Genomic DNA, 57,671 nt, shown 5'->3' with positions numbered 1-57,671 from the left:
CCGAGAGCGGCCAGCAGGGCCTGGCGCTGGCGCACAGCGAGCGGCCCGACTGCATCCTGCTCGACTACCACCTGCCCGATTTGACCGGCCTCGAATTCCTCGCCCGCATCGGCGCCGACCCGGTGGCGACGGCCATCCCGGTGATGATGCTGACCGGCGCCGACAGCGCCGCCGTGGCCGCCGAGTCGATGCGCCGTGGCGCGCGCGACTACCTGGTCAAGGACGTCGACGGCCACTATCTGCGCTTCCTGCCGCAGGCCATCGACCGCATGCTGCGCGAGCAGCGCCTGCTCGACGACAAGCGCCAGGTCGAAGCCAAGTTCCGCACCCTGGTCGAGCAGATCCAGGCGATCACCTACATCGCCGAGCTCGACGCGGCCGAGACCATGCGCTACATCAGCCCGCAGATCCAGACCCTGGGTTACACGCCGGCCGAATGGCTGGGCACGCCCGGCCTGCACGCCAGCCGCATGCATCCGGACGAGCGGCTCGCCGCGCTGCGGGCGATCGGCGCCAGCCGCTACGCCGGCACGGCGCTGCGCCAGGAGTACCGCTTGTACGCGCGCGACGGCGCCGAGCACTGGTTCCGCGACGAGGCCGAGGTGGTGCGCGACGACGCCGGCGTGCCGCTGTTCATGCAGGGCATCCTGATCGACATCACCCCCAACAAGCTGGCCGAGCGGGCGCTGCTGCAGTCGCAGCACGAGCTGCGCCGCCTGGCGGCGCACCAGGAGAGCATCAAGGAGGGTGAGCGCAAACGCATCGCCCAGGAGATCCACGACGAGCTGGGCGGCCTGCTGACCGGCATCAAGGCCTACATCACGGTGGCCATCGAGCGGGCCGAGGCAGCCGGCCGGCCGGCCGAGCCGCTGCTGGCCGACGCCGCCGGGCTGGCGCAGGACGCCATCGGCACGGTGCGCCGGGTCATCACCGACCTGCGCCCCAGCGTGCTCGACCAACTGGGCGTGTGGGCGGCGCTGGAATGGTATGTCGAACAAGTCGGTCAGCGCGCCGGCCTGCACTGCAGCTGCCACATCGACGCCGCCGCCGCCGCGCTGGAACTGGGCGCGGAGCGCAGCACCATGCTGTTCCGCATCGTCCAGGAGGCGCTGACCAACGTCGTGCGGCACGCCGAGGCCAGCCAGGTCAGCCTGAGCGTGCGCCGCGTGGCCGGCGCGTTGGAGGTGGTGATCGACGACGACGGCAAGGGCATCGAAGCCGAGCGTCTGCTCAACCGCGAGTCCTGGGGCATACTCGGCATGCACGAACGCAGCCGTCATTTCGACGGCGAATTGAACATACACGGCAAGGCCGGGCAGGGCACCACCCTGCGCCTGCGCCTGCCCCTGGAGGAAGAAAACAATGGAAGTTAAGCCGATCCGCGTGCTGCTGGTCGACGACCACGCCATCGCCCGCAACGGCGTGCGCCTGATGCTCAGTGCCGCCGACGATATTTGCGTGATGGGCGAGGCGTCCAACGCCGTCGAGGCCATCGAGCGGGTCGGCGAACAGGTGTTCGACGTGGCCCTGATCGACATCACCATGCCCGGCAAGAACGGCCTGGAGCTGCTCAAGCAACTGCGCGCCGAACAACCCAAGCTGGCCGTGCTGATGCTGAGCACCTATTCGGAGGAGATCTACGCGGTGCGCGCGCTCAAGCTGGGCGCCGCCGGCTACCTGACCAAGGACGCGCCGACGGCGGTGCTGGTGGCGGCGGTGCGCAAGGCGGCGGCCGGCGGCAAACACGTCAGCCCGGCGCTGCTGGAGAAGCTGGCCAGCCTGATCGGCGGCGGCGGCACCTCCAGCCACGAGTCGCTGTCGAACCGCGAGTTGGAGGTGTTCAAGTTGATCGCCGCCGGCGAATCGCTGGTGCGTATCGGCGAGCTGATGCATTTGAGCCCGAACACCGTGACCACCTACCGCACCCGCATCCTGGAGAAGATGGGGCTGGGCAGCAACGCCGAGTTGACCCGGTATGCGCTGGAGAATGGCATCATTTGAATGGACGAATGCCGCCTGTAGGGTTTCCCCTACAACAAACTACCCTGTTTTCCCCTACAGAAACTGACGGCGATGCCCGATATCGGATTCGCTCCCCAGCGTTGATACTGTGTACATAGGCAAGAGGCGATTCACCGCCATCTGGCAACACAATACACAGGGGAGCAGCGATATGACAACGACCATGCAGATGGTGGCATCCACGGCCCAGCCGGCCATGAGCGGCCAGAATAAATGCGCGGTGTGCAGCTTCAAGAAGCTGTGCCTGCCCCTGGGTCTGGACGAGGCCGATGTCGGCCGTCTCGACAAGATCATCGGCCGGCGCCGCCGCGTGTCCCGCGACGAGAACCTGTACCGCATGGACCAGCCCTTCACCAGCCTGTACGCGGTGCGCTTCGGCCATTTCAAGACGGCGCAGGTGAATGCCGACGGCAAACAGCAGATCACCGGCTTCCAGATGGCCGGCGACCTGCTCGGTATGGACGCCATCGGCGCCGGCCGCCACGCCTGCTCCGCCGTGGCGCTGGAGGACAGCGAGGTGTGCGAGATCCCCTTCGCCCGTCTGCAAGAGTTGTTCGGCCAAATGCCCCAGTTGCTGCAACACTTCCACCGCATCATGAGCCAGGAGATCATGCGCGAGCAGAACGTCATGCTCTTCCTCGGCAACATGCGCGCCGAGCAGCGCTTCGCCGTGTTCCTGCTCAACCTGTCGACGCGTTACGCGGCGCGCGGCTATTCGTCGAGCAACTTCCAGCTGCGCATGTCGCGCGAGGACATCGGCGATTACCTCGGTCTGACCATCGAAAGCATCAGCCGCCTGCTGTCCAAGTTCCGCAAGGCCGGCTGGATTTCCATCGACAACCGCGAACTGGCCATCCTCGACCGCCCCAGCCTGGAAGCCTTGTCGACCGGCATCGCCGCCGCGCCGCGCGCCAGCGTTGTTGAGATCCGTCAAGCCATAGCCGCTTGATCGGCACACCGCCACTCAATTCCACCTCCGCTTGACGCACGTCAAGCGACCCTGCTGACTCACCCACAGGCCGCCCGTACAGTGGGGCTGCGCAGCCGCGACCCTGTCGCGCCGTATGGCGGCCGTTCGCGCCGACGCAAACCGATTTTTCAACTCTGCTGCCAAGGAAATATCATCATGTTCAAGACCATACTGCTGCCCACCGACGGTTCGGTGATTGCCAACGCCATGATGCGTCGTTGCATCGAAATGGCCAGGGAGAGCGGCGCCAAGATCATCGGCCTGCACGTGATTCCCGATTTCCACGTCTTCGCTTATCAGCCGGAAATGGTGGTCGACACGCGCGAACAGTACAAGCTCGACAGCGAGGCGCACGCGCGCAACTACCTGGCCGACATGGCCTTGGCCGCGCAGGACGCCGGCGTGGCTTGCGAGACGCTGTTCGTGCAGGACAACGAACCCTATGCGGCCATCGTCAAGGTGGCCAAGGAGAAGGATTGCGATCTGATCTGCATGGCCTCGCACGGCCGCAAGGGCGTCAAGGCGTTGTTGCTGGGCAGCGAAACGCAGAAGGTGCTGACCCACAGCCAGATTCCGGTGCTGGTGTTCCGTTAAGGGTGCATCGAATGAGCTGAATTCGTCGTTCCGCATCGGGGGACCGCCGCGTAGGCGGGAACCCATGCTGAGCCAATGGACATGCGGGGTATAGATTCCCGCCTGCGCGGGAATGACGGTTTTTAGAGATGCTCTTAAGGGAAAGACGGGCCTCAGGCCGCTTCGGCGGCGCTTTGCCGTGGCTGACGCGCCTCGGCGCTTTCGGCGGCGACCGGGCCGCCGGCCAGGCGTTGCAGGCCGGCCGCGTCCAGTACGGTGACGGCGCGGCCGGACACCTCCAGCAAGCCTTGGCTCTTCAGTCCGAACAGCAGGCGGCTGACGCTTTCCGGCGTCAGGCCGAGGAAGTCGGCGATGTCTTGCCGGCTCATGTGCAGGCGGAAGCTGGTCGAGGAGTAGCCGCGCGCGGCGTAACGCAGCGAGATGCCGAGCAGGAAGGCGGTCAGCCTTTGCTCGGCGCGGGTGTTGCGCAACAGCAGGGCGGCGTCCTGCTCGCGCGCGATCTCTTTGCTGAGCATGGTGTAGAAATGGCGCTGCAGCGGGATCAGCGCGTCGCGGCGGGCGTGCAGGCAATCGTAGGAGATCTCGCAGACCTCGCTGTCCTCCAGCGCGATGGCGCCGCAGCGGTGCTTGCCCAGGCCCATGGTGTCGAGCGCCATGTGGTCGCCGCTGATGTGGAAGCCGACGATGCGCTGCTGGCCGCCCGGATCGAGGTGGTAGGTCTTGAAGCTGCCGTAGCGCACGGCGTAGAAGCGTTCGCCGACCAGATCGCCGAGCTGGTACAGATGGTCGCCACGGATGATCTTGATGCGTCGTTGCACCATCTGGCAGTCGGCGGCGGTGCTGGTCAGACTGGCCGGCAGGCAGATGCGGCCGACCAGGCAGGTCGAGCAGTCGATCTTGGGTGCGGCGCTGCCGTTGTGGTGGGTCTCGGCGGGAGGCGGCGTGAGCAGGCGATTCATTTTTGATTCAACTTTCTTGCATGCTGACAGGTGCTGGATGGCCCCTGCTGGCGGCAGGGGACGGAATATAAAAAGCTTATCAATGGCCAATTGAATAAACCTTGATCTATGTCAAGTAGTGCCGCATTTCAACAACAAGCGCCCGATATCGCGGCGTGCCGACGCGCCGGTCCGGTATGCTCCGGCTGTGACAATTTAATAGAATATTGCGAATTGTCAGGACTAGAATCCTTGTGCGACCACCTCTTTTTGCCGGTTTCCCGGCATTCCCAATACCTGTGATCCCGCCGGATGAGGCGGAGGCGGCGTTGCGCCCATACCGATGACCTTGCGGGCGTACTTCGAGTTGCTGAACATCTCTTGAGGAGACACACATGGCACAAGCTCAAAGCGTCGTCGATCTGAAAATCGATCCGGTCGATATTCCCAAGGTGGCGCTATCGATATTGACGGGTCAACAGGAGGGGGTGTCGCGCGCCGCCGGGATTTTCACCAAGGACGACCTGATCAACATCAAGCTGTATGTCAAGAAAGGCTTGTCGCTGCCGGTGACGCAGATCGGCGTCGAGACCTACGTCGGCTACACGCATGCCGGTATTGCCGGTCTGGAACCGGTCGACATCAAGGACCTCTTCCAGAAAATCAACAGCAACGTGCTGGCTTGGGACAATGTCGAGAAAAGCTCGCTGCAGCAGAGCATCGACCTGGACATCGCGGCGGTGAACATCACCAGCACCGGCGACGACATCGTCAGCATCATCGACCAGATGCCGATCATGAGCAAGATCAAGACCACGTTGGGGCAGATTTCCGATGCCCAGCTCGGCGCCATCACCTTTGAAAACGACGACAAGGAAGTCAGCGTGGAGCTGGGAAAAATCCTGGCGAGCATGCGCAAGGAGATCGGCGACCATCAGGTGAACACCGCCGAGGTGAAGACGCTGGTGTCGGACTTCCGCATCGAAATCGCCGGCGGCATGCTGTCGAACGGGACCGCGGTGAGCGGGCTGGAACCGCAGGTGCACCAGAAGAACACGCTGATGGAAAAGAACAATTTGAAGGCCACCATCACCCGCCTGGACGAGGAGATCAAGGAAAAAAACGATCGCATCACCCAATGCAAGGCGGACTATGACAAGTATGTCGGCCTGGCGTTTTCCGGCGCGGCCGGCGGCCTGATCGGCCTGGCCATCACCGGCGGCATCTTCGGCGACAAGGCGGAAAAAGCCCGCAAGGAAAAGAACGAGTTGATTGACCAGGTGCGCATTTTGCAGGATCAGGTCAACGAGAAAAAAGCCTTGCAGAAAGCGATAGAAAACTTGCAGAGCGACTTCAACGACATCGGCACCAGGATGATCGACGCGGAGGTGGCCTTGAATAATCTGGAATACATGTGGCAGAACATGCTGAGCCAGATCGACGAGTCGCAGCGGCAATTCACCAGCATCAACGACGGTTTGAGCCTGACCCGCTTCGTGGTCGCCTTCAAAAAAGTGGTGGCGCCGTGGCGCGAGGTCAAGGACAGCGCCCAGGCGTTGGTGAAGACCTTCAACGAGGGACTGCTTGAGTACAAGAAACTGTATGCCAACAAGGCCTAGCTGAGCGCCGGCCGTTGTCCACTGCGGCACGGCCCCTTTTCATCACCCCATTCGTTTGAAGGAAAATTTATCATGGCAAAGATTTCCACACTGCCCGTAACAACACCCGTGTACACAGCGATGGACACCAAGATCTTCACCCAGTCGGTCAAAAACATCGCCTGCAAGGCGCTGTTCAAATCGACCAAGTACGAGATCCTCCAGGACAAGGTGAGGCGGATCGACATGTATGCCAACCAACTGGAAAACATTTTCCGCGAAAAACTGCCCAGTCTGCAAAGCGTTATCAGCAACGCCGATTCCGGCGACGCCTTCGCGCCGCTCAAAGAAATCGACGAGGCGCTGGCCGACCCCGCGCTGGACAAGGACAGCCTGCAGGCGCTGAGCGAGGAGAGGGCGCACGTGGTCGCCGACATGGCGCGCGACCTGTCGGCCGTCGCCAAGCAGGTGGCCGACGTGGCCAGCGCGCTCGACGCCAAGCTGGGCGAGCTCGGCGAGGTGGTGATCGCCGAGCGCGTCGACGGCGCGCTGGAGATGGAGAAAAACCGCCGTGTCGAAGCGCTCGCCACCATCACGGCGAAGGAGGCGGAGCGCAAAGGCGTGGTCGACGACCGGGCGAAGATTATTGCGGCCCAGGACATCATCCGCGCGCGCAACATCGTCGACACGTTCAAGGACTACATTCCCAGCGAGGCCGAGCTGAAAAACATTGATCTGAGCAAGCCCGAGGTCACCGCCGTCATGCTGTCGGTGGAATTGGTGCGCAAAATGCTCAACAATGTTTCAGAAGGAGTGAAATACAGCCAGTTGGCCGACGTCCGCAAGACTTTCGACGCGCGCTACGACGTGCTCACCGGGCTGATCGATGCGGCCCACGCGCAAGTGCTCTCCAGCGACGCCGTGCTGGGCGACTTGGCGGCGGTGGCGGGTGTCGACCAGGACAGAAAGCCGCTGATGACGGAGGCGGCCAAGTTCCGCGACGCCTGCGCGGCCTTTGTCGTCGCGCTGCGCGGGGTGGCCGCCGAGGAACTGAGTGCGCCGGCGCTGGACAAGTTGTTGGGGCTGTTCAGCGACTACCTCGGCAACACCGCCCACAGCTTCAGCAAGAACGTGCTGGCGTAAGCGGCTTGGCTTAGACGGTCGGGAAGGGCGGGGCCGGCGTCGTGGTCCCGTTCTCTAAAAGCTGGAAGGGGTGACAATCACCATGCCCAAGGCCAGCCAATACAGCCTGGACTGGCCTTCTCGCGTCAACGGCGAGGCTACGGCCTCGGCGATGGCGACGAAGAACAGCGCGGCCTGGACGAATTTGATGGCCGGGCCAATCGCGTTGACCAAACCGGCGCTGATGGCAAAGCCGAATATCACGCAGGCCGCCACTGAGGCAAAAGCGACCGCCCGGGCGGCGACGTGGTCGATGAATGGGCTGTTCCGTTGCTGGCCGCGTTTGCTGCGCCACAATTGGATGCCCCGTCCCAGCAGCACAAACATGGTCATCAACATCAATGAATGGAAGGCGATGTGCTCTTGCAGCAGTTCGCTGCCAAATTCCGACTTTTTGGCGTAGTTGTAGCCAAAAAATTGTATGAAACCGCAAAGCATGCCAATAGTGGCGAAGAAAACGACGTCTTTCTTCAGTTCGGGAGCGACCAGAAGCCAGGGCGGGGCGGCGGTGTTGGTGGTGTTGGTCGTGGTCGTGGTCGTGGTCGGCATATTGCTCCCAATGAGAGTTGTGATGAATAGTATAGTCATCGACCGCCGATGAATGACTACCTGCCACGAATAGTTGCTTCGCCGTTCACGCCGACCGGCCGCAACTCGCGCCGCCAGCGCGCAGTTCGTCGCATCCTCATCTTTTGAGCTCGGCGTCGTCCTAAAGTTCAGTCCTGCCGCAGCCATCCGCGCTGCCACCCACCAGGAGATGAACATGAACGCAATCACCACCACCACCCTGTGCGGCGCCTTGCTGCTGGCCTGCGCCTCGGCCGGCGCGGCCGACCTGAGCATCGTCGTCGATGCCGTCAAGTCGGCCGACGGCAAGCTGATGGTGGCCGTCTACGACAGCGCCGCCAACTTCCTGCGCAAGCCGCTCAGCGATCTGGTCGTCGTGCCCGTGGCCGGCAGTACCACCGTGGTGGTCAAGGATTTGCCGCCGGGCGACTACGCCATCGCCGTTTTCCACGACGAGAACAGCAACGGCAAGATGGACGCCAACGCCTTCGGCATCCCCACCGAGCGCGTCGGCTTCAGCAACAACGCGCGCGGCAACATGGGGCCGCCCAGCTTCGACAGCGCCCGCTTGAGCCTGCCGGCCGCCGGCGCCGCCATCCGGTTCAGCCTGCATTGATCCGACGCCGACCACACACCTCCCCGCTATCCCCCCATTCAAGGAATCACCATGATGAACCGCCGCCAATTCCTCTCCCGCAGCGCCAGTCTGGGCGCCCTCGGACTCAGCTCCGGCGCCGCGCTGGCCAACAGCGACACCTTGCGGCGCTTCCACGCCGCGCTGGCCGCCGACCCCAGCGTCCAGGTCTACGCCGACGTGGCCGGCGACCAGGCCGGCGCCGCGACCGTGCTGGGCCGCATCCCGCGCGAGCTGAACGGCGTGCTGTTCCGCAACGGCCCGGGCCGCTTCGAGCTGGGCGGTGAGCGTTGCCACCACTGGTTCGACGGCGACGGCTTCGCCCAGCGCTGGCAGATCCGCGACGGCCAGGTCAGCCACCTCGGCAAATTCGTCCAGACCCGCCGCTTCGTCGAGGAAAGCGCCGCCGGCCAGTTCCTGTATCCGTCCTTCGGCACCTCGGTGAGCCGAAGCGCACTCGACAACAACGACACGATGAACTCCGCCAACACCAACCTGCTGCCGCTGGACGGCCACCTGTACGCGCTGTGGGAGGGCGGCTCGGCCACCGAGGTCGACCCGGCCACCCTGGCCACCATCGGCACCAAGACTTGGCGCGAGGATCTGAAATCGATGCCGTTCTCGGCCCATCCCAAGATGGACCCGGACGGCGGGCTGTGGAATTTCGGCACCATTCCCGGCGCCGACCTGCTGGCCGTCTACCGCCTCGACGCGCGCGGCCAGTTGATGAACACCGCCACTATCCAAGTGCCCAAGCTGGCCATGGTGCACGATTTCGTGGTCAGCGCGCGCCACCTGATTTTCCTGATCCCGCCCTACGACCTGTTGCCAGACACCACGCTGAGCTTCGCCGAGCGCCATGTCTGGGCCGGCGCCGGGCCGCAGGGCAGGGCGCTGCGCGCGGTGGTGGTGGACAAGAACACACTGCAATTGCGCCAGGTGTTCGAGCTGCCGGCACGCATGGTGTTTCATTTTGGCAACGCCTTCGACGATGGCCAGACCACCCGCTTCGACGCCGTGCTGCACGACGGCGACATGCTCGGCGAGTTGGGCGGCCTGATGCGCGGCCAGCGTCCGCCGCGCGACGCCAGCCGCAGCGCGCTGACCCAGATCACGCTGGACTACGCCAGCGGCCAGGCGCGCGAGGCGCGTTTGTTCGGCGACAGCGAGTTCCCCCGCGTGGCGCCGCAGGCCGTGTCGCGGCGCCACCGCCGGCTGGTGGTGGCCGGTTTGCTGGACTCCGGCGTCGACCGCATGCTCAATTCCGTCAACCTGGTCGACGTCGACAGCGGCAAGGCCGACGGCTATGCTTTCGGCGCCGGTTGGCAGGTCGAGGAGCATGTGCTGGTGCCGCGCCGCCATGCCCGCAGCGAAACGGACGGCTATCTGGTCGGCGTGGCGCAGGACCTGCGGCGTGGCCAGACGGTGTTGACGGTGTTCGACGCGGCCCGCGTGGCGGCCGGTCCGCTGGCGCTGGCGCGTTTGCCCTATCGCGCGCCGCACTGTTTCCATGGCAACTTCTTGCCTGCATGATAATTTGGCCGCCCGAGCGGCGGCGCCGAGCAGGCCCCGAGCGGTCCGCGCGGCGCGGCGCCGTTCGACACCTGTAACAATGAGGAGCAACAACGCATGACAGTTTCATCCAGCCGGTCCGAGCCTGACGTATCGACCCATCCGCTCGATCTGCTGCCGCTGTTCCGCCGCTGGCCCAGTTCGCCGCTGCGCGATCTGCTCTACACCGCCCTGTGGAACTGCTGCATCGCCCTGGTGCTGACGCTGGTCAACAAGGCGTTCACCGCGCATAACGAGCCGTTTTCTTACTACTGGTGGCCGATGCTGTTGATCTCCAACATCGTCGGCTACCTGATCCACGGCAGCCAGGAACTGTTCAACCGCCTGCTGGGCGGCTGGCCGTCGCGCGCCAAGGGCCTGCAGCGCCGCGTCTACTACATCGCGCTGATTAGCTGCTGCGTGGTGGTCGGCGTCTCGCTGGGACTTGCGCTGCTGCGTGGCAAAAGCCCGCTGCGCTATTTGCTCGACAGCAGCATGATGAGCGCCACGCTGCCCTTCGCCATCTTCGTCGCCCTGTTCATGGCGCTGGTGGTGGTGCTGGGCGAGCGGCGCATCGTCACCGAAACGCTGGCGGCGCGCCAGGCCGAGCAGATCGCCGCCACCGGCCGCCTGCTGGCCGAGGCCAGGCTGCGCGCGCTGCAGGCGCAGATCGAGCCGCACTTCCTCTACAACACGCTGGCCAACGTGGTCAGCCTGATCGAGGTGAAACCGGCGCTGGCGCGGCGCATGCTCGAACGCTTCATCGACTATCTGCGCGCCAGCCTGGCCGCCAGCCGCGCCGAGCAGGCCACCTTGGGCGCCGAGGCCGACATGGTCGCCGCCTACCTCGACGTGCTGGCGGTGCGCATGGGCGAGCGGCTGCGCTACCGCATCGACATCGCCGACGAGCTGCGTCAGACGCCGCTGGCGCCCATGCTGTTGCAACCGCTGGTGGAAAATGCCATCGCCCACGGCCTGGAGCCGAAGGTGGAGGGCGGCGAGGTGCTGCTCAGCGCGCGGCTCGCCGACGGCAAGCTGTGCCTGCAGGTCAGCGACACCGGCGCCGGTCTGGGCGCACCGTCGAGCAAGCCCGGCGGCGGCGTCGGCCTGAGCAACATCCGCGCCCGGCTGGCCAGTTTGTATGGCGACGGCGCTCAGGTACAATTATTGGAAAATCAACCTTGCGGCCTGACTGTGCGTCTGCTGCTGCCTTTGAACACGGAGCCATCATCAACCATCCCCGCGCCATAATCGCCGACGACGAGCCGCACCTGCTGGACTATTTGGCCAGCCAGCTGGCCGGCGTCTGGCCCGAATTGAAGATCGTCGCCAAGGCCGCCAACGGTCTCGACGCGCTGCGCCTGATCGACGAGGAGGCGCCCGACGTGGTCTTCCTCGACATCAGCATGCCCGGCCTGAGTGGCCTGGACGTGGCGGCGCGCTTGGCCGCCGGCGCGCGGCCGCCGCATATCGTCTTCGTCACCGCGCACGACCAGTATGCCGTCGACGCCTTCGAGCACGCCGCCGTCGACTACCTGCTCAAGCCGGTCAACCTGGAACGCTTGGGTAAAACCGTGGCCAAGCTGAAGGCAACGCTGCGCGAGCCGGCGGTGGCGCCGGCCATCGACGCCGTGCAAGCCTTGCTGCTGCAGCTTAGCGCGCAGTTGGTGGCGGGCGGGGGGGCGGCTGGCGCGGCTGCCAACGCTGGCATTGGCGCCGCCGCAGGTGCTGGCGTGGGTATGGGGGCGAGTATGGGCGCGCCGCTGGTGTCGGCGCCGGTCGTCGCGCCGCTGCAATGGATACGCGCCGCCCACGGCGAGGAGACGCGATTGATTCCGATCGAGGAGGTGATCTACTTCCAGAGCAACGACAAGTACACCAGCGTCTTCCTGGCTGGCGGCGAGAGTTTGATCCGCACGCCGCTGCGCCAACTGCGCGAGCAGCTCGACGAAGCCAACTTCTGGCAGATCCACCGCAGCGTGATCGTGGCGGCGCGCCATGTGGCCGGCACCAAGACCGATTTTCGTGGTCGGCTGATGGTGCAGCTGAAAGGGCGGCCGGAGCAGCTGGTGGTCAGTCGCAATTACGTCGACCTGTTCCGCCAGATGTGAGGCGGGAGGTGGGCCTGGTTTAGCGCGCCGGCACGCCGGCTGCCCCCCAAACGCAAAACCGGGGTCGGACCCCGAGGGGTCCGACCCCAGCTTCACGCCTCGGGGTGTTGCGTGCGCCGCCGGCGCGCCGGCTGTCAGCCCAGCACCGGCTTGACCTTGGACGCCGCTTCCTTGGCGCGCAGGCGCGCCGTCTCTACATCATCGGCGGTGGCCAGCGCCACGCCCATGCGGCGGCGGGCGAAGGACTCCGGTTTGCCGAACAGGCGGATGTCGCTGCCCGGCACGCGCAGCGCTTCGGCCACGCCCTCGAAGGCGATACCGGCCGCCTCGTGCTGGCCATAGATCACCGCCGAGGCGCCCGGCGCGCGCAGCGCCACGTTCACCGGCAGACCGAGAATGGCCTTGGCATGCAGCTCGAACTCGCTTTGCACCTGGGTCGCCATGGTGACCATGCCGGTGTCGTGCGGACGCGGGCTCACTTCCGAGAACCAGACCATGTCGCCCTTGACGAACAGCTCGACGCCGAACAGGCCCAGGCCGCCCAGGTCACCGGTGACTTTTTCGGCGATGTCGCGCGCGCGTTGCAGCGCCAGCGGGTCCATGCGGCAGGGCTGCCACGATTCCACATAGTCGCCCTGCACCTGGACGTGGCCGATCGGCTCGCAGAACTGCGTCTCGACCGTGCCGTCGGCGCCGATGGCGCGCACCGTCAGCAGCGTGATCTCGTAGTCGAAGTCGATGAAGCCCTCGACGATGACGCGGCCGCTGTCGACCCGGCTGCCGGCGGCGGCGTGGTCCCAGGCGGCCTTGACTTCGGCGGCACCGTCGAGTTTCGACTGACCCTTGCCCGACGAGGACATCACCGGCTTGACCACGCAGGGGAAGCCGATTTCGGCGCAGGCGGCCTCCAGCTCGGCCAGGCTGCTGGCGAAGCGGTAGGGCGAGGTGGCCAGGCCCAGCGTCTCGGCGGCCAGGCAGCGGATGCCTTCGCGGTTCATGGTCAGCTGGGCGGCGCGGGCGGTCGGGATGCAGGTGATCTTGCCGGCCTGCTCCAGCGCGGCCAGGGTGTCGGTGGCGATCGCCTCGATCTCCGGCACGATCAGGTCGGGCTGTTCCAGTTCGATCAAGGCGGCCAGCGCGGCGCCGTCGGCCATGTTGATGACGTGGGAGCGGTGTGCCACCTGGTGGCCGGGCGCGTTCGGATAGCGGTCGACGGCGATCACTTCGACGCCCAGCCGTTGCAGGGCGATGATGACTTCCTTGCCGAGTTCACCGGAGCCGAGCAGCATGACCTTGGTGGCGGAAGGGGACAGGGGGGTACCGAAAATGCGTGGCGTAGTCATAGTGGCGTGGGGATAAAAGTAGGACGGGTTTTGGAATGGTGGCGGTCACCATGCGCGGGCCGACTATAGCAAAACGGGCTCGCTTTGGACAGCGCCAAATGTGTCCGGCGGGCGGCGCGATGGAGCCGGCGGCGGCAACGGCGATGGCGGGCGTTATAATCCGCGCAATGTTGGGCCAGCGGATCGGCGATACCCGGCGCGTCCACGGCGTCCGGCGTGCGTTGCGGCCCGCTGCAGTCGACCGTCGCGGTCTGTCCGCCCATCGCCCTGCGGCCGCGTTTGTCGGCCGTTGACGGCGCTTGTCGCAAGGCGGCCCCGCGCCGCGCCGGCTGCGGCACAGTAGCGTTCATGACATCCCGTCATGCTTATGGAGAGATCATGAAACCGATGTACATTATTGCCGCCGCCTTGGCCGCCACGTCGCTGTGGGCCTTGGCCGAGAACGCCACCGGCACGCTGCCCTCGACCTGGATGCTGGCCGGCGAATCGCCCGCCGCCTACCAGGCCGGCATCGACTACACCGAGACCAGCAGCGGCAAGGGCGCCAAGTTTCTGCGCCATGTGGCGGGCGACGGCAAGAGCTGGGGCTCGCTGACGCAGCAAATCGGCGCCGACAATTACCGTGGCCGGCGCGTGCGCTTCCAGGCCAAGGTCAAGAGTCGCGATGTGGACGGCTGGGCCGGCCTATGGATGCGCGCCGATAGCCAGAGCACCCAAGGGGCTGCTTTCTACAACAGCCAAGACAAGCCGATCAAGGGCAGCGTCGCCTGGCAGACGCGCAGCGTGGTGCTCGACGTTCCGGCGGACGCCGAGAGCATGCTGTTCGGCGTCATCAATTCCGGCAGCGGCGAGGTGTGGATGGACGAGCTGTCGCTGGAGGTCGTCGGCGACGACGTGGCGGTCGACCGGATGCCGCCGCGCGCGCCACTTGCGCAGCGGCCTTCGTTGTGATTGGAATATTGACGCCACATGCGCGCAGCGTCGGTGCCGCGCCGAGCGGCCCTGCGGCGCTACTGCGCGAGGTGGCCGGTTTCTCGCGCGGGCAGGCGGCCGTTAGCCTGCTGCTGGTGGTGGCGCTGACGGCGCTGTCCCTGCACCGCCATGCCTACACCTGGGCCGCCTTGTTCGGCGCCTTGCTGCTGCCGCTGGGTATCACGGCCGGCGTGCTGCGGGCGCTGGAATACCTGTTGCGCGGTCCGCGCGCCTGGTTTTGGCTGTGGCCAATGCTGCTCCTGATCCTGTCACTGAGCAGCCTGCTCTGCGCCGCCGGCTACCGTGCCGGGCTGGCCGGCTTGGGGTTGCGGGGCATGGCCTTGCCGCAGGTGTTCAGCAGCGCGCTGGGTTTCGGCCTGCTGACGCTGGCGCTGCCGCTATGGATCGCGCAGAGCCAGGCGCGCGCGCTGCATCTGGCGCAACTGACCCAGTCGGCGCTGACGGCCGACCTGAAGGCGCTGCAAGCGCAGATCGAGCCGCACTTCCTCTACAACACGCTGGCCAACACGCGCTATCTGGCGCGCCACGAGCCGGCCCGCGCCGTGCAAATGCTCGACCATCTGATCGCTTATCTACACAGTGCGCTGCCGGACTTGCGCCGGCCCATGTCCAGCCTGGGGCGTGAGTTCGAATTGGCGCAGCACTACCTGGCGTTGATGGCGATCCGCTTCGGCGAGCGGCTGCGCTTCGAACTCGATTGTCCGGCCGCGCTGGGCGCCGCCCAACTGCCGCCGTTGCTGCTGATGCCACTGGTGGAGAACGCCGTCCAGCACGGTGTCGAGCCGCGCAGCGGCGACGTCGAGGTACGCTTGCTCGCACTGCTGGACGGCGCGCGGCTGCGGCTGACTGTGCGCGACAATGGCGCCGGTCTGGTGAGCGTGGTGCTGGGCAGCGGGGTTGGACTGCACAACCTACGCCAGCGCCTGGCCGCCCTGTACGGCGCGGACGCCGCCTTCGCCTTGCGCATCGGCGCCGACGGCTGGACCGAGGCCGAGCTGACCATCCCCTACATCACAACCACGACCGATCCAGCATGAACCAGACCACTTACCGCCCGCGCATCCTGATCGCCGACGACGAACCGCTACTGCGGGCCGAACTGCGCGAGTCGCTGGCCGCGCTGTGGCCCGAGGCGGAGATGGTGGGCGAGGCGGCCGACGGTTATCAGGCCTTGCAGATCGCGCGCGAGGTGCAACCCGACGTCGCCTTCCTCGACATCCGCATGCCCGGCCTGAGCGGCCTTGAGGTGGCACGCACCTTCGGCGCGCGTACCCACGTGGTATTCGTCACCGCCCACCAGGAGCACGCCTTGGCCGCCTTCGACGAGGGCGCGCTCGACTACGTGATGAAGCCGACCGATCCGGTGCGTCTGGCGCGCGCCATCGAGCGCGTGCGCGCCCGGCTGGGCACGCCGCCACCGGATCTGGCGCGCCTGTTGCAACAGTTGGTGCCGGCGCGCGTCGCGCCGGCCTGGTTGCAGGCCTCTGTGGGCAACGCGATCCACTTCATCGACCTGAACGACGTGGTGTATTTTTGCTCGGAACACAAGTACACCCGCGTGGTGACGGACGCGCTGGAGGCGCACATTCGCACTCCGATCAAGGAGTTGGCCGAGGCGCTAGAACCAAACACGTTCTGGCAAATCCACCGTGGCTATGTGGTGTCGGTCAAACGTATCGCCGCCGTGCAGCGCGACGCCGACGAAGCCTGTTGGTTGCAGCTGCGCGGCCATGCGGCGCGCTTGCCGGTCAGTCAACGCTTCCAGCACCGCTTTAAAGGCATGTAATCAACGATTTGTCTATCGACGGCGGCGCCGCACTGGGGCATCATAGCGGCACGGCGCGCCGTTGCGCCGCCCGCCAGCCAAGTACGCCTGGCAGTGCCGCAAGACGGCATGCCGCAGGCGCATCGCCAGCCATTTTTCAGCTTCGCCACCGTGCCTCGTCGGCCGGCGCAGAGGCCCGCGCCAGATCTTGGCGCGCGGCGCAAGGCCATACGGCATAAGGCCGCGTGGCGACTTTCAATATGCATCATGCGTCACATTGCAAGCCCTGCAATGACTTTTTCAACCAAGGAGAAGCAAATGATCAAGCATGGAAAACCTGAGGGATCGCACACCATCACGCCGAACAGCATCGTAAAAAACGTGGCCGACGCGGTGACTTTTTACAAGAAAGTCTTCGGTGCCGAGGAGGTGCTGCGTTTGACCTCGCCGGACGGCAAGGTGGCCCACTGCGAGCTGCAGATCGGCGACTCGCGCATCAATCTGGGCGAGACGATGGAAGGATGGCCGGAACAGGCACTGTTGGCGCAGATTTACGTGGGCGATTCGGACGCCACCTTCGCGCTGGCCTTGAAGGAGGGCGCCAAGGAGCTGAGTCCGGTGAGCGACATGTTCTTCGGCGCGCGCGAGGGCCGCGTGCTGGACCCGTTCGGTAACACCTGGACCATTTCGACGCACAAGAAGGACGTGCCGGTGGCCGAGATGCAGCGCCTGCTGACGGCGATGTATTCCTGATGCGCTAGCGCGTTAAGCAACGCTGGACGCCCGCCGCGCCAGCGTTTTTTGCGTTTACGGTAACGCGCTTGCGGCGACGTTTAGAACGAGTAGACCAAGGTCACCGAGGTTTGCGAGTCGGTGTTCTTTTTGTCCTCGGGCACGCTGGTGTCGTTGCGCACGCTGAAGGCAGCCTTCATCTGCATGGTGCCGTTGATTTTGGTGCGCAGCGAGGTCTCGGCCATCGAGTGGGTGTTCGAGGTGCCGCGTTCGACGCTGATCGCCTGCGCGAAGGCGGCCGAATCGCTCAACTGCCATTTCAGCGTGGCCGCGCCACGCACCGTCATGCCGCTTTCCAGCTCGCCGGTGGCGCGCATGCCCTTGAAGTAGCCGGGACCGATTTCCGCGTCGATGCTCTTGTCGCGTGTCTTCAGCCAGCGCGCGCCGTAACCGATGCCCAGTGTCGAATAGCGCGTGTAGGCGCCGAACTTGTCGTCGACGTGGGAGGCCAGCGCGAACAGCTTGGCGCCGTCCTCGACCAATTTGTAGGCCGCCTTGGCCGACAGCGAGAAGCGCTCGGCCGAGCGCTCGCGCACCTTGCTGCCGTCGTCCTGGGTGTTCTCGTCTTCCTTGAAATAGCCGCTGAGGACGTATTCGTTGCTCCAGTCCTCCAGCTCTTGGCGGGCGTCGATTTTGCCGGTGACGGAGGTGCCGACGGTGTTGCCGGAGGTGGTGATGGCGCCCAGTTCGGCGGAGGTGTTCCAGGTGCGGCCGGGTTCGGGGGTTTCTTTGGCGGCAACGCCGCCGTGTGCGATGGCCAGTGCCAAGGCGAGCAGGGAAATTGATTTCATAATTTTTGATGGCGTCGGCGGGCCGGTGGCGGGCCGACTGTAGCGGCGCGCGTAGTGGCGTGCCATGCGTCTAACAGAAGAGGCTGCATTGTACCCGAGACGGGCTGAGCCTGCCGGCGGCCGGCGCGTCCGCTGCGCGCGCCGGTGCCGCGGCGCTGTTCAGCGGGTGGCGATGATGATGATGTCGGCGTCGCAGTTGCTGTAGTGGATGATGATGACGATGATGCGGCGCAACTGGGCGGCCCTGGTCGCCGTCATCGTGGCGGCGTCCATCACGCTGCCGGCGTCGCGGTTGGCCCGGTTCTTCATGGTGATGTTGACCTGCGAGGCGTCGCTGACCGGAATGCCCATGCTTTTCAGCGCCATTTTCGGGTTGGCCATCAGCGCCAGCGCGTGCTCGGCGTCGAGCTCCGCCTTGTGGATAGACTCGACCTCGCCCATGCCGGGGTTGACCTGGTCGAACAACTTGCGCAGTGTTTCGGTGTCGTCTTGGATTTCCATGCTTGTCTCCGTTGGTTTTATCCGGCGCGAAATCGCGGCCGGCAAGACCAGTCTAGGAGCGGGCGCAAGCGTGGTGCTGTGCCATATCAAACGGCCGGGCCGGCTTGACGGGGCGCCGCGTGCGCAGACCAAAAGCGTGCTTAAAGGCACGCTTTTGGCTGTGGAACGGGCCGCCTGCGGCCCCGGATCAGGCCGCTTTTGGCGCGGCGGCGGGGAAGTCAAGTTCCGTCTGCGCGACGTTGTTGATGTAGTTGGTCAACACGTTGAGGGCCACGTTGATGACGATCTCGACGGTGGCGGCGGCGTCGTAGCCGGCGGCACGCAGCGCCGCCAGGTCTTGCTCGCCGATGCGGCCGCGCTCGGCGGCGACACGCTGGGCGAAGCGCAGCGCGGCCTCGGCTTTCGGATCGGCGGAACGGGCGTCGCGCGCCGCGTTGATTTCCTCGTCGCTCAGCTTGGCCAGGTTTTTGCCCAGGTAGCTGTGGGCGGCCAGGCAGTAGTCGCAGCCGTTGTACTCGGCGATGGTCAGGGCGATGCGTTCGCGCAGCGCGGCGCTCAGCACGCCCTTGCCCAGCGCGCCGCTGAGCGACAGGTAGCCCTCCAGCGCGGCCGGGCTGTTGCCGACCAGCTTCATCAGGTTGGGGATCACGCCGAGTTGCTTGTTGACGGCCTCCAACAGCGGCAGCGAGGCGGCGGGGGATTGCTCTACGGTAGGGATGGCGATGCGGTTCATGGTGGCTCCATTCTTGGGCGGTGATTTGGTGGTTTCGTCTGCTGGTGCAGCGAATGGAGCCACTGTAGACGATTCCTATTTTCTTAAGAATAGCGATTAATTGGAATAGATTATTCCTTTTTATGGAATTGTGAGGCTTGAACGGCACATCATCGTGACAGTGCCAAACGGTACTTTTCCGCGTCCCAATCGAGCAGTTCGGCCAGCTGCGCCTGGTCCAGCACGGTGAGCGGGGTGTGCTGGTCCTGCCGCGCCAGCACGTCGTAGTAGCAGCGCAACTGCGCCAGCTTGGCGGCGCTGAAGTCTACCGCCGTGTAGACGCCGGCGGCGCCGATGAACAGCAGCTCCGGCCAAGGCGCGTGGCGGCAGGCCGCTTGCGTGGCGAGGAAGTCGGCGACGCTGTCGTGGCAGCGCGGCGTGGCGCCCAGGAACACCACGTGGTCGGGGCAGATCGCCCAGTCGCGCGCCAGCCGCCGGTACAACTGCGGATCGAGCGCCAATTGCTGCACGCCGGCGTCCGCCACCGCTTGCATGGGCGCGCCGTCGGCGGCGCTGGGCGGCGTTATCGGCGGCCCGGCCTGGACCTGGACCTGGGCCTGGACCTGAGCCTGGACCTGGGGCTCGACGCGGCGCGGCGGCGTGGCGCACAGCCGCAGCAGCCGACGCAGGATGGCGTCCACCGCCTCGGCGTCGGCCGCGCCGATCACCACGCCGTGGTTTTGCAGGAAGACGATCTGTGTGTCGGGTTGGCGCCGCAGACCGTCGGCCACCGCGCGCGCCAGCGGCAGGCCGGGCTTGTGGTAGCCCAGCGCGAGCCAGGCCGGCAGCGTTTCCGTCTGGCTCGCCAGCAAGCCGCGCAGGCGCTCGGCGAAGCCGGGCCGTACCAACTGGGCCAGCAGTTCGACGGCGTGCAGATGCAGCACCACCGGCTGCGGCAGCAGCGCGTGCAGCAGCGTTTCGATCGACGGGCGCAGGCCGCTGTCGCCGAGCGGGCGCGGCGTCACGTCCAGTTGGCCGCTGGTGATGGCGCCGCGCAGATGCGCCAGGTCGACCGGCACGAAGATGTCGCGCTGTCGCGCCTCGGCCAGCCAGGTGCCGGAGGCCTTGACCCACAAGGTGTCGCCGTCCTTCCACGAGGCGTTGCCGCCGGCGCCCTGCACCAGCAGCGGCTCGGCGCCGATGCTGGCGCAGTAGTCGCTCAGCGTGGCGCGCTGGCCCACGACGGCGGCCTCGCCGGTGCCGCGTGCGGCGGGCGCGTTCAATGCGTCGCTCCCGGTTGGCCCAATTGCCCAAGCCGGCCGAGCAGGCGGCGCACCTGGCCGAATTCGTCGAACACGGCGTCGGCGGCGTTCTCGCCCTGGCCCGGCTGCACGCCCTGGTGCAGCTTTTGCAGCGTGACGGCGTCGATGCGCCGGCGCGCGCCGCCGATGTCGTTGACCGGATTGTCGCCGATCATCCAGATGCAATCGCCGCTCGGCCGCACCTTCTCCAGCGCCAGCTCGAACTGGGCGCCGTGCGGCTTGTCGTAGCCGGCTTCCTCGCTGGTGACGATGTAGTCGAAGTAGCGGTCCAGGCCGAAGTAGACCATCTTGCGGAACTGGATCTGCGCCGTCAGGTCGGTGACGATGGCGGTCGGGATGCCGAGCAGGCGTATGTCGTCGAGCAGCTCCTTGACGCCGTCGAACAGCACGGCCTTGCCGAGGAAGGTGCGCCAGTAGGTTTGTTCCAGGTCGAGCGCCAGCAGCACCTGCGAGCCGAGGCCGATGATCTCCAGCATGCGCTGCAGGTACAGCAGGCGGCTGTGCGAGGCGGCGGTGTCCTTCAGCCGCGCCTTGACCTCGCTGCGGGCGGTGGCGAAGGCGCGGTCGAAGTCGGCCGGGTCGATCGAGAAGGTGGCGGCGACCTTGTCGCGCACCGCGCTCATCGCCAGCGCGTGGGCCGGGTCGTAGTGGTACAGGGTGTTGTCGGTGTCGAACAGGATGGCGTTGGGGACGCGGTCGAAGCGATCGCCGTTGGATATTTTAATCATGATGATGTCTGCCAAAGCAGGCGCCGACTGAGCGCCTGGTTAATATGTGCCAATGCGATCAACTGCATCAGCCCGAGTGCGCCTTCGCGCCATTGCGGCCGCATGTCGAGGAATTCCATGATGCGCGGGAATAGCATGGCGGCCGCCATCGCGATGTCCTCCGCGCTGGCCTCACCCTCGATGGTGAGGGTGATTTCGCTGGCCTCGCCGTCCATGCTCAGGTCGACGTGCAGGCCGCATACGCCCACCAGCACGCGGCGCAGCGACAGTTCGTTGAGGCCCTGGCGCGAGCGCACCAGCAGCCTGACGCGCGGCGCCTCGCTGCCCAGCGGCCCCTCCAGCAGGTTGGGCTGGACCGGCTGCAGCGCCAGCACCAGGCCGGCGTGGCGGGCCTGCGGCCGGACGAAACGCGCCGAGTCAGGCTCGCGCTGGGCCAGCGAGCTGCGCACCTTTTCGGCGCTGTGGCCGCGCACCAGCACGTCGCGCTGCAGCTTGTAGTAGCGCCGCAGGCTCTCGTCGATGTCGAGGTAGATGGCCAGGTCGTAGCATTCGCGCAGCACCGGCAGGTACAGCGCGTGCAGGCCGCTGGCGATGATGAAGTCGTTGCTGGCGACGTGCTGCGGGCGGCTCATCTTGCCGCTGCCGTGGTCATAATGGCGCGACAGGATGGCCTTGCCGTCGCTCAGGGCCAGCAGGTCGGTGGCGAAGGATTCGAGGTCGTTGGCCAGCGGGCTCAAATGCGTCATCACCTGCCACATCGGTTTCTGCCGGTCCCACAGGTGGTAGTCGTCGCCGGACAGGTGGGCCACCGAGTGGCCGCCGAACAGGCCGCGCAGCGACTCGGCCAGGGTGTCCTTGCCGGCGCCGGAGTCGCCGGCGATGCCGATCACGAAGGGCTTGCGGCTGAGGCGGAAGTAGTCGTTCGAGCCTACCGTCTCGCGCCAGATGCGCAGCGCCAGCACGATGCCCAGGCCGGTCAGCACGGTGTGGCGCAGCGGCAGCAGCGGCAGTTGCAGGGCCGACGCCGGCATTGCCGCCGTCGCCAATGTCGACAGGGCCGGCAGCGGCAGGTTCTCCAGCACGAACAAGGCGGCGAAGGCCGTGCTGAGGGCGATGGCCATGCGGCCGCTGCCCATCTGGTAGGCCACCAAGGTCGGCACGAGCCACAGGAACCAGCCGGGCGAGGCGGGTGTCAACAGCACCACCAGCAGGAAGCCCAGGCCGAGCAGGGCGCTGAACAGGTCGAAGTTCATGCGCCGCACGCGCCAGGCCAGGTAGAGCGTCAGCAGATACACCAGCGGCATCACGTATAGCACCGTGTCGCCGCCCACTTGCAGGGCGAACTGGTAGACCTTGCCCATCTCCGGATTTTGCAGCAGCATGCGCAGCGCGGCCGGCGAGGCCAGGAAGGGCAGGCCGAGCAAGGCGCCGGCCAGCGCGCCGCCCTTGAGGTAGTCCGGCAGCGCGGCGCGCAGGCTGCGGTTGCGCAGCAGGTAGACCAGGAAGAAGGGCAGCGCCAGCACCATGCTCAGTTTGGCGGAGACCGCCGCCGCGCACAGCGCGCCAGCCTGGAACAGCCGGCGCTGGCGGGTGCGCCACAGCGCCGCCGTCAGCAGCAGCGTCGGCACCAGGTCGTTCAGGCCCAGGCCGTAGGTGGCCAGCAGCACGATGGGCGACAACCAGTACAACGCCAGCAGCAGACCGTCGCGCTCGGGCAGCAGGCGGCGCAACAGCAGCAGCAGCATGCAGTCGGCCGCCATCAGGCTGAAGGCGTAGGCGTGCAGGGCGCCGAAGCCGGCCAGCTTGGCCAGCGCGGTCAAGGGCAACAGCAGCAGCCACATCGCCACGCCGTAGGGGAAGGCCTGCGGCGCGCCGCCCTGGGCCAGGAAGGCGCCCCAGGGATCGAGCGAGAAGTGGGCCACGCTGGCGTCCATGAAGGGCGCGTACCACTCGGCGGCCGCCTTCGGCACCAGCAGGGCCATCATGAGCAGACGCAGCGCCAGGCCGATGCCGAACAGCGGATGGGTGAACAAACGTCTCATGGTTGCGCCGCCGTTTGGTATGGCTCGCGCCACAGGTCCGGCCGCTTGGTGCAGACCGCGTCGGCGACGATGCCCTGTTCGGCTAGCTGGGCCGCCAAGGAGGCGATGCCTTCGCTGGCCTCGCGGCCCTGCAGTTCGGGCGACACCAGGCACAGTTTGAAGCCGGCCTGGCGCAGGCGCAGCGCGGCTGCGCCGTCCAGCGGGAAGCGGGTGAAGCAGTCGACCCAGACCCAGTCGATCTGTCCGGCCAGGGCCAGCGCGGTGTCGATGGATTCGTATTCGGAGACGCGCACCGCGCAGCGCCGTTCGCCGGCGCGCGCCCACTTGACCAGGAAGGGGAAGGACTGGTCGAGGAAGAAGTAGTCCTTGATGCCGTAGCTGCGCATCAAGTCGATCAGCGGCGCCTCCAGGCCTTCCTCCTTGACGTTGAGGATCAGCGTGCCGTGGCGGTATTCGGCCAGCCAGGGTTCGAGCGGCTCGCCCGGCGTCAGTGCGTCGTGCTGCAGGATCAGTTGTTCGCCGTGGCTGCGGATGTCGATTTCGACGCCGTAATGCGGCGGCGTGTCGCGCAGCTGGGCCAGGGTGTTGCGGCGGTGTGAGATCAGGTTCATGGTTTCAATGCGGCTTTCAGTTGCAGGCTGTAGCTGACGGTGCGCTGGATGAATTTGCGCTTGGCGGCCCAGTTGACGTTCCAGTGCGACACGCCGTGGGCGCGCTGGCCGAAGCGCACCGGAAAGCGGTGCACGGCCAGGCCGGCCCGGCGCGCCTGATAGTAGGCGTACAGGTCGAGCGAGAAATCGTCCGGCGCGGCGCGCCAGCTGTTGGAGAAGCGGCGTGGGAACAGCGTCGGCTGGGCGTTGATGTCCCACAGCGGCGCGCGCAGCAGCAGGGTTTCGAAGCAGCTCATGCCGGCCGTGAACAGCACGTCGGCCAGCGGACGGCCGTGGCGGCGGCCTTTGACGAAGATGGCGTCGCCGTGGCGCTCGAACAGGGCCAGGCCGCGCAGCGCGTCCTGCGGATCGGTTTGCAGGTCGGCGTGGGTCCAGCCGAGGATCTCGCCGCTGGCGGCAGCCAGGCCGGCCAGGATGCCGTGGCCGTAGCCCTGGTTGCGCTCGACCCGCACGCTGCGGCAGCCGGGGCAGGCCGGCAGCAGCGCGGCCAGCACCTGTGCGCTGGCGTCGGTCGAGCCGTTGTCGACCAGGATCACCTCGACGCCGTCGAGGCGGCCCAGCGGCGCGCAGCGTTCCAGCAGCAGCGGCAGGTTGGCGGCCTCGTTATAGCAAGGGATGACGAGGGAGAATCTCATGTCGGCTCCGTCAGCCGCGCCGGCGTCAGGCTTGGCGCCGGCTGGTGGCGGCCCGGCGCGGCCGGCACGCTGGCGCGGAAGCGCCGCGCCAGTTGTTCCACCTTGGCGGGCGGGACGCGGCCGTCGCCCTCCAGCGTGTACGGGTGGCCGTCCCATTTGTGGAAGCAGGACTGCCAGTACTCGAAGGTGCGCAGGTCGTCCGGCGTGCCCCAGGACAGGTAGTGGTCGACCTCGAACAGGCGGCAGTCCAGCCCCAGCGCGATGGCGTCGTTGATGCAGGAGTCGAGGTAGAACTCACCATTGATTCGGCCGTCGCGGGCGACCAGCAGCTTGACCAGGCGGCGCAGGTCGTCGGCGCGGCGGAAGGTGAAGGCGCCCAGTACGATGGGATCGCTGGCCGGCGCGGCCAGTGGCGTCTTGACCGAGATGCGGCGGATGCGGCCCTGCTGGTCGGCGTCTATCCAGCCGAACATCTGCGGCCGGCGGATGGCGTTGGCGTTGCCGCGCGCGCCCCAGACGATCAGGTCGACCGCCGGATCGGCCAGCAGCGCCTGTAGCGCCGCCGCGTCGTACAGCATGCCGAAGTCGCAGGCGCCGACCGTCAGCGGGCCGCCGCTGCTGGTGCTGTTGGTGCTGTCGCTGCTGTCGCCGTTGCCGCCTTCGGCCGGCGCCCGCAGCAGCGCCTCGGCGCCGAGCAGGGCGGTGCAGGCCTGGCCCTCGGTCAGCGCCGCCACGCTGACGATCTGCGCGGCGGGATGGCTGTGGCGCAGCTCGGCGGCGATCTCGTCGTGGCCCGGCATGTCGGCGCGCAGCACGAAGCAGTGCTGCGCGGCCGGCGGCAGGTCGCGCAGCGCCTGCTCGACCATGGCCCGGCCGGACACCTCGATCAGCGGCTTGGTCAGCGCATAGCCCTGGTCGACGAAGCGCTGGCCCATGCCGGCCATCGGCAGCAGCACAGCGCCGGCGGGCGACGGCGCCGCCTCGGGGCCTTGCACCAGACGGGCGAAGGCGGCCGACCAGCCCTGGTACTCGGCCAGGTCCTGCGGCGTCCCCCACTGCATGAAGTGCTGCAGCGGATACACGGCGATGCGGCGGCCCGCCTGCAACAGCGGGCGGTAGGCCAGGCTGACGTAGTATTCACCGCCGACGGTCAACTGCTGCTCGACGGCGCCGCGCAGCGCCTCCTCCATCAGCCGGCCGCTGGCGAAGTAGTAGCTGCCGCTGGAGGCGTATTCCTCCATCCTGTTGTCGGTGTAGGGCTGCTTCTCCTGGATCGCCTCGACCCAGCCCTCGGTTTCACGCAGATAGGCGTAGTTGGTGCTGCCCAGCGTGTGCGGATGAAAGCCCTTGTAGGCGGGGATGGCGCCATCGCAGGCGTTGGCTGCGACGAACTGCTTGAAATGCTGCCAGTTCCAATAGCAGCAGAAGTCGCAGTAGTTGAGCAGCACCGGCCGCGCCGGATCGATCAACTGGGTTGCCTGACGCAGCGCCTGCAGCACGGCGTGCACCGGCCCCAGGCTGTGCGGCGCGATGGCGACGATGCGGCCCTGAGGGCACCAGCGGCGCAGCGTTTCGGCCATGCGGTAGGCCGGCTCGGCCAGGTGCTCCTGGTTGCAGACGAAGATGAATTCGCAGTCGGCGTCGAACATGCCGATCACGTGGGCGATGATCGGTTTGCCGTCGACCTCGATCAGCGGCTTGGGCAGCCGGTGGCCGGCGCGGCGGAAGCGTTCGCCGAAGCCGGACATGGGGACGATGATTTGCATGGCGCTCATGGTCACAGTTGGAACAGGTAATTCAGCTTGACGAAGAACTTGCGGCCGGTGTGCAGGTCGAGCGCGCGGGTGCGTTCGAGGATCTGCGGATTGCCGCTCAGGCGCAGGTTTTCCTGGCGGTCGGTGTAGCCGAAGAACAGCGCGGTGCCGGGGCTGAGCAGATAGCTGAACAGCAGGTCGGCGGTCAGCTGCTTCCCGCCGGGCAGCGCGGTCAGGGCGCTGTTGGTGTCGAGCCGCGTGTAGTCGAGGATCAGGTGGGCGGTCAGGAAGCGGCTGTGCTGGTAGTTGAACTTGGTGCGCGACAGCAGTTCGCGGTAGACGTTGCTGCCGGCCGCGTAACCGGCCGCGCCGTCCTTGGTGCGCAGGTCGTTCCAGAACAGCGTCTGCTCGATGCGGAACTGCGGATGCGGCGTGAACTTCAGGTTGGCCGAGACGCTGCGCGCGTCGCCCAGGAAGGGCGCCAGGCCGGCCGCCGGGACGTAGTTGATGACGTCGTTCTGGCCGACCTTGACCCAGCCCTGCAGCCAGTGGAACCACTCGGTGTTGGCGGCCAGCTGGAAGCCGCTCTTGCGGAAGTCCAGGCCGGCGTAGAGCTCGTAGGCGTCCAGTTTGTGCGCCTCGAAGGTGGTGCTGCGCAGGCCGTTGACGCTGTACCAGGCGTCGGTCGACCAGTCCTGCAGCACGCTGGCGTGGTCCTTGGTGCCGATCGCCTTGATGCTCGGGCCGTGGCTGACCAGCCAACCGCCGTCGCCGCGATTCCACAGGTAGCTGGCGCTCTGGGTGGTTTGGCGGATGTCGGCGCGCGGCACGAAAGCCAGGTCGCTGGCGAATTTGCTGGAGACGTCGAGGTACTGGCCGCTGTAGTTGAAGTCGCGGTCCGAGCGCAGCGCCTCGACGAAGGCCAGGTTGCCGGTGGCGTCGGGCGCGCCGGTTTCGCTGCTGCGGCTGCCGGCCAGCTGACCGGTCAGCACCCAGTTGTCGTTGAGTTTCCAGCGCACGTCGGCGCCGGCCACCGTGTTGGCGTGGCCGGCGATGCGGCGGTCGGTCAACAGCGCGCCGACGTTGGAGTCGGCCGAGAAGTCGCGCTGGGCGCGCGCCACGCTGATGCGGGCGTCCTTGCCATAGGCCGGATCGCCGAACGGCACCAGCTTGCCGGCCGCCTGGTCGTTCATCAGCAGGCCGCCCAGCGACCAGTCGCCGGTGCGGCCGGTGACGCGGGCGCCCAGCTGCGGGTCGATGATGCGGCGCGAGAAGAACAGCGGCTGCGGCGTGGCGAAGAAGCCGGAGTTCTCCAGGAAGAAGGGGCGCTTCTCGGGGAACTGCACTTCGTAGCGCTGGTCGATGATGACCTGCGGCTCGTCCGATTCGACCTCGCTGAAGTCGGGGTTGAAGGTCAGGTCGACGGCGAAGGCGTCGGCCAGCACGAACTTGGTGTCCAGGCCGGCCTGGTTCTTGTTGTCGTGGCGCCAGCCGGGACGGCTCGGATCGGCCGCGTCCAGCGCGCGGCTGCGGCCCATGTAGACGTAGGGGTTGAGCTGGATGTTGCGGCCGGCCGAGACCGGCGCGGCGATTTCGGCGCTGGCCATCTGCGGCACGAAGGCCTCCTGGCGCTGGGTGATGTAGGGCCAGTAGGAGAACTCGTTCAGGCGCGGCACGATGCGGCCCAGCGCGATGCCCCAGTCCTGCACGTCGGCGCTGCGGAAGCGCAGGCTCTTGAACGGAATCGCCATCAGCACGACGTAGCCGTCGGCGGTCAACTGGCCGTCGGAGCGCCATTGGGTGTCGAAGTTGAAATCGTCGCCGACGCCCTCGGTGTGCTTGGCGTCCATCTGCACGCCGTAGGGGTTGGCGTAAAAACGGAAGGAGCGCTGCTTGTCGTGGAAGGTGTCGAGGTCGAGCTGCACCGCGTCGTCGCCGGGCAGGTCCTCGCGCCGGGCGATGCGGGCGCGCACCTGCTTGGGATCGTCCTTGCAGACGAAGACGGCGTAGAAGTTCTGGTCGTCATAGGACAGGTAGGCGCGCGTCTCGAGCGAGGCGGGCTGGCCGTCGCCCGGCTTGAACTGGCGGAAGCCGGTGACCAGCGCGCCGGCGTCGGCCGGCACGCCGTTGACATAGTCGGCCAGCGCCGGGGCGCGGCTGGCGCGCGGGATGCGCAGCTTGTCGTCGGCGGCATGGCTCAGCGAGGCGGTCAGGGCGGAGGCCAGCAACAGCAGCGCGGGCAGCAAGGTGCGGCGCAAGTGGGCGGGTTGGAAGGTTTGCATTGGATGGTCGCTTTCTATATCAGGAATCAGTCCGCGCTCGCGACATGGCGGCGGCGGATGGGAAGGAGGAGGTGGCGGTATTACTCGCGTCTTGTGTTCGGCGCGTGGCGCTCGCCAGGTCGGCCGGACGGCGCAAGGCAAACCACAGGCACAGCGCCAGCGCGGCCAATTGGCTGGCCGTCGACAGCGCCAGCAGGGCCGGCAGCTGGGCCGGCGCGACCTGGCTGAATGGCATGACCGGCGCCAGTACAAGCCACAACAGGGCCAGCGCGGCGCCGGCGGCGGCACCGGCGGGCGCCGCGGCGGCCAGCAGGCACCACAGCCATAGGGCCGGGAACAGCGCGTAGTCGTCCGGCGTGAACGGGCTGCGCAGCGCGGCCAAACCGATCAGGGCGATCCACAGCGCCGCCTGCCGCAGCCGCGCCGCAGGGGTGGCGGCGTTGGCGACATCGGTGGCGTTGGCATTGGTGGCCGGCTTGGCTCCGACAGTAGTTCTGGCCGTGGCTGTGGCCGTGGCGTCGCTTGCGCTGCGGCGCGCCGCCAGCCAGGCGATCGCCAGCAGCGCCAGCGACCAGGCCCAGGCCACGTTGGCCATCATGTGATGGTCCATGCCGGGCAGGCCGAGCAGGCGCAGCTTGAAGACCAGGCCGGGCACGGAGTGGTTGATCGCCACCACACCCTCCAAGCCCTCCAGTTCCAGCCAGGCCCACAGCTCGCCGCTGGCAATGCGTGGCAGCTCGTAGCCGAGGAAATCGAGGAAGGGCCGGGCGCCCAGCAAGGCCCAAGCGGCCGCCAGGAACAGCAGCGAGAAGGCCACGCTCCAGGCCAGCGCGCGCCAGCGCCGCGTGAACAGCAGGTAGGCGCAGAGGATGGCGGGGAAGATCTTCACCATCGCCACCGCCAGCAGGGCGCCGCCGGCCAGTGCGCGGCCGCGCTGGAACAGCAGCATGGCCAGCACCGACAAGGCGATGGCGGGCAGCTGGAAATTGCCGGTCTGTAGAGTGATCAGCGTCGGCAGCGCCAGCCAGACGGCCGGCAGCAGCAGCGCCGCGCGGCGTCCGGCGCCGCCGCCTATCCAGCCGCACAGGGCCAGCATGGCGCCGGCCAGCAGCGTGGCGTCGAGCGCGAACCACAACGCGCGCAGCGGCAGGAAGTTGCTCGATGGCGTGCCGAGCAAGGCGCCGGCGGCGCGCGGCAGCAGCAGGAACTGCGGCGGATACAGGTACTCGTCCAGCTTGAACCTGTCCTCCTTGCCCTCGTACGGCTTCTCCTGGTAGACGTTGACACCCGGCGTGTGGCTCAATTCGGCCGCCTTCCAGTAGCCCGACAGGCAGCTGTGGTTGACGTAGAACGGGTCGAACCAGATGGCCGAGGCCTGCGGCCGCTGCGGGTCGGCCATGTAGAGGCCGACGCCGGCGCTGCGGCCCAAGGCGGCCATGGCCAGCAGCAGCCAGAGCGCGCACAGCAGGGGGCGGCCGCGCCATAAGCCGTCCCATGCGGTGGGCAGGCGGCGCGCCAGGGAACCGTTGCACAGCAGCGCGGCCAGCAGCGGCAGCAGGGCCAGCGCCGCCCAGGACGAGTCGGGACGGACGAAGGCGCTGCAGCCGACCGCCGCGAACAGGCCGAAGAAGGCGGCCAGCAGCAGGGCGACGACGCGCCTTTCGATGGTGATGCTTGGATGGGTTGTCATGCCGGGACTCCTAACGCGGCGACTGCCAGTCCGACGCCGCCGGCGGCCAGCGCGCAGACCAGAACGGTGCGCAGCAGGCGCTCCTGGCGATGCGAGCGGGCCAGGGCCTCGCCGTAGGGCATGGTGGAATGGGCGATCATGGTGTACAGCGGCAGCCAGCGACGGGGCCACAGCCGGTTCAGCGCCAGGTCGAGCCGTTTGCGGGCGATGAACCAGGGCGACTGCACCTTCTGTCGCAGTTCGACAAAATTCGCCTTCGACAGTTCTGCCAGCACGTCGGTGTGCGGCCGGCGCGTCAGCTCGTACTGGCTGAAGGCGGCGGCGCGGTCGGCCGGCTGGGCCGCCAGCGCGGCCATCAGCACGCAGCAGTCCTCGAAGGCCGAGTTCATGCCCTGGCCGTAGAAGGGATAGACGGCATGGCAGGCGTCGCCCAGCAGCACGGCCCAGTCGCCGAAGCGCCACGGCGCGGTGCGGGTGGTGATCAGCGAACCCGTTGGGTGGTTGGCCCATTGCTCCAGCAGGCCGGGCAGCATGGCTTGCAGGTCGGGGAAGTAGCGCTGGAACAGCGCCGTCACCTGCTCGGGCGTGCGCACGGTGGCGAAGCTCTCCTCGCCCTCGTGCGGCAAAAACAAGGTCAGGGTGTGCGAGCCGTCCAGGTTGGGGTGGGAGACGAACAGGCAGTGACTGCGCGGCCACACGTGCAGCGCGGTCAGCTCGATGGCCGAGCCGCCGTCCGCCAGCGGCGCCAGGGTCAGCTCCTTGTAGCCCCACTCAAGATACTCCTGCTGGTAGTCGGCCCGTTCGCCGTGCTGCAGTTCGCGCCGCATGCTGGAGAAGGCGCCGTCGGCGCCGGCCACCCACAGCGGCCGCACTGTCACCTTGCCGTGCGGAGTGTCGAGTTCCAGCTCGCGACTGGCCTTGTCGGCGCGCAGCAGGCGGTGCTCGAAGTGCAGGCGCACGCCGGGATGGGCTTCGGCCTGGTCGAGCAGCAGGCGATTGAGCTCGTTGCGGTCGACCGAGTGCAGCACCTCGCCGGCGTCGCGGCCATAGGGTTGGTAGCGGGTCGAACCGTCCGGCGCGTGAATGACGCGGCCGCGCATCACCACGGCGCGCGCCAGCACCTGTTCGAGCAGGCCGACCATGGCCAAGGCCTGCATGCCGCGCTTGGACAGGCCAAGGTTGATCGAGCGGCCGGCGGCGCCGTCCTGGCGGCGCGGGTCGGGCCGCCGTTCATACACGTCGACACCGTGGCCTTGCCGCGCCAGCGCCAGCGCCAGCAGCGAGCCGGCCAGGCCGCCGCCAACAATGGCGATGCGTTGTTCGGCACCGGCGTGGTCGTGCAGTTGGTGGTCCGCTTGGCCGTCCTGCGGCGTGGTTGGCAGGCGGGCGCTCATGGCTGTGCTCCGCTGAACAGACCGGCGGTCGTGGACGCGGCGCCGATTGGCAGCTCGCCGTTCAGGTCCGGTGGTTGCGGCAGCGTGGCCAGCGCGGCGCCGTCGCTGCGCAACGCGTGGTTGCTGCGTCGTTCGATCTCGGCTTCGATCACGCCGTCGATGGCCTGCTCCAACTTGGCCGGTGCCAGGCTGCCGGCCAGGCGGTACAGATACGAGCGCAGGAAGGCGGCGCGCGACTCGGCCGGGTAGCCGTCGCGCAGCAAAAACGGCAGGTCGGAATCGACCATGTGGCGAATCGCCAGGATGGGGATGGGACTGCGCAGGGGGCGGAAGTCGGGATTGCGCAGGCCCGCGCTCTCGTTGAGGGCGTGGAATTCGCCCAGCATCAGGCCCATCTCGACGAAGTCGCGCTTGAGCTGGTACTGCACCTGGTCGACCACGGCGGCGCCTTCCGCACCCAGGTTGGGGAACAGCACCATGAAGGCCTTGTTGATCGAGTCCGGGCCGTCGGTTGGCGGCGTGGCGAGGAACAGGTCGCGGTAGGCGCTGATGATCGCCGCGATGCTTTCCAGGGTGGGTGCGGGGTCGTTGATTTCGGCCAGCCAGATGCTGTCCTGCGCCAGGGCGATCGGCACGAAGGGGCAAACCGGCCCCTTGCGGCCAAGGTCCGGATGGGCGCGCGCCAGGAAGGCGCGGGTCCAGGCCAGTACCTCGGCGAGCGGCGCGTCGGCCGGATAGTCGCGGTCGACCTCGGAGGCCCGCATCAGGCGCGGGCCGGGAGGCGTGGGTGTTGCCGCCGCGACGCCATGGTCTGCCATCGGGCAGGTGGCCCGTGGCAGTGCTGTATGAAGTTCTGTTTGAGTCATCATATTCACCATCGAAGATTGTTGTGATCCACTTGCGTGGCGCGCGCCTCAGGCGGCGCCGGCTTGGCCGCCATGGCCAGCCGGCGCCATCTGGCCGCGCTCCGTTGTTTGCGCCGGGCCTTCACAGGCGTCCGGCAATTGTTCGACACGGCGTACCGCAGGCACGCACCATGCCGCCAAAGCCATGGCCGCCATCAGCAGCCCCAGCGTGATGAACATCAGCCCGATGCCGCGTCCGGCGCCGGTGCCAATCCATGTTCCTATCGAGCCGGCCAAGGCGCCATCGCGCGCCAGCAGCGGTTCGAACAGTCGTTCGGCCAGCGGCCCCGCCAGGACGTAGCCGACCGGCATGGCCGACTCCGACAGCACGCGCTGGATGGCGAAGCAGCGGCCCTGTAGCGCGGCCGGCACCTTGCTCTGCCACAGGCTGTCGTTGCAGGCGCTGATCACCGGCAGCATGGCGAACAGCACGAAGCCGGCCGCCGTCAGCAGCAGCATCGACGGCGCCAGGCCGTGCAGCGCCAGGGCCAGGCCGGCCAGCAGCGAGCAACCGAGCACGCCGTGGATGCGCCGCGTCGGCCCGCCGCTGGCGGTCATCGCCAAACCGCCCAACAACAGGCCGGCGCCGCCCAAGCCCATTTGCAGACCCAGCATGGCCGGGTCGGCGAAGGACAGCACCAGCGGAGTGATGGCGATGCTGGCTATGCCGAACAGGAAGTTGTTGATGCCGAAGACGGACAGCAGGCCAAGCAGGCCGCCGCGCGAGCGCACGTAGCGCCAGCCTTCGCCGGCCTCGCGCCAGAGGCTGTCGCCTTCGGCCGGGGCGGCGCGCGGCGGCCGCGGCACCCGTGCAAAGGCCAGGGCGACGGCGCCGGTCAGGAAGCTGGCGGCATCGACCAGCAGCACGCCGTATAGGCTGATGCTGCTGACCAGTACCCCGGCCAGCAGCGGCCCGGCCACCTGGGCCACGGCGGCGCCGGTTTGCACCAGGCCGTTGACGCGGCTGAGCTGTTCACGCGTGGCCAGCAGAGGAATGCTGGCCGAGTAGGCCGGCGCCAGGAAGGCGTTGGCCAACGAGGACAGCCCGACGCCGGCGTAGATGTGCCACAGCGCCAGTTGGTCGAAGGCCAGCAGCGCGGCCAGCGTCAGCATGGTGGCGGCCGACAGCAATTCGCAGCCGAGCATGACGCGGCGCCGGTCCCAGCGGTCGACCAGGGCGCCGGCCAGCGGCGACACCAGCAGCGCCGGCACCGCCATGGCGACGAAGATCAGCGCGAAGCGGGTGGTCGAACCGGTGCTCTGCAAGACCCAGATGCCCAGCGCGAAGGCCGACAGGCGCGAGCCGACGCCGGACACCAGCTGGCCGAACCAGATCAGCAGGAAGTTGCGCAGGCCGGCCAGCTTGGCCACCTTGGCCTGGTGTGCGGCGCCGCTCATGCGCGCTGCTCCGACGCTGCCGTAGCCGAAGCCGAAGCCGTAACCGGTGCCGGCAGGAAGCCGCGCGCCTGCATGTAGCGCAGATAGGTCGCCATCAAATTGCGGTCGGCCGGCGGGCAAACGGTGCCCAGCGGCGCCACCGCCGCCATCGTCGCGCCGCAATCGAAGCGCGGTTCGCGCGCGTCGATCCGCTCGGCCGGCGGGAACATCGCGGCGAAACTGGCCAGGGCGTTGTCGCGCGAGTTGGTGGTGGCGGCCAGCAGGGCCAGGCGCCAACTGGCGTAGTCGGTCGGCGCGACGGCATGGCCGGCGTCGCGCAGGCAGGCGAGTAGATCGTCCACGGCCATGCGTTGCGGGTTGAGCAAGTGGAAATTGCCGTCGGCCGCGCCGGCGCCGAGCGCCAACTGGACGATGGCGCGGCTGACATAGTCGACCGGCGCCATGTCGAAACTGTCGCCGTCGCCGCTCGGCGCCAGGCCCAATTGGACGCAGCCCTTGATCCATGAATGGAAGTAGTCGGCCAGGTTGGCGGTGCCGTGGCGGCTGTCGCCGGTAATGCGCGCCGGCCGGTACAACGCCACCGGCAGGCCGCGTGCGCGGGCAGCCAAGGCCAGCTGCTCGGCCACCCACTTGCTCTGGTTGTAGCCGCCGTGCTGGCCGGCCGGCGTTGGCGGCGGCGATTGCTCGCTGATGGTGGCGTCGAGCTGGTCCTCGGTCAGGTAGACGCCCAGCGTCGAGACCACATGCACCGGCTTGAGGTGGCCGCTGCTGGCCAGGCGCAGCACGTCGCGCGTGCCGCCCACGTTGGCCGCCTCCAGGCTCTGGTAGGGGGCGAGGAAGTTGACCTGGCCGCCGTTGTGGAAGATCACGTCGGCGCGGTCGGCCAGCGCGGCGAAGCCGGCCGGGTCGAGGCCGAAGGACGGCGCGGCCAGGTCGCCCGGCAGGGCTTCGATGCGCCGCTCGTCGCCGTCGCGCCATAGGCCGTAGCCTTCCAGGTTGGCGCGGATGCGGCGCAGGCCGTCGGCTTGGTCGGCCGCGCGCACCAGGCAGAGCATGCGGGCGGCGGTCATGTCGAGCAGGTCGCGCAGCATGTAGGCGCCGAGGAAGCCGGTGGCGCCGGTGATGAAGACGCAGTCCGGCAGCGCGCGCGGGGCGCGCGCCGGCAGGGCACGCGCCGGGTCGATCTCGTCCGGCAGTCGCACCTGCGCGACCAGGTCCAGCTGCGCCGGTGCGATGCCGGCGCGCAGATCGTCGACCACCCGCGCCAGCGCCGCCACGGTGGGCGCGGCGAACACGGCGCTGAGCGGCACCTCGACGTTGAAGGCCAGGCCGAGATGGAACACCAGCGGCAGGGTCAGCAGGGAGTCGCCGCCGACGCTGAAAAATTCGTCGTCGGTGCCCAGGTCATGGCGCGCCAGCAGCTCGCTCCAGATCGCCAGGATGGCGCGCTCGGTGTCGTTGTGTGGCGGCGTGGCGACGCGTTGCGGCGCATCCTGCGGCATGGCCGTCGGCGCCGGCAGGGCGCGGCGGTCGACCTTGCCGTTGACGGTCAAGGGCATGCCGTCCAGGCGTTGGAACAGCGACGGCAGCATGGCGTCCGGCAGTCGGCCGGCCAGAAAGGTGCGCAGGCTGGCGCTGTCGACCACGGCGTCGCCGCCGGCGACGAAGTAGGCCACCAGGCGGCGCTCGCCGGGCGCCAGCTCGCACACGCTGGCGACGGCGGCGCTGACACCGGGGTAGTCGCTCAGCGCGGCTTCGACCTCGCCGAGTTCGATGCGCACCCCGCGCAGCTTGACCTGGTGGTCGCTGCGGCCGATGAAGTGCAGGCTGCCGTCGGCGTTCCAGCGGGCCTGGTCGCCGCTGCGGTACAGGCGGGCCGCGCCGCTGCCCGCGCCGGTGTCGCGCTCGGCCGCCAGCGGGTCGGCGACGAAGCGGGCGGCGTCCAGTTCGGCCGCGTTCAGGTAGCCGCGCGCCACGCCGGCGCCGCCGATGCACAGTTCGCCGACGACGCCGCGCGGGGCCAGTTGCAGATGGGCGTCCAGCACGTGCGTTTGCACGCCGGGCAGCGGCCGGCCGATCGGCAGGTCCGGTCCGGCCAGTCCGGCGCCGTCGATGGTGCTGAGCAGCGTGGCGCAGACGGTGGCCTCGGTGGGGCCGTAGTGGTTGCTCAGGGTGACGCGCTGGCCGGTCAGCGCGGCGAAGCGGCGCACCAGCGACAGCGGCACGGCCTCGCCGCCGAACATCAACATGCGCAGCGACGGCAGCAGCGGCGTGGCGCGTGCGCCGCCGGCGGCGTCCTGGCCCAGGCCCTCGGTCCAGCGCCGCCACAGTGCGGCCGGCGCGTCGATGGCGCTGATGTCGAAGTCGGCGCAGTAGCGTTCCAGTTCGCGCGGTCCCAGCTCGTTCGGCGCGGGATGCAGCACCAGCGTGGCGCCGGCCGCCAGCACGGGGAAAATGTCGCCGACCGAGGCGTCGAACTGCAGCGGCGGGATCATCAACAGGCGGTGGCCGGCGCAGTCGTGGCGCAAAGCGAAGGCCTGCACCAGATTGATGACGCCGGCGTGACTGATCGAGACGCCCTTCGGTGTGCCGGTCGAGCCGGAGGTGTAGATGACGTAGGCTTCGGCGGCGTCCGCAATGGGCGCGGCGGCCGGTGCCGCTGCCGACATGCGGCGCGTGGCGGCCGGCGCTTCCTGCGGCGGCGGGTTGGCCGGTTCGCCGGCCAGTGCTGCCTCTGTTACCAGTTCACGCCAGTCCAGATTCAACAGCGGCAGCGGGCGCTTGCCGGCCAGCCGGTCGGCGCGGCGGCCCAGCGGCGCCGGGAAGGCCAGCGCGCCGACGCCGGCGTCGTCCAGCATATGGCCCAGGCGTTCGTCCGGGTGGGCCGGATCGAGCGGCACATAGGCGGCGCCGGCCGCCAGTATGCCGAGCAGGCCGACCAAGGCATCGACCGAGCGGTCGGCCAGGAGGGCGACGCGGCGGCCCGGGCCGGCGCCGAGTTCGCGCAGTTGCCGGGCCACGGCGTCGGCCGCGCGCACCAACTCGGCGTAGCTGAGCCGCGCATCCGGCGCCAGCAGCGCGGCGGCATCCGGCCGCAGCGCTGCCTGGGCGCGGACCCAGCCGAACAGATTGCCGCCAGCCGGCGGCGCCAGCAAGGCGGCGGCGGGGCCGCCGTCGGCCAGGGCGAGCAGCTCGGCGCGTTGGGTCGCGTCGAGCAGCGGCAGGCGCGACAGCGCGCAGTCCGGCTCACGCACCACGCCGCCGAGCAGGACCAGGTACTGGCCGGCCATGCGGGCGATGCCGGCCGACTCGAACAAGTCGGTGCTGTAGTCGAACGCCGCCAGCATGCCGTCGGCCTGGCGGGTCAGCGACAAGGTCAGCTCGAAGCGGGCGCGGTCGAAGTCGCCATGCAGGGCTTCGGCGCGCAGGCCGCGCAGCTGCATTGGTTTGTCCACCCCGGGCTGCAGGACGAACATGGTTTGCAGCAGCGCGCTGCGGCCGGGCACCCGCTCCAGCTTGAGGATGTCGACGATGCGCTCCAGGGGCGTGTCGGCATGGCTGTAGGCATCCAGACAGTAGCTGCGGGTGCGCGCCAACAGTTGGCGGAACGAGGGATCGGCGGACAGGTCGCCGCGCATTGGCAGCGTGTTGGCGAACAATCCGATCAAAGGTTCGAATTCGGCCCGTCCCCGGTTGGCGAAGGGCGTGCCGACCACCACGTCGTCCTGCCCGGCGTGGCGGCCCAGCAGACACTGGAAGGCGGCCAGCAGCACCATGAACAGTGTGGCGTTTTCATTGCGTGCGGTTTGCTCCAGTCCTTCGACCAATTCGGCCGGCAGGAGGAAGCTGTGGCGGGCGCCGGCCGCGCTTAGCGTGTCGGGCCGGGGCTTGTCGGTCGGCAGAGCCAGCGCGCCGCTGACGCCGGCCAGCGCGCCGCGCCAGTAGTCGAGCTCACGTTCCAGCTTGCGCTGCTGCGCCGGCGCGGTTTGCCAGCGCACGATGTCGGCAAAGCTGGGCTGCGGCGGCGTCCATTCCTGCGCTTCGCCGGCGGCGCCGTTGAGCAGGGTGTTGTAGCGCAGCTCCAGCTCCGCGGCCAGCACGTCGCTGGACCAGGCGTCGCCTACAATGTGGTGCAACACCACCAACAGCGCGTGGTCGTCGTCGGCCAGGCGCACCAGCGTGGCGCGCAACAGCGGTGGACAGGCCAGGTCGAAGGGATGGGCGTTCTCCCGGCTGGCCAGGCGGAGTAGTTCCGTCTCGCGCGCGGCGCACGGCAGCGCCGACAGGTCCAGCCGCCGCATATGGAAGGCGACCTCGGCGTGGACGGTTTGCAGCGGCTGGCCGGCCAGTTCGCTGAAGCCGGTGCGCAGGGCGGCGTGGCGCGCGACGATGGCCTCGAAGGCGGTCTGCAAGGCTTCGGCGTCGAGCGCGCCGCGCAGGCGTTGGTGTTGGTAGAGGTTGTAGGCGCCGCTGCCCGGTTGCAGCCGTTCGAAGAACCAGATGCGCTGCTGCGCCGGCGCCTGGGCGAACGGCGTGCCGTCGGCCAGCGGCGGCAGGGCCGCGATGCTGCCGGCCAGGTCGGGCGCGGCGTGCTCGGCGCCTTTGCTGCCGGCGCTCAGGCGCTGCAAAAGTAGCGCGCGCTGCTGCGGCGTCAGGCGGGCCAGGCGGTCTTCCGCCGTGGCGCCGCCGGGTTGGGATGGCTGATTCATTGTTGCTCCACGGCGCCGGCCAGCAGCGCGTCGATGTTGGCGTCGGAAAGACCTTCGAGCTGGTCGAGCATGGCGGCCAGGGCGCCATCGCCGACATCGTCGAGGCGGGTGCGCAGCAGCAGCTCGGCGAAGGCGGCCACGGTGGGCGCCTCGAACAGGCTGCGTAGTTGTAGCTCGGTGCCCAGGGTTTGTTGGACGCGCATGATGAGCCGCGTCGCCAGCAGCGAGTGGCCGCCCAGCTTGAAGAAGTCGTCGTCGATGCCGACCTGCGGCAGCGCCAGCACCTCGGCCCACAGCGTGCACAGCGCCTCCTCGTCGGCGTTGCGCGGGGCGCGGTAGCCGGCGCCCTCGACACTGGCGCCATCCGGTTTGGGCAGCGCGCGCCGGTCGATTTTGCCGTTTGGCGTCAACGGCAGCTGGGGCAGGGCGACAAAGGCCGACGGCAGCATGTATTCGGGCAGACGGCCGGCGCTGTGGGCGCGCAGCTCGGCGGCCGGCGGCACGCTGGCGCCGGCCGCGGCGACCAGGTAGGCCACCAGGCGCTTGTCGCCGGGCTGGTCTTCGCGGCAGATCACCACCGCCTGGGCCAGCGCCGCATGCTCCTGCAGCACCGCCTCGATCTCACCGAGTTCGATGCGGTAGCCGCGCAGCTTGACCTGGTTGTCGATCCGGCCCAGCACCTCGATGCGGCCGTCGCGGCAGCGCCGCGCCAGGTCGCCGCTGCGGTACAGTTTGGCGTCCGGCGTGGCTGGATTGAACGGATCGGCGATGAACTTCTCCGCCGTCAGCTCGGCGCGGCGCAGGTAGCCCAGCGCCACGCCGGCGCCGCCGATCAGCATTTCGCCCGGCACGCCGGCCGGTTGCAGCTGCATGTGGGCGTCGACCACGTAGATTTGCGTGTTGGCGATCGGCTGGCCGATGCTGATAGCTGCCTCGCCCGGCGTCACCTGTTCCAGCGTCGACCAGATCGTCGTCTCGGTCGGGCCATACATATTCCACAGCGCGCCGCAGCGCTCCAGCAAGCGGTCGGCCAGCTCGCGCGTCAGCGCCTCGCCGCCGCTCAGCGCGGTCAGACCGGCGCGGCCGCTCCATCCCGCTTCAAGCAGCATGCGCCAGGTGGCCGGCGTGGCCTGCATGAAGGTGGCGCCGCTGCTCTCGATCAGGCGCGCCAAGGCGGCGCCGTCGGCGGCGGTGGCGCTGTCGGCGATCTCGATGCTGGCGCCCAGCGTCAGCGGCAGCAGCAGTTCGAGCACGGCGATGTCGAACGACAGCGTGGTGACGGCGCAGACGTGGTCGGCCGCCGTCATGCCGGGCCGCCGCGCCATCGAGGCGAGGAAGTTGACCACCGCGCGGTGCGGCAGCAGCACGCCCTTGGGCCGGCCGGTCGAGCCGGAGGTGTAGATCACGTAGGCCAGCGCGTCGGCGGCCAGGGCGATAGCCGGCGCCTCGGCCAGCCCGGCCACTTCGGCCACTTCGCCCAGCGCGTCGAGCAGCAATGTGGCGGGCGCCTGGGCCGGCAATTGCTCCAGCAGGGCGCGTTCGGTGACGACGACGCGGGCGGCCGAGTCCTCCAGCATGAAGGCCAGCCGCTCGGCCGGATAGGCCGGGTCGAGTGGCAGGTAGGCGGCGCCGGCCTTGAGGATGCCCAGCAGGGCCACCATCATCTCCGGCGAGCGGCGCACGAACAGGCCGGCCAGGTCGCCCGGGCCGACGCCTTGCACCGTCAGCGCCCGGGCCAGCGCGTTGGCGCGGCGATCCAGCTCGGCGTAGCTGACGCTGCGGCCGAGGTGGCGCAAGGCGACGGCGTCCGGCGTGCGGGCGGCCTGGGCTTCGAACATGGCGTGCACGCTGGCCTGCGCCGGCATCGGTTGGGCGCTGGCGTTCCAGTCATGTAGCAATTGACGGCGCTGGTCCGGCGCCAGGATCTCCAGTTTGGACAGGGCCAGCTGCGGCGCGGCGACGGCCGCACGCAGCAGCTGGCCCAGGTGGCCGGCGAAGGCGTCGATGGTGGCGGCGTCGAACAGGTCGGTGGCGTATTCCAGATACAGGCTAAGGCCGCCGTCCTCCTCGCCGGCGAACAAGGTCAGGTCGGCCCGCGCGGTGCCGGCGTCGAGCGCGCCGTGTTCGGTCGGGATCAAGGTCAGGCCCTGTAGATTGACCTCTTGCGGCGGGAAGTTTTGGAAGAACAGCATGGCCTGGAACAGCGGCGAATGACTTAGCGAGCGCTCCAGGTCCAGCTCCTCCAGCAGCCGTTCGATCGGCAGGTCCTGGTGCGAGTAGGCGCCCAGCGTGCCCTCCTTGACGCGGCCCAGCAGCTCGCGGAAACTTGGGTCGCCCGACAGGTCGGTGCGCAGCGCCAGCGTGTTGACGAAGAAGCCGACCAGCGGTTCCATTTCCTGGCGGCGGCGGTTGGCCACGCCGACGCCGACGATCTGGTCGTCCTGGCCGGAGTAGCGCGCCAGCAGCGTCTGGAAGGCGGCGGCCACCACCATGAACGGCGTGGCGCCCTCGTCGCGGCCGAAGCGCTTGATGTCCTCGTACTGGGTGGCGGCGATGCGGTGGCAGCGGGCGGCGCCGCGCTTGCTCTGCACGGCCGGGCGCGGCCGGTCGCCGGGCAGCTCCAGCACCGGCAATTGGCCGGCCAGGCGCTCCTTCCAATAGTCCAGCTGGCGCGCCAGCGTGGCGCTGCCTTCGGCCAGCAGCTCGTTTTGCCACAAGGTGTAGTCGGCGTACTGGATCGGCAGCTCGGCCAGTGGCGACGGCTGGTCGGCCTGGAAGGCGTCGTACAGCGCGCACAGCTCGGCGAAGATGACGCCGTGCGACCAGCCGTCGAAGGCGATGTGGTGGGCGTTCAGCACGAACAGGTGCTGCTGCTCGTCGAGCCGGATCAGCACTGCGCGCAGCAGCGGGCCGCTGGACAGCTTGAACGGACGGCGCGCCTCGTCGCGCGCCAGGCGCAGCGCCGCCGCGCGGCGCTGTTCGGCCGGCAGCGTGCCGACGTCGAGCCGCTCCAGCGTGAACGGCGCCGCCGCCAGCACCCGCTGGTGCGGGCCGGCCTCGTCCTGCACGATGACGGTGCGCAGCACTTCGTGGCGGGCGACGATTTCGCCCAGCGCCCGTTCCAGCACGGCGGCGTTGGCCCGGCCCTGCATCCACATCGCGCTGGGCACGTTGTAGACCGGCGATTCAGGCTCCAACTGGTCGAGGAACCACAGGCGCTGCTGGGCGAAGGAGAGCGGCACGCGGGCCGGGCGCGCCCGGCGGCCGATGTCGCGGCTCACCGGCGGGGTGGTTTGTTTGCTCAGCTGCTGCATCAGCAGGGCGCGTTTTTCCGGCGACAGGCCGGCCAGTCGTTGGTTCAAATCAGTCATGATGTCATCCAGTGTGAGTCGTGGTTGTGGCTATTGGGGGGCAAGGGCGGCGTGCGCCGCGTTGGTGTCTGCTGCCTATTGTTGTGATGGCTCCGGCCGCTGCGGCTGTTGCGGCGGTGGCATGGAGGTGGGTGGCGTCCAAGCGTGGCCCAGACGCTGGCTGGCCTGCTCGTCGCTGAGGCCTTCCAGCTGGCGCAGCAGGTCGTCGAGGGCCTCGGGCTGGTAGTCGGCCCGCAGGATGGCGATGCGTGCCGCCATCTGGTTCAGTGTCGGCGCCTCGAACACGGCGTCGAGCGGGAACTCGATGCCGTAGTGCTGTTCGATGCGGGCCACCAGCCGTACCGCCAGCAGCGAGTGGCCGCCGAGGTCGAAAAAATTGTCGCCGGCGGCAAGCGGTGGCGGGCGCAGCAGCGCGCGCCACAGTTCGGCCAGCTCCTCCTCCTCGGCGCTGAGCGCCGCGGCGGGCGCCGCCGTGGTGCTGTCCGCCGCGTGGTCCGGCGCCGCGGTGTCGCCCGGTGGCGGCAGGGCGCGCCGGTCCACCTTGCCGTTCGGCGTCAGCGGAAAGCGCGCCAGCCGCACCAGGGCGCTGGGCAGCATGTAGGTGGGCAGCGCCGCCCGTAAAGCCTGCCGCACCGTTTCCAGCTTGAGGTCGGCGCCGTCGGTCGCGCTGAAATAGCCGACCAGACGGCGCTCGCCGGGGCTGTCCTCGCGCAGCAGCACCAGCGCTTCGCGCACGCCGGGGCAGGCCGTCAGCGCCGCCTCGATCTCGCCCGGTTCGATGCGGAAGCCGCGCAGCTTCAGTTGCTCGTCGTTGCGGCCGATGAATTCGAGGTTGCCGTCGGCGCGCCAGCGTCCCAGGTCGCCGCTGCGGTACATGCGGGCGCCCTCGACGCCGCTGAGCGGATCGGTGACGAAGCGTTGTGCGCTCAGCACCGGCTGGTTCAGATAGCCGCGCGCCACGCCGTCGCCACCGATGCAGATCTCGCCGGCCACGCCGATCGGCACCGGCTGATCCTCGCCATCGAGCAGGTAGACGCTGGTGTTGCCGATCGGCCGGCCGATGGGGATGGCGCGCGCCTGCGCCGTCTCGGCGCCGAGCTGGCAGGTGGTGGCGAAGGTGGTGGTCTCGGTCGGTCCGTAGCAGTTGAGCAGGTGGCGCGGCCGGCCCGCCTTGCCCAGCACGCGGGCGGCGCGCTGCGGGTCGAGCACCTCACCGCCGGTCATCAGCCAGCGCAGGCGGGCGAAGGCCGGTTCGAGCGCGTCGACATATTCGTGGAACAGCCCGGTGGTCAGAAACATCGCGGTGACGCCGCCGTCGAGCAGGGCGGCGTTGAGCGCCTGCGGCCGCAGCACCGTCTGCGCCGGCAGCACCAGCAGGCGGGCGCCGTTCAGCAGCGCGCCCCATATCTCCCAGGTGGCGGCGTCGAAGGCCGGGTTGGCGCAGTGCGCCACGCAGTCCTCCGCCGTCAACGGCGCGTAGCCGCTGTTGAGCACCAGCCGCAGCACGTTGCGGTGCTCGACCATCACGCCTTTCGGCAGGCCGGTCGAGCCGGAGGTGTAGATCACGTAGGCCAGGTGGCGCGTGTGCAGGCCGAGGGCGGCGGCGTCCGGGTTGGCGTCGGATCGGCTGGCGATGCCGAGTTGGTCGCCGTCGGCGCCGCCGCCGTGTTCGTCGAGCTGCAGCAGAACTCCGTTGAACGTCGCACCGAGCGTCGCCAATTGCGGCGAGCGCGCGGTGGCCGGCGCGCACAGCAGCGCGCGCGGCGCGGCATCGCTCAGGATGTGCGCCAGGCGGGCGGCGGGCGCGTCCGGTTCCAAGGGCAGGTAGGCGGCGCCCGCCTTCAGCACGGCCAGCATGGCCACCACCAGCGCGCTGCCGCGCCACAGCTGCAGCGCGACGCGGTCGTCCGGCGCCAGGCCGAGCGCGAGCAGGGCGTGGGCCAGACGGTTGGCGCGCCGGTTCAACTCGGCGTAGCTGAGACGTTCGGCGCCGAAGCACAGCGCGATCACGTCCGGCGTGGCGGCGGCCTGGCGTTCGAACTGCCGGTGGATCAGGTCGTCGCGCGGATACGCAGTGGTGGTGGCGTTGAAGTCGACCAGCAACTGCCGGCGCGCCGCCGGCGCCAGCAGCGGCAGGCGGCTGAGCGGCAGCGTGTCGTCGGCGGCCATGCCGGCCAACAGGATGTGCAGGCTGTCGGCCAGGCGCCGCATGGTGGCGTGGTTGAACAGGTCGCTGGCGTACTCGATGTGGCCGGCCACCTGGCGGCCGTCGTCGGCCAACAACAGCGACAGATCGAAGTGGGTGGTGTTTTGCGGCAGGCTGGTTTCGCGCAGCGCCAGCTCGGGCGGCAGGTCGAGATGCTCGGCGCCCGTGTTGTCCAGCGCCAGGACGGTCTGGAACAGCGGGCCGTGCGCCATGCTGCGCGGCGGATTGAGCGCTTCGACCAGGTGGTCGAACGGCAGCTCCTGGTGCTCGTAGGCCGCCAGCGTGGTCTCGCGCACCCGCGCCAGCAGGGCGGCGGTGGCGGGATTGCCGTCCAGGCGAACGCGCAGCGCCAGCGTGTTGGCGAAGAAGCCGATCAAGGCCTCCACTTCCGGCCGTTGGCGGTTGGCCACCGGCGTGCCGACCACGATGTCGTCCTGGCCGCTCAGGCGCGCCAGCAAGGCGGACCAGCCGGCCAGCAGCACCATGAACAGGGTGGCGCCGTGGCGCTGGCCGAGCTGGCGCAGGGCCGCGCTGGCGTTGGCGTCCAGCGCGAAGGCGACGCGGCCGCCGCGATAGCTTTGCCGCGCCGGCCGTGGCCGGTCGGTCGGCAGCTCCAGCAGCACCGGCGCGCCCTCCAGGTGGGCGCGCCAGAATCCCAGTTGCCGTTGCAGCGCGGCGGCCTGCGCCGGCTGGCGTTGCCAGGCGGCGTAATCGGCGTACTGCAACGGCAGCGGCGGCAGCGGGTCGGGCCGGCCCTGGCTGAAGGCGCTGTACAGCGCGCCCAGCTCGGTTTTCAGCACACCCATCGACCAGCCGTCCGAGATGATGTGGTGCTGGATCAGCAGCAGCTCGTGCAGCTCCGGCGCCAAGCGCAGCAGCATCACCCGCAGCAGCGGGCCGGCGGCCAGGTCGAAGGGACGGGCGATCTCGGCGGCGTACAGGGCGCCGCGCGCGGCCGCCTGCTCGGGTTCGTCCAGGTAGCTCAGGTCTTGCTCCAGCAACGGCGGGGTCTGCTTGGCCGCCGCGACGCGCTGCACCGGCGCGCCGTCGAGCATGACAAAGCGCGTGCGCAGGCTGTCGTGGCGCTGCACGATGCGCGCCAGCGCGGCCTTTAGCGCGTCCTCGTGCAGCGTGCCGCTGAGCCGGTAGGCCACCGGCATGTGGTAGGCCAGGCCGGCGGCGGAGTCGAGCTGGTGCAGGAACCACAGGCGCTGCTGGGCGTGCGACAAGGGCGCGTGCCCGGCCGGGATGCCGGCTGTGCCGGTTGTGCCGGCGGCGCCAGGTTCGCCGGCGGCCATGGGCACCCAGCGGACCCGGTCGGCGCCGCTCAACTGGGCGGCCAGGCCGGCGACGGTGGGATGTTCGAACAGCACGCGCGGCGTCAGTTCGACGTCGAACTGCTGGCGCAGGCGCGACATCAAGCGCAGCGCCAGCAAGGAATGGCCGCCCAGCTCGAAGAAGTTGTCGTGCCGGCCCACCTGCGGCAGCGCCAGCAGCTCCTGCCACAACAGCGCCAAGGCTTGTTCGCTGTCGCCTTCCGGCGCGTTGTAGTCGCTCCCGGCGGCGTCGGCGCGGGCCGGTGCCGGCAGCGCCTTGCGGTCGATCTTGCCGTTCACCGTCAAGGGAAAGCGCGCCAACACCAGCAGGGCGCTGGGCTGCATGTAGGCCGGCAGCGCGCGTTTCAGCGCGGCGCGCACGGCGCCTGTGTCGATGGCGTCGGCGCCGGCCTGCTGGCGCAGGTAGCCGACCAGGCGCTTGTCGTCCGGGTAGTCCTCGCGCAGCAGCACCAGCGCCTCGTCCACGCCGGAGCAGGCCGCCAGACGCGCCTCGATCTCGCCCAGCTCGATGCGGAAGCCGCGCAGCTTGACCTGGAAGTCGTTGCGGCCGACGAATTCGATGTTGCCGTCGGCCCGCCATCGCCCCAGGTCGCCGCTGCGGTAGAGGCGGGCGTCGAGCTCGGTGCTGAATGGATCGGCCACGAAACGCTCGGCGCTCAGCTCCGGCCGGTTCAGATAGCCGCGCGCCACGCCGTCGCCGCCGATGCAAATTTCGCCGGTGGCGCCGAAGGGCAGCAGTTGGCCGTGTTCGTCGAGGATGCGCACCTGGGTGTTGCCGATCGGCCGGCCGATGGGGACGGCGCCGGCCCGCGCGGCGGCGGCGTCGATCTCGAAGGTGGTGGCGAAGGTGGTGGTCTCGGTCGGACCGTAGCCGTTGAGCAGATGGCGCGGCCGGCTGGACTTGGCCAGCACGGCGGCCAGGCGCTTGGGATCGAGCACGTCGCCGCCGGCCAGCAGCCAGGTGAGTCGGCCGAAGGCTGGCTCCAGCGCGTCGGCGTATTCGTGGAACAGGCCGGCCGTCAGCCACAGCGCGGTGGCGCCGCCGGCGATCAGCGCGTCGTTGAAGGCCCGCGGCCGCAACACCGTGTCCGGCGCCAGCACCAGCAGGCGGGCGCCGTTCAGCAGCGCGCCCCAGATCTCCCAGGTGGCGGCGTCGAAGGCCGGGTTGGCGCAATGGGCCACGCAATCACGCTCGTCGAGCGGGGCGAAGCCGCTGTTGAGCGCCAGCCGCAGCACGCTGCGGTGCTCGATCATCACGCCCTTCGGCGCGCCGGTCGAGCCGGAGGTGTACATGACATAGGCCAGGTGGCGGGCATGCAGTCCGCTGGCGGCCGGGTCGGGATTGTGTTCGGGCTGGCGCGCCAGCCGTTCACCGTCGCGCGCCAGCTCGACCAGGGCGGCGCCGCAGTCCAGGCCGGCGATGGCGCTGGTGCACAGCAGCGCTTGCGGCGCGGCGTCGGCCAGGATCTCGGCCAGACGGGCCGGCGGCGTGGCCGGATCGAGCGGCAGATAGGCGCCGCCGGCCTTCAGCACGGCCAGGCTGGCAACCACCATGCCGATGCCGCGTTCGAACAGCAGGGCGACGCGGCGGTCCGGTCCCACGCCCAGTTCGAGCAGCAGATGGGCCAGTCGGTTGGCGCGGCGGTTCAACTCGGCATAACTGAGCTGCTCCGTCAGGTCGTCCAGGGCGATGCGCTCGGGCGCGGCGGCGGCAATCCGTTCGAAGATTTGTGGGATCACGGCGCTGCGGGGATAGCTGCGCGCGGTGTCGTTGAAGTGGGCCGGCACCTGCTCGCCGGGGGCTGGAATTACCAAAACCGAGTTGCTAAAGACCATGTCGGGACATCGCAAAAAGTGTTGAGAAATGAATGGCGGTAACCATCGTTCGAATGGCAATCAATCTGATAGTTGATACCTATTTGCCAACGGAAATATAGCACCGTTGTGACAATTTTTATCAAAAATGTTCTTTTGTCACTTTGATCCAACAGATAATATTAACTGTCAAATTGTGGTAATACGCGGGCGGTTTACTGTGTGTATATGGCTCAGTTAAACGATGTTAACTTACGTTATGCAAGTTTCGCGAAAAAAATGCTCAGCTTGCTTTATGCCAGTGGCAAATTGCCGAATTCGAATATTTAACAAATTGTCAAAAAAAAGACACAAAAAGTTCACAAATAATTAGATGCTTTATTTACACTTTTGGTGCGGTGCGGAAATGTATATTTTTGAAATATTTATTGCTGTGAGGTTTGATTTTTGCGAGGAAAAACAGGCCGTTTTTCAGGCTTGAAGGCGCGCTGTGAGTCGCGCTGTGAGCCGCGTTTTGAGCCGCGTTTTGAGACGCCGGTTTGCGGCGAAAAAAAAGCGGCACATGGCCGCTTTTGAGGTGTGGAGAAGGTGATGCGCTAGCGTGTGAGCCAGTAGTCGGGGCGGGCGTAGATCTCCTTCAGCATGTCGATGAAAAAGCGCACCTTGGCCGGCAAATGGCGCTGCTGTGGATACACCGCGATGATGTCGTATTGCGGCAGCGCGAAATCGTCCAGCACCGTGATCAGTTCACCCGAGGCCAGTTGCGATTCGATCTCCCACGACGAGCGCCAGGCCAGGCCCAGTCCCTCGGTGGCCCAGCGGTGCAGCAGTTCGCCGTCGTTGCAGTTCAAATTGCCGTCGGCGCGCATGGTCACCTGCCTGCCGTTCTGCTGGAAGTACCAGCCGCGCTGCTGGCCGCCCTGCAGATTGAAGGCCAGGCAGTTGTGCTGCGCCAGATCCTCCAGCGTGCGCGGGATGCCCTTGCGTTCAAAGTAGTCCGGCGTGCCGCACACCACGCGGCGGTTGCTGGCCAGCTTGACGGCGACGAAGCTGGGATCGATGACGCCGCCGATGCGGATGCCGACGTCGTAACCGTCGCGCACCAGATCGACCACGCGGTCGGTCAGGTTGAAGGAAATCTGCACGTCGGGATGGGCGCGCACGAAACCGGCAGCGTGTGGCGCCACATGCTTGCGGCCGAAGGCGGCCGGCGCCGACACGGTGAGGTGGCCGGTGGCGCGGTGGCGGCCCTCGGAGACCATGCGGTCGGCGTGGCCCAGGTCGGCCAGCAGCTTGCGGCAGTGGTCGAGGTAAAGCGTGCCCTGTTCGGTCAAGGTCAGGTGCCGCGTGGTGCGGTGCATCAGCTTGACGCCGAGGCGCTTCTCCAGCGCGTCGATGCGCCGGCCCAGCATCACCGGAGTGATGTGCTGGCCCAGCGCCGCCTTCACCAGGCTGCCCTTTTCGGCCACGTCGACGAAGGCCTCGATTTGGGTGAGTTTGTCCATGGCCCATTATTCCACAAGTATTCGATACAAGGAGTATCGAATAAAGCGAGTTTTTGTCTTCTTATCACGGCCGTCCTTTGCCGCTACGATGTGACTCATCAGTTCAAACATCATAGCTCAGGGAGACCAGCATGGCACGCATGACCGCAGCGCAGGCAGCAGCAATCGTTTTGGAAAAAGAGGGCGTACACCAGGTGTTCGGCGTGCCGGGTGCGGCGATCAACCCATTCTACGCGGGTTTGAAGAAGCAGGGTACGATCAAGCACATTCTGGCGCGTCACGTCGAGGGCGCCTCGCACATGGCCGAGGGCTACACCCGCGCCACCGCCGGCAACATCGGCGTGTGCATCGGCACCTCCGGCCCGGCCGGCACCGACATGATTACCGGGCTCTACTCGGCCCAGGCGGATTCCATACCTATTCTTTGCATTACCGGCCAGGCGCCACGGGCCCGTTTGTATAAGGAGGACTTCCAGGCGGTCGACATCGAATCCATCGCCAAGCCGGTCACCAAGTGGGCCGTCACCGTGCGCGAGCCGGCCCTGGTGCCGATGGTGTTCCAGCAGGCCTTCCACATCATGCGCTCCGGCCGTCCCGGCCCGGTGCTGGTCGACCTGCCGTTCGACGTGCAGATGGCCGAGATCGAATTCGACCCGGACACCTATCAGCCGCTCGAACCGTACAAGCCGAAGGCGACCCGCGCGCAGATCGAAAAAGCGCTGGGCATGATGAACTCGGCCGAGCATCCGCTGCTGACGCCGGGCGGCGGTGTCATCAACGCCGACGCCGCCGAGCTGCTGGTGCAGTTCGCCGAACTGACCGGCGTGCCGGTGGTGCCGACCCTGATGGCCTGGGGCGTGATCCCCGACGACCACAAGCTGATGGTCGGCATGGCCGGCCTGCAGACCAGCCACCGTTATGGCAACGCCACCGTGCTGGCCTCCGACTTCGTGTTCGGCATCGGCAACCGCTGGGCCAACCGCCACACCGGCTCGATCGAGGTCTACACGAAGGACCGCAAGTTCGTCCACATCGACATCGAGCCAACCCAGATCGGCCGCGTCTTCGGTCCCGACTTCGGCATCGTCTCCGACGCCGCCCACGCCTTGCGGCTGTTGATCGAAGTGGCCACCGAATGGAAGGCCGCCGGCAAACTGCGCGACCGCTCCGCCTGGGTGGCGCAGTGCCAGGAACGCAAACGCACCATGCAGCGCAAGACCCACTTCGAGCAGGTGCCGGTCAAGCCGCAGCGCGTCTACGAGGAGATGAATCTGGCTTTCGGCCGCGACACCTGCTACGTCAGCACCATCGGCCTGTCGCAGATCGCCGCCGCGCAGTTCCTCCACGTCTACAACGCCCGCCACTGGATCAACTGCGGCCAGGCCGGTCCGCTCGGTTGGACCATCTCCGCCGCGCTGGGCGTGGTGGCGGCCGATCCGCAGCGCAGCGTGGTGGCCATCTCCGGCGACTACGACTTCCAGTTCATGATCGAGGAGCTGGCCGTCGGCGCGCAGTTCAAGCTGCCCTACCTGCACGTGGTGGTCAACAACTCCTACCTGGGCCTGATCCGCCAGTCGCAACGCGGCTTCGACATGGACTTCTGCGTCCAGCTGGCCTTCGAGAACATCAATGCGCCGGAGCTGAACGGCTATGGCGTCGACCACGTCGCCGTCGTCGAGGGCCTGGGCTGCAAGGCGATCCGCGTCACCAAACCGGACGACCTGCAGGACGCCTTCAAGCAAGCCAAGGCCTGGATGGAGGAGTTCCGCGTGCCGGTGGTGGTCGAAGTGATTCTGGAGCGTGTCACCAACATCGCGATGGGCGTCGACATCAACAACATCAACGAGTTCGAGGAACTGGCCGTCGGCCGTGCCGATGCGCCGACCGCCATCTCGCTGCTCGACTGAACTGAATTGACACGAAAGGAAGCGACATGAGCAAACTGGCAGCCAATCTGACCATGCTGTTTAACGAAGTACCGTTCCTCGACCGTTTTGAGGCGGCGGCGGCCGCCGGTTTCAAGGCCGTCGAGTTCCTCTTCCCCTATGCATACGAGGTGAAGGAGCTGGTGTCGCGCCTGCAGGCCAACGACCTTGAACTGGTGCTGCACAATCTGCCGGCCGGGAACTGGGAGGCCGGCGAGCGCGGCATCGCCTGTCATCCGCAGCGGGTCGAAGAGTTCCGCCAAGGGGTGCAGCAGGCCGTCATCTACGCCAAGGCGCTCGGTGTGAAGCAGCTTAACTGCCTGGTCGGCATCGTGCCGCCGGACGTCAGCCTGGAGAGCGCCGAACGCACCGTGGTGGCCAACCTGAAGTTCGCCGCCGACGCGTTGAAGCAGGAAGGCATCCGCCTGCTGATCGAGCCGATCAACACCTTCGACATCCCCGGCTTCTTCTTGTCGCGCACCAGCCAGGCGGCCCGCATTATCGAGGCGACCGGTTCGGACAACCTGTTCATCCAGTACGACATCTACCACATGCAGCGCATGGAGGGTGAGCTGAGCGCGAGCATCAAGGCTTATCTGCCGCTGATCCGCCACGTTCAGCTGGCCGACAACCCGGGTCGCAACGAACCGGGTACCGGCGAGATCAACTACCGCTTCCTGTTCGCCCAGTTGGACAGCTTCGGCTACGACGGCTGGATAGGTTGCGAGTACAAACCGCGCGGGGATACGGCGGTGGGCCTGGCCTGGCGCGCCGAACACGGCCTGTAGGTGGCGCCGCTAGCCAAGCACGGAAACCCCACAGGCGTAAATCTGGGGTCGGACCCGCCGCGCCAAGGCGGGGAGTCCGACCCCGGCTCTTTGCCTTTGGGTGGTTTTGTAGCCGCCGGCAAGTTAGCCGTAGGTAAAGGCTGTCTGTAAAACGAACACTAATCACACACATTCAAAGGAAGATCATCATGTCGAGAGTCGGATTTATCGGTTTGGGTATCATGGGCGCGCCAATGGCACAACACCTGCTGGCCGGCGGCCATAAGCTCTACCTGCACGACATCAAGAACCCGCCGTTCGCGCTGATCGAAGCCGGCGCCACCGTCTGCACCTCGGCCGCCGAAGTGGCCATGCGCGCCGATATCATCATCGTCATGGTACCGGACACGCCGCACGTCGAAGCCGCGCTGTTCGGCGAGAAGGGCGTGGCGGAAGGCCTGCGGCCCCGCTCCATCGTGGTCGACATGAGCTCGATCTCGCCGATCGAGACCAAGAAATTCGCCCGCAAGATCAACGCGCTGGACTGCGACTACCTGGATGCGCCGGTCTCCGGCGGCGAGGTTGGCGCCAAGGCGGCCTCGCTGACCATCATGGTCGGCGGTCCCGAGGCGGCCTTCAACATCGTCAAGCCGTTGTTCGAGATGATGGGCAAGAACATCACCCTGGTCGGCGGCAACGGCGACGGCCAGACCACCAAGGTGGCCAACCAGATCATCGTCGCGCTGACCATCCAGGCGGTGGCCGAGGCGCTGCTGTTCGCCTCCAAGGCCGGCGCCGATCCGGCTAAGGTGCGCGAGGCGCTGATGGGTGGCTTTGCCGCCTCGCGCATCCTCGAAGTGCACGGCGAGCGCATGGTCAAGCGCACCTTCAATCCCGGCTTCCGCATCGAACTGCACCAGAAGGACTTGAACCTGGCGCTGCAGGGCGCCAAGGCGCTCGGCGTGTCGCTGCCCAACACCGCCACCGCGCAGGAGCTGATGAACGCCTGCACCGCCAACGGCATGGGTGGCCTGGACCACTCGGCGCTGTGCCGCGCCATCGAGCTGATGTCCAACCACCAGATCGCCGAGGCGTGAGCGCAGCGGTCTGACCACGTTTCCCTCAGCGCGGCGGCGTCTTTACTCCCTTGCGTCACCGCCGCCGCGCTCTTTTTTATGAAAGCACCAGGATGAGCACCTTCAATCCCCGCCAATTTTTGCTTGAGCTGTACGGCAGCGCCGTCGCCGCCGTCAGCGCCGAGAAATGCCTGCCCGCCTATCTGCCCACGCCGCCCGTCAACGGCCGCACGCTGGTGATCGGCGCCGGCAAAGGCGCCGCCGCCATGGCGCGCGCCGTCGAACAGCACTGGCAAGGCGACATCTCCGGCCTGGTGGTGACGCGCTACGGCCACGGCGTCGACTGCCAGCGCATCGAAGTGATCGAAGCGGCCCATCCGGTGCCGGACGAGGCGGGTCTGCGCGCCGCCGGCCGCATCATGGAGATGGTGCGCGGCCTGAGTGAGAACGATCTGGTGCTGTGCCTGATCTCCGGCGGCGGCTCGTCGCTGCTGGCGCTGCCGGCGCCCGGCATCACGCTGGAGCAGAAGCAGGCGATCAACCGCGCGCTGCTCAAGAGCGGCGCCGCGATCTCCGAAATGAACTGCGTGCGCAAACACCTGTCCGCCATCAAGGGGGGCCGCCTCGCGCTGGCCTGCGCGCCGGCCCGCGTGGTCACGCTGCTGATCTCCGACGTGCCGGGCGACGATCCCGGCATCGTCGCCAGCGGCCCGACCCTGCCCGACCCGACCACCTGCGCGGACGCGCTGGCCGTGCTGCGCAAGTACGCCATCGAGGTGCCGGCCAACGTGCGCGAGCATCTGGAATCCGGCGCCGGCGAAACGCCCAAGCCGAACGACCCCCGCTTCGCCCGCAACGAGCACCACGTCATCGCCATCGCCCAGGACGCGCTGGAGGCGGCGGCGCAGCACGCCCGCGCCGCCGGCATCACGCCTTATATCCTGTCCGACGGTATCGAGGGCGAGTCGCGCGACATCGCCGTCATGCATGCCGCCATGGCACGCCAGGTGGCGGCGCGCGGCCAACCGTTCCAGCGGCCCTGCGTCATCATCTCCGGCGGCGAGACCACGGTGACGGTGCGCGGCAGCGGCCGTGGCGGCCGCAACGCCGAGTTTCTGCTCAGTCTTGGCGTGGCGCTGGAGGCGCATCCCGGCATCCACGCCATTGCCTGCGATACCGACGGCATCGACGGCTCGGAGGACAACGCCGGCGCCCTGTACGCGCCGGACTCGCTGGCGCGCGGCCAGGCGCTCAACCTGCGCGCCCGCACGCTGTTGGAAAACAATGACGGCTACGGCTTCTTCAGCGCCCTCGACGACCTGGTGGTCAGCGGTCCGACCCGCACCAACGTCAACGATTTCCGCGCCGTGTTGGTGCTGTAGCGCGCCGTCCGTCACACAAAAAAATATAATCAAGGGGATCACATGCGACGTCTACGCCAAGCCAAAATCGTGGCCACACTCGGCCCGGCCAGCAGCAGCAAGGAGGCCATCCAGGCCTTGTTCAACGCCGGGGCGGACGTGTTCCGCTTCAATTTCAGCCACGGCAGCCACCAGGACCACCAAGCGCGCTGCAACATCGTGCGCGAGATCGAGCGTGCCGCCGGTCGGCCCATCGCCATCCTGGCCGATCTGCAGGGACCCAAGCTGCGCGTCGGCCAGTTCGCCGAGGGCAGGGTGACGCTGGAGGCTGGCGCCGAGTTCACGCTCGACCGCGACCCCGCGCCGGGCGACGTCAAGCGGGTCTGTCTGCCGCACCCCGAGCTGTTCGAAGTGATCGACGCCGGCCAGTCGCTGCTGCTCGACGACGGCAAGCTGCGCCTGGAGGTGCTGGGCCGCAGCGCCGACCACCGCTCCATCCGCACCCGCGTGGTCAACGGCGGCGTGCTGTCCGACCGCAAAGGTGTCAACGTGCCGGACGTTGTGCTGCCTATCCCGGCGCTGACCGAGAAGGATCTGCGCGACCTCGACTTCGCGCTGGAGATGGGCGCCGACTGGATCGCGCTGTCCTTCGTGCAGCGGCCCGAGGATGTGCTGCAGGCGCGCGCCATCATCGGCAACCGCGCCGCGCTGCTGGCCAAGTTGGAGAAACCGGCGGCGCTCGACGGCCTGGACGCCATCGTCGCCGTCTCCGACGCCATCATGGTGGCGCGCGGCGACCTGGGTGTGGAACTGCCGCCCGAGCGCGTGCCCGGCGTGCAGAAGCGCATCCTGCGCGCCTGTCGCCAGCACGGCAAGCCCATCGTCATCGCCACACAGATGCTTGAATCGATGATTTCGGCGCCGGTGCCGACGCGGGCCGAGGCCTCCGACGTCGCCAGCGCCATCTACGACGGCGCCGATGCCGTGATGCTGTCGGCCGAATCGGCCAGCGGCGCCTATCCGGTCGAGGCGGTGCAGATCATGGACCGCATCATCCGCGAGGTGGAGAAAGACCCGTTGTACCGCCAGATGATCGACGCGCAGAACCAGGCGCCGCTGCCCAACAGCGGCGACGCCATCTGCTCGGCGCTGCGCGACGTGACGCAGATCGTCGGCGCGGTGGCCACCGTCACCTACACCAGCTCCGGCCACACCAGCTTGCGCGCCGCGCGCGAGCGGCCGATGGCGCCCATCCTCAGCATCACGCCGAATTTGTCGACGGCGCGCCGGCTGGTGCTGGCATGGGGCGTGCACTCCACCGTCAGCCAGGACGTGCGCAACGTCGACCGCATGGTGGCGGCGGCCTGCCAGGCGGCGCTGGAACAGGGCTTCGCCGTGGCCGGCGACAGCATCGCCATCACCGCCGGCGTGCCCTTTGGCCAGCCGGGCAGCACCAACCTGCTGCGCATCGCGCAGATCTGGCCGGTGGTGCCGGCGGCGGCTTAGCGCCGGCGGCCCCGCATCATGCAGGCGCGCTCGCCTGGCGCCCGCGCGCGGCGCGGCACGGTTCCCGCTGCGCGCCGCGCCGCCATCATCGGCAGTCGGGGCGGTCGGTTCATACCGGCCGCACTGCGCAGCCAACTGGCCGGCATCGGCCAGATCTACTTCCAAACCTCGCCCTTGTTTGGCTTGGTTTTCCTGCTTTGCCTTTACCTGACCGGCCCCGTTCTGGCGCTGGGTTGTCTGCTCGGCGTCGGCACAGCCACGGCCACCGCCGTGCTGGCACGCTTTCCGGTCGAGCAGCGCAATGCGGGCCTGTACGGCTACAACGCCGCCCTGAGCGGCATCGGCCTATGCGCATGCTACCAATTCAACGCGGCGTTGCTGGCATGGATCATCTGCGCCAGCGTCGCCAGTTGCGTGTTGATGCGCCTATTCCAACGCGCCAGATTGCCGATGCTGACCATCTGGTTCGTGCTCACCATGTGGCTGGCCGCCGGCACGGCGCCGATGTTGGGGTTGCGGCAGTTAGCCGCCGCCGCAACTGCCGGCGCATGTGTGGGGGCGCCGATGGACTATGTGTTTTGTGCGTTCGGCCAGATCGCATTTGTCGGTTCGGCGGGATTGGGCATGTTGATGTGGGCCGCGCTGATCTGGCGGCAGCGGCGGCAAGGCCTATGGGTGCTGGCTGTCGGCTTGCTCGCCATGGCGATGGTGGCGGTGGGGGAGGCCGCATGGCCTCAGGCGGGTTTTTCTGCGCAGGCAATTGGCATAGGTATCAACGGCATTCTTGTGGTGCTTGGCCTGCCGACGCACAAACGCTCCTGGCGGCTTTTACTAGTCGGCGCAGCCTTTAGCACGGCGCTGTGTTTGCTTTTTGGTGCACTGGCGCTGCCGTACTTCACCTTGCCCTTTGTGCTGGCCTGCTGGACCGTCTTATCGCTTACCTCGGCAGATGACCGGCGGGAAAATTGATCCGCTTGGATTCCATTGACGTTGATGATGTAGTCGGCCACTTGCGCCGGCGTGGCGCCGCCGGCCAAGCGGTCGAAGTAGCACTGTACGCCTCAATGTTTTGTTTTCGTTTCTAGCTAAACAGTTGGCCGAATTTTTGGATACATTTCATTTGTTCACATTTTCGGTTCTATTCTAAGATGTTCCTGCGTTACTGCTTCGATTTTCACTACTGGTCGGCGCTGCTTTCGATACCCGCGTTTTCCGATTCTTGACGTTGGGTAATGCGCCATTTTGGCTAGAAATATTTTATCTGGCCACTGTCTGCATTTGCATTGTGTTGATTGTTTGGGTTTTTGAAAATCTGCGTTGGCCACGATCTGGCGTGGTCAAGCGGCGCGGCAGGCGCAAGCAAGAGCAGGGGGGCGATGCGGCATTGGCGAGGAACGGCTTTCCTGCCAAAAAGGAGGCGTGGGTAAGATCGCGAAGTCTGGAGTTGCATGAACGCTTCGGCCTATCGCACCGCAAACTGGCCGACATGTTCAACCAGTTGTATTCCGCGTCCAGCGGTGTTTCCGTAGGCCGCACCTGGGTGCGCGAACTTCTGATCAAGGAAGCCCATGAGGCCCTGCATCTTCAAAAGAAATTGAAACATCGGGTGCCCGAGCAGGTTCCGTTGAATAGTGTGTGGGGTATCGACACCACTTGCGTGACCGATGCCAACAAGACCCAGAATATCGTTTTTGGCATCATCGATCATGGAAGCCGTCTGAATGCGGCGATGCAATACCTGAAGCGTTTTAACTCCTGGACCTTCTTGGGTTGTGTTTTTCTGGCAATTGGGGAGTATGGCAAGCCAACCGCCATCAAAACAGACAACCATCCTGTGTTTCATTCGAGGTAACTGTTCAGCCGCTATGCAGCAGGCATGATCGGATCGCCAATAAATGCACGGTACAGCACGTCGAGCATGCTGTGGCCTTGCTTGCGCAGGGTGTCGAGGCAGGAGCGGATGCGACAGAAATTGTTGGCGCCTTCGACGGTGCGGAAACAGCCTGAGATTTTTTGTTTGACCTTGGGCATGCGCACGGCGCGTTCCGCGATGTTGTTGCTAAACGGGACTGCCGGGTCCACGATGAAACGCAGGATGGCATCGGCATGCGCGTGGAAGCGACGCAACAAGTTGTGGGCATCGGATTGCTTGCCTGGCTTGCCGTTGGGCTTGAGGATGGCGGGATGCAGTTGCTCGCCTTGGCGCAC

The 57,671-nt window shown here is 67.6% G+C and carries 43 protein-coding genes (1 of these 43 running past the window's edge); 21 read left to right on the top strand and 22 right to left on the bottom strand.

Going from position 1 to position 57,671, the window contains the following annotated elements; translation table 11 throughout:
- From H7U20_RS09660 to H7U20_RS09645, 4 genes are all read left to right on the top strand, one after another.
- A protein-coding gene (locus tag H7U20_RS09660; protein WP_199758946.1) for a response regulator crosses the window boundary here: on the top strand, positions 1 to 1,373 show its 3' portion. Its footprint begins 112 nt before the window's first position; the window shows 1,373 of its 1,485 coding nt (coding positions 113-1,485); the start codon falls outside the window, past its left edge; its stop codon occupies positions 1,371 to 1,373.
- The gene (locus H7U20_RS09655) at positions 1,363 to 2,001 is read left to right on the top strand and encodes a response regulator (protein WP_199758945.1); all 639 of its coding nucleotides are present in this window, start codon (positions 1,363 to 1,365) and stop codon (positions 1,999 to 2,001) included. Before H7U20_RS09660 ends, H7U20_RS09655 begins: the two co-directional genes overlap by 11 nt.
- Positions 2,002 to 2,173: 172 nt before the next feature.
- A complete protein-coding gene (gene fnr / locus H7U20_RS09650) occupies positions 2,174 to 2,971 on the top strand; it encodes a fumarate/nitrate reduction transcriptional regulator Fnr (protein ID WP_199758944.1) in 798 nt (265 codons plus the stop codon).
- Positions 2,972 to 3,148: 177 nt separating this feature from the next.
- On the top strand, positions 3,149 to 3,586 hold the full coding sequence (locus H7U20_RS09645; RefSeq protein WP_199758943.1) for a universal stress protein: 438 nt from the start codon (positions 3,149 to 3,151) through the stop codon (positions 3,584 to 3,586).
- Between the two features lie 152 nt (positions 3,587 to 3,738).
- Here the strand turns inward: H7U20_RS09645 and H7U20_RS09640 are convergent, their stop codons facing one another.
- Positions 3,739 to 4,545 carry a helix-turn-helix domain-containing protein gene (locus H7U20_RS09640; protein WP_199758942.1) on the bottom strand — a complete coding sequence of 269 codons (807 nt, stop codon included), beginning with the start codon at positions 4,543 to 4,545 and terminating at the stop codon, positions 3,739 to 3,741.
- 374 nt (positions 4,546 to 4,919) lie between these two features.
- Here H7U20_RS09640 and H7U20_RS09635 point away from each other — a divergent pair, with 374 nt between their 5' ends.
- Together H7U20_RS09635 and H7U20_RS09630 are read left to right on the top strand one after the other, a co-directional pair.
- The gene (locus H7U20_RS09635) at positions 4,920 to 6,143 is read left to right on the top strand and encodes an alpha-xenorhabdolysin family binary toxin subunit A (protein WP_199758941.1); all 1,224 of its coding nucleotides are present in this window, start codon (positions 4,920 to 4,922) and stop codon (positions 6,141 to 6,143) included.
- Positions 6,144 to 6,215: 72 nt separating this feature from the next.
- Positions 6,216 to 7,265 (top strand): alpha-xenorhabdolysin family binary toxin subunit B, encoded by a 1,050-nt coding sequence (locus H7U20_RS09630; RefSeq protein ID WP_199758940.1) that lies wholly within the window; start codon positions 6,216 to 6,218, stop codon positions 7,263 to 7,265.
- A gap of 54 nt (positions 7,266 to 7,319) precedes the next feature.
- Here the strand turns inward: H7U20_RS09630 and H7U20_RS09625 are convergent, their stop codons facing one another.
- The gene (locus H7U20_RS09625; RefSeq protein WP_199758939.1) at positions 7,320 to 8,069 is read right to left on the bottom strand and encodes a hypothetical protein; all 750 of its coding nucleotides are present in this window, start codon (positions 8,067 to 8,069) and stop codon (positions 7,320 to 7,322) included.
- On the opposite strand from H7U20_RS09625, the gene H7U20_RS09620 reads away from it, so the two are divergent.
- The 4 genes from H7U20_RS09620 to H7U20_RS09605 all read left to right on the top strand — a co-directional run bounded on the left by H7U20_RS09620 (position 8,068) and on the right by H7U20_RS09605 (position 12,167).
- A complete protein-coding gene (locus tag H7U20_RS09620) occupies positions 8,068 to 8,487 on the top strand; it encodes a DUF2141 domain-containing protein (protein ID WP_199758938.1) in 420 nt (139 codons plus the stop codon). The two genes, H7U20_RS09625 and H7U20_RS09620, sit on opposite strands and share 2 nt — an antisense overlap.
- 51 nt (positions 8,488 to 8,538) lie before the next feature.
- The gene (locus H7U20_RS09615) at positions 8,539 to 10,038 is read left to right on the top strand and encodes a carotenoid oxygenase family protein (protein ID WP_199758937.1); all 1,500 of its coding nucleotides are present in this window, start codon (positions 8,539 to 8,541) and stop codon (positions 10,036 to 10,038) included.
- Between the two features lie 96 nt (positions 10,039 to 10,134).
- Positions 10,135 to 11,307, top strand: a complete 1,173-nt coding sequence (locus H7U20_RS09610; protein ID WP_199758936.1) for a sensor histidine kinase — start codon at positions 10,135 to 10,137, stop codon at positions 11,305 to 11,307.
- A complete protein-coding gene (locus H7U20_RS09605) occupies positions 11,238 to 12,167 on the top strand; it encodes a LytR/AlgR family response regulator transcription factor (protein ID WP_370593114.1) in 930 nt (309 codons plus the stop codon). The genes H7U20_RS09610 and H7U20_RS09605 overlap by 70 nt, the downstream gene beginning before the upstream one ends.
- Before the next feature lie 134 nt (positions 12,168 to 12,301).
- Here the strand turns inward: H7U20_RS09605 and purT are convergent, their stop codons facing one another.
- A complete protein-coding gene (gene purT / locus H7U20_RS09600) occupies positions 12,302 to 13,510 on the bottom strand; it encodes a formate-dependent phosphoribosylglycinamide formyltransferase (RefSeq protein ID WP_199758935.1) in 1,209 nt (402 codons plus the stop codon).
- 378 nt (positions 13,511 to 13,888) lie between these two features.
- Here purT and H7U20_RS09595 point away from each other — a divergent pair, with 378 nt between their 5' ends.
- From H7U20_RS09595 to H7U20_RS09580, 4 genes are all read left to right on the top strand, one after another.
- Positions 13,889 to 14,461 carry a transcriptional regulator gene (locus tag H7U20_RS09595; protein ID WP_199758934.1) on the top strand — a complete coding sequence of 191 codons (573 nt, stop codon included), beginning with the start codon at positions 13,889 to 13,891 and terminating at the stop codon, positions 14,459 to 14,461.
- A gap of 8 nt (positions 14,462 to 14,469) precedes the next feature.
- On the top strand, positions 14,470 to 15,540 hold the full coding sequence (locus H7U20_RS09590) for a sensor histidine kinase (protein WP_199758933.1): 1,071 nt from the start codon (positions 14,470 to 14,472) through the stop codon (positions 15,538 to 15,540).
- Positions 15,537 to 16,289 carry a LytR/AlgR family response regulator transcription factor gene (locus H7U20_RS09585; RefSeq protein WP_199758932.1) on the top strand — a complete coding sequence of 251 codons (753 nt, stop codon included), beginning with the start codon at positions 15,537 to 15,539 and terminating at the stop codon, positions 16,287 to 16,289. Before H7U20_RS09590 ends, H7U20_RS09585 begins: the two co-directional genes overlap by 4 nt.
- A gap of 297 nt (positions 16,290 to 16,586) precedes the next feature.
- Positions 16,587 to 17,021: a VOC family protein gene (locus H7U20_RS09580; protein WP_199758931.1), complete on the top strand. Its 435-nt coding sequence runs from the start codon at positions 16,587 to 16,589 to the stop codon at positions 17,019 to 17,021.
- A gap of 80 nt (positions 17,022 to 17,101) precedes the next feature.
- Here the strand turns inward: H7U20_RS09580 and H7U20_RS09575 are convergent, their stop codons facing one another.
- The 18 genes from H7U20_RS09575 to H7U20_RS09490 all read right to left on the bottom strand — a co-directional run bounded on the left by H7U20_RS09575 (position 17,102) and on the right by H7U20_RS09490 (position 48,828).
- Positions 17,102 to 17,851 carry a DUF481 domain-containing protein gene (locus tag H7U20_RS09575; protein ID WP_199758930.1) on the bottom strand — a complete coding sequence of 250 codons (750 nt, stop codon included), beginning with the start codon at positions 17,849 to 17,851 and terminating at the stop codon, positions 17,102 to 17,104.
- Between the two features lie 159 nt (positions 17,852 to 18,010).
- The gene (locus H7U20_RS09570; protein ID WP_199758929.1) at positions 18,011 to 18,352 is read right to left on the bottom strand and encodes a hypothetical protein; all 342 of its coding nucleotides are present in this window, start codon (positions 18,350 to 18,352) and stop codon (positions 18,011 to 18,013) included.
- Positions 18,353 to 18,539: 187 nt separating this feature from the next.
- Positions 18,540 to 19,085 carry a carboxymuconolactone decarboxylase family protein gene (locus H7U20_RS09565; protein WP_199758928.1) on the bottom strand — a complete coding sequence of 182 codons (546 nt, stop codon included), beginning with the start codon at positions 19,083 to 19,085 and terminating at the stop codon, positions 18,540 to 18,542.
- A gap of 149 nt (positions 19,086 to 19,234) precedes the next feature.
- Complete coding sequence (locus H7U20_RS09560) at positions 19,235 to 20,347, bottom strand: class II aldolase/adducin family protein (protein ID WP_199758927.1); 1,113 nt, start codon at positions 20,345 to 20,347, stop codon at positions 19,235 to 19,237.
- The gene (locus tag H7U20_RS09555) at positions 20,344 to 21,114 is read right to left on the bottom strand and encodes an HAD family hydrolase (protein ID WP_199758926.1); all 771 of its coding nucleotides are present in this window, start codon (positions 21,112 to 21,114) and stop codon (positions 20,344 to 20,346) included. The genes H7U20_RS09560 and H7U20_RS09555 overlap by 4 nt, the downstream gene beginning before the upstream one ends.
- Entirely contained in the window at positions 21,111 to 23,156 is a 2,046-nt protein-coding gene (locus H7U20_RS09550; RefSeq protein WP_199758925.1) for a uridine kinase, read from the bottom strand. Before H7U20_RS09550 ends, H7U20_RS09555 begins: the two co-directional genes overlap by 4 nt.
- A complete protein-coding gene (locus tag H7U20_RS09545) occupies positions 23,153 to 23,767 on the bottom strand; it encodes a phosphatidylinositol-specific phospholipase C/glycerophosphodiester phosphodiesterase family protein (protein WP_199758924.1) in 615 nt (204 codons plus the stop codon). Before H7U20_RS09545 ends, H7U20_RS09550 begins: the two co-directional genes overlap by 4 nt.
- A complete protein-coding gene (locus tag H7U20_RS09540) occupies positions 23,764 to 24,462 on the bottom strand; it encodes a glycosyltransferase family 2 protein (protein ID WP_199758923.1) in 699 nt (232 codons plus the stop codon). Before H7U20_RS09540 ends, H7U20_RS09545 begins: the two co-directional genes overlap by 4 nt.
- On the bottom strand, positions 24,459 to 26,228 hold the full coding sequence (locus H7U20_RS09535) for an NTP transferase domain-containing protein (protein ID WP_199758922.1): 1,770 nt from the start codon (positions 26,226 to 26,228) through the stop codon (positions 24,459 to 24,461). Before H7U20_RS09535 ends, H7U20_RS09540 begins: the two co-directional genes overlap by 4 nt.
- 11 nt (positions 26,229 to 26,239) lie before the next feature.
- Positions 26,240 to 28,498: a carbohydrate binding family 9 domain-containing protein gene (locus H7U20_RS09530; protein ID WP_199758921.1), complete on the bottom strand. Its 2,259-nt coding sequence runs from the start codon at positions 28,496 to 28,498 to the stop codon at positions 26,240 to 26,242.
- 19 nt (positions 28,499 to 28,517) lie between these two features.
- Positions 28,518 to 30,188 (bottom strand): glycosyltransferase family 87 protein, encoded by a 1,671-nt coding sequence (locus H7U20_RS09525; RefSeq protein WP_199758920.1) that lies wholly within the window; start codon positions 30,186 to 30,188, stop codon positions 28,518 to 28,520.
- Positions 30,185 to 31,582: an FAD-dependent oxidoreductase gene (locus H7U20_RS09520; protein WP_199758919.1), complete on the bottom strand. Its 1,398-nt coding sequence runs from the start codon at positions 31,580 to 31,582 to the stop codon at positions 30,185 to 30,187. Before H7U20_RS09520 ends, H7U20_RS09525 begins: the two co-directional genes overlap by 4 nt.
- A complete protein-coding gene (locus H7U20_RS09515; protein ID WP_233410617.1) occupies positions 31,579 to 32,346 on the bottom strand; it encodes a DUF6875 domain-containing protein in 768 nt (255 codons plus the stop codon). Before H7U20_RS09515 ends, H7U20_RS09520 begins: the two co-directional genes overlap by 4 nt.
- Before the next feature lie 150 nt (positions 32,347 to 32,496).
- Complete coding sequence (locus H7U20_RS09510) at positions 32,497 to 33,885, bottom strand: MFS transporter (RefSeq protein ID WP_199758917.1); 1,389 nt, start codon at positions 33,883 to 33,885, stop codon at positions 32,497 to 32,499.
- Positions 33,882 to 38,594 (bottom strand): non-ribosomal peptide synthetase, encoded by a 4,713-nt coding sequence (locus H7U20_RS09505; protein WP_199758916.1) that lies wholly within the window; start codon positions 38,592 to 38,594, stop codon positions 33,882 to 33,884. The genes H7U20_RS09510 and H7U20_RS09505 overlap by 4 nt, the downstream gene beginning before the upstream one ends.
- Positions 38,591 to 41,965, bottom strand: a complete 3,375-nt coding sequence (locus H7U20_RS09500; RefSeq protein ID WP_199758915.1) for a non-ribosomal peptide synthetase — start codon at positions 41,963 to 41,965, stop codon at positions 38,591 to 38,593. Before H7U20_RS09500 ends, H7U20_RS09505 begins: the two co-directional genes overlap by 4 nt.
- A 75-nt stretch (positions 41,966 to 42,040) precedes the next feature.
- A complete protein-coding gene (locus tag H7U20_RS09495; RefSeq protein WP_199758914.1) occupies positions 42,041 to 47,323 on the bottom strand; it encodes a non-ribosomal peptide synthetase in 5,283 nt (1,760 codons plus the stop codon).
- A 596-nt stretch (positions 47,324 to 47,919) separates the two neighbouring features.
- Entirely contained in the window at positions 47,920 to 48,828 is a 909-nt protein-coding gene (locus H7U20_RS09490) for a LysR family transcriptional regulator (RefSeq protein WP_199758913.1), read from the bottom strand.
- A 131-nt stretch (positions 48,829 to 48,959) separates the two neighbouring features.
- On the opposite strand from H7U20_RS09490, the gene gcl reads away from it, so the two are divergent.
- From gcl to H7U20_RS09455, 7 genes are all read left to right on the top strand, one after another.
- Complete coding sequence (gcl, locus tag H7U20_RS09485; RefSeq protein WP_199758912.1) at positions 48,960 to 50,735, top strand: glyoxylate carboligase; 1,776 nt, start codon at positions 48,960 to 48,962, stop codon at positions 50,733 to 50,735.
- Between the two features lie 26 nt (positions 50,736 to 50,761).
- Positions 50,762 to 51,541, top strand: a complete 780-nt coding sequence (gene hyi, locus H7U20_RS09480; protein WP_199758911.1) for a hydroxypyruvate isomerase — start codon at positions 50,762 to 50,764, stop codon at positions 51,539 to 51,541.
- A 188-nt stretch (positions 51,542 to 51,729) separates the two neighbouring features.
- Entirely contained in the window at positions 51,730 to 52,617 is an 888-nt protein-coding gene (locus H7U20_RS09475; RefSeq protein WP_199758910.1) for a 2-hydroxy-3-oxopropionate reductase, read from the top strand.
- A 92-nt stretch (positions 52,618 to 52,709) separates the two neighbouring features.
- Entirely contained in the window at positions 52,710 to 53,978 is a 1,269-nt protein-coding gene (locus tag H7U20_RS09470) for a glycerate kinase type-2 family protein (RefSeq protein ID WP_199758909.1), read from the top strand.
- A 42-nt stretch (positions 53,979 to 54,020) separates the two neighbouring features.
- A complete protein-coding gene (gene pyk / locus H7U20_RS09465; protein ID WP_199758908.1) occupies positions 54,021 to 55,463 on the top strand; it encodes a pyruvate kinase in 1,443 nt (480 codons plus the stop codon).
- A gap of 18 nt (positions 55,464 to 55,481) precedes the next feature.
- Positions 55,482 to 56,432 carry an urea transporter gene (locus H7U20_RS09460; protein ID WP_199758907.1) on the top strand — a complete coding sequence of 317 codons (951 nt, stop codon included), beginning with the start codon at positions 55,482 to 55,484 and terminating at the stop codon, positions 56,430 to 56,432.
- Positions 56,433 to 56,748: 316 nt separating this feature from the next.
- Positions 56,749 to 57,315, top strand: coding sequence for a hypothetical protein (locus H7U20_RS09455; RefSeq protein ID WP_199758906.1), 567 nt, complete (start codon positions 56,749 to 56,751; stop codon positions 57,313 to 57,315).
- An 11-nt stretch (positions 57,316 to 57,326) separates the two neighbouring features.
- On the opposite strand, the gene H7U20_RS09450 is transcribed toward H7U20_RS09455, so the two are convergent.
- Positions 57,327 to 57,671, bottom strand: a 345-nt coding sequence (locus tag H7U20_RS09450) for an IS66 family transposase (RefSeq protein ID WP_199758905.1), incomplete at its 5' end; no start/stop codon positions are given.

Origin of the sequence: Rugamonas violacea (assembly GCF_016461825.1) — a bacterium.
Taxonomy (GTDB): Bacteria; Pseudomonadota; Gammaproteobacteria; order Burkholderiales; family Burkholderiaceae_D; genus Rugamonas.
This window is presented reverse-complemented; position numbering and strand designations above follow the sequence as displayed.

Coding starts and splice junctions, on each gene's coding strand:
- H7U20_RS09520 (WP_199758919.1), bottom strand. CDS start 31,582: ATGAGCGCCCGCCTGCCAACCACGCCGCAGGACGGCCAAGCGGACCAC.
- H7U20_RS09575 (WP_199758930.1), bottom strand. CDS start 17,851: ATGAAATCAATTTCCCTGCTCGCCTTGGCACTGGCCATCGCACACGGC.
- H7U20_RS09585 (WP_199758932.1), top strand. CDS start 15,537: ATGAACCAGACCACTTACCGCCCGCGCATCCTGATCGCCGACGACGAA.
- hyi (WP_199758911.1), top strand. CDS start 50,762: ATGAGCAAACTGGCAGCCAATCTGACCATGCTGTTTAACGAAGTACCG.
- H7U20_RS09625 (WP_199758939.1), bottom strand. CDS start 8,069: ATGTTCATCTCCTGGTGGGTGGCAGCGCGGATGGCTGCGGCAGGACTG.
- pyk (WP_199758908.1), top strand. CDS start 54,021: ATGCGACGTCTACGCCAAGCCAAAATCGTGGCCACACTCGGCCCGGCC.
- H7U20_RS09525 (WP_199758920.1), bottom strand. CDS start 30,188: ATGACAACCCATCCAAGCATCACCATCGAAAGGCGCGTCGTCGCCCTG.
- H7U20_RS09645 (WP_199758943.1), top strand. CDS start 3,149: ATGTTCAAGACCATACTGCTGCCCACCGACGGTTCGGTGATTGCCAAC.
- H7U20_RS09580 (WP_199758931.1), top strand. CDS start 16,587: ATGATCAAGCATGGAAAACCTGAGGGATCGCACACCATCACGCCGAAC.
- H7U20_RS09555 (WP_199758926.1), bottom strand. CDS start 21,114: ATGATTAAAATATCCAACGGCGATCGCTTCGACCGCGTCCCCAACGCC.
- H7U20_RS09470 (WP_199758909.1), top strand. CDS start 52,710: ATGAGCACCTTCAATCCCCGCCAATTTTTGCTTGAGCTGTACGGCAGC.
- purT (WP_199758935.1), bottom strand. CDS start 13,510: ATGACTACGCCACGCATTTTCGGTACCCCCCTGTCCCCTTCCGCCACC.
- H7U20_RS09545 (WP_199758924.1), bottom strand. CDS start 23,767: ATGAACCTGATCTCACACCGCCGCAACACCCTGGCCCAGCTGCGCGAC.
- H7U20_RS09615 (WP_199758937.1), top strand. CDS start 8,539: ATGATGAACCGCCGCCAATTCCTCTCCCGCAGCGCCAGTCTGGGCGCC.
- H7U20_RS09530 (WP_199758921.1), bottom strand. CDS start 28,498: ATGCAAACCTTCCAACCCGCCCACTTGCGCCGCACCTTGCTGCCCGCG.
- H7U20_RS09500 (WP_199758915.1), bottom strand. CDS start 41,965: ATGACTGATTTGAACCAACGACTGGCCGGCCTGTCGCCGGAAAAACGC.
- gcl (WP_199758912.1), top strand. CDS start 48,960: ATGGCACGCATGACCGCAGCGCAGGCAGCAGCAATCGTTTTGGAAAAA.
- H7U20_RS09515 (WP_233410617.1), bottom strand. CDS start 32,346: ATGCGGGCCTCCGAGGTCGACCGCGACTATCCGGCCGACGCGCCGCTC.
- H7U20_RS09655 (WP_199758945.1), top strand. CDS start 1,363: ATGGAAGTTAAGCCGATCCGCGTGCTGCTGGTCGACGACCACGCCATC.
- H7U20_RS09620 (WP_199758938.1), top strand. CDS start 8,068: ATGAACGCAATCACCACCACCACCCTGTGCGGCGCCTTGCTGCTGGCC.
- H7U20_RS09630 (WP_199758940.1), top strand. CDS start 6,216: ATGGCAAAGATTTCCACACTGCCCGTAACAACACCCGTGTACACAGCG.
- H7U20_RS09460 (WP_199758907.1), top strand. CDS start 55,482: ATGCAGGCGCGCTCGCCTGGCGCCCGCGCGCGGCGCGGCACGGTTCCC.
- H7U20_RS09535 (WP_199758922.1), bottom strand. CDS start 26,228: ATGCAAATCATCGTCCCCATGTCCGGCTTCGGCGAACGCTTCCGCCGC.
- H7U20_RS09595 (WP_199758934.1), top strand. CDS start 13,889: ATGAAACCGATGTACATTATTGCCGCCGCCTTGGCCGCCACGTCGCTG.
- H7U20_RS09635 (WP_199758941.1), top strand. CDS start 4,920: ATGGCACAAGCTCAAAGCGTCGTCGATCTGAAAATCGATCCGGTCGAT.
- H7U20_RS09540 (WP_199758923.1), bottom strand. CDS start 24,462: ATGAGATTCTCCCTCGTCATCCCTTGCTATAACGAGGCCGCCAACCTG.
- H7U20_RS09570 (WP_199758929.1), bottom strand. CDS start 18,352: ATGGAAATCCAAGACGACACCGAAACACTGCGCAAGTTGTTCGACCAG.
- H7U20_RS09490 (WP_199758913.1), bottom strand. CDS start 48,828: ATGGACAAACTCACCCAAATCGAGGCCTTCGTCGACGTGGCCGAAAAG.
- H7U20_RS09610 (WP_199758936.1), top strand. CDS start 10,135: ATGACAGTTTCATCCAGCCGGTCCGAGCCTGACGTATCGACCCATCCG.
- H7U20_RS09505 (WP_199758916.1), bottom strand. CDS start 38,594: ATGAATCAGCCATCCCAACCCGGCGGCGCCACGGCGGAAGACCGCCTG.
- H7U20_RS09640 (WP_199758942.1), bottom strand. CDS start 4,545: ATGAATCGCCTGCTCACGCCGCCTCCCGCCGAGACCCACCACAACGGC.
- H7U20_RS09565 (WP_199758928.1), bottom strand. CDS start 19,085: ATGAACCGCATCGCCATCCCTACCGTAGAGCAATCCCCCGCCGCCTCG.
- H7U20_RS09550 (WP_199758925.1), bottom strand. CDS start 23,156: ATGAGACGTTTGTTCACCCATCCGCTGTTCGGCATCGGCCTGGCGCTG.
- H7U20_RS09475 (WP_199758910.1), top strand. CDS start 51,730: ATGTCGAGAGTCGGATTTATCGGTTTGGGTATCATGGGCGCGCCAATG.
- H7U20_RS09510 (WP_199758917.1), bottom strand. CDS start 33,885: ATGAGCGGCGCCGCACACCAGGCCAAGGTGGCCAAGCTGGCCGGCCTG.
- fnr (WP_199758944.1), top strand. CDS start 2,174: ATGACAACGACCATGCAGATGGTGGCATCCACGGCCCAGCCGGCCATG.